53 protein-coding genes and 1 tRNA gene (1 of these 54 only partly in view) are annotated in these 56,289 nt (G+C 60.2%); 35 read left to right on the forward strand and 19 right to left on the reverse strand.

Annotated elements, in window-relative coordinates:
- The first annotated feature begins 181 nt into the window (after positions 1-181).
- Positions 182-258, forward strand: a tRNA-Asp gene (locus AB5Y83_RS06860).
- 479 nt (positions 259-737) lie between these two features.
- On the opposite strand, the gene AB5Y83_RS06865 is transcribed toward AB5Y83_RS06860, so the two are convergent.
- Together AB5Y83_RS06865 and fabR are read right to left on the reverse strand one after the other, a co-directional pair.
- Complete coding sequence (locus AB5Y83_RS06865; protein ID WP_139442142.1) at positions 738-1,103, reverse strand: YijD family membrane protein; 366 nt, start codon at positions 1,101-1,103, stop codon at positions 738-740.
- A gap of 19 nt (positions 1,104-1,122) precedes the next feature.
- The gene (gene fabR / locus AB5Y83_RS06870; protein WP_005339921.1) at positions 1,123-1,743 is read right to left on the reverse strand and encodes an HTH-type transcriptional repressor FabR; all 621 of its coding nucleotides are present in this window, start codon (positions 1,741-1,743) and stop codon (positions 1,123-1,125) included.
- A 147-nt stretch (positions 1,744-1,890) separates the two neighbouring features.
- Between fabR and AB5Y83_RS06875 the strand changes: the two genes are divergently transcribed.
- Complete coding sequence (locus AB5Y83_RS06875) at positions 1,891-3,009, forward strand: fatty acid desaturase (protein WP_139442143.1); 1,119 nt, start codon at positions 1,891-1,893, stop codon at positions 3,007-3,009.
- Between the two features lie 210 nt (positions 3,010-3,219).
- Here AB5Y83_RS06875 and AB5Y83_RS06880 read toward each other — a convergent pair whose 3' ends face one another.
- The gene (locus AB5Y83_RS06880; RefSeq protein ID WP_162182404.1) at positions 3,220-3,363 is read right to left on the reverse strand and encodes a hypothetical protein; all 144 of its coding nucleotides are present in this window, start codon (positions 3,361-3,363) and stop codon (positions 3,220-3,222) included.
- Between the two features lie 187 nt (positions 3,364-3,550).
- Here AB5Y83_RS06880 and AB5Y83_RS06885 point away from each other — a divergent pair, with 187 nt between their 5' ends.
- On the forward strand, positions 3,551-4,177 hold the full coding sequence (locus AB5Y83_RS06885; protein WP_139442144.1) for a lysoplasmalogenase: 627 nt from the start codon (positions 3,551-3,553) through the stop codon (positions 4,175-4,177).
- Between the two features lie 77 nt (positions 4,178-4,254).
- Here AB5Y83_RS06885 and AB5Y83_RS06890 read toward each other — a convergent pair whose 3' ends face one another.
- Positions 4,255-5,808 carry a DHA2 family efflux MFS transporter permease subunit gene (locus AB5Y83_RS06890; RefSeq protein ID WP_368174902.1) on the reverse strand — a complete coding sequence of 518 codons (1,554 nt, stop codon included), beginning with the start codon at positions 5,806-5,808 and terminating at the stop codon, positions 4,255-4,257.
- Entirely contained in the window at positions 5,808-6,860 is a 1,053-nt protein-coding gene (locus AB5Y83_RS06895) for an HlyD family secretion protein (protein ID WP_005348510.1), read from the reverse strand. Before AB5Y83_RS06895 ends, AB5Y83_RS06890 begins: the two co-directional genes overlap by 1 nt.
- 96 nt (positions 6,861-6,956) lie before the next feature.
- Here AB5Y83_RS06895 and AB5Y83_RS06900 point away from each other — a divergent pair, with 96 nt between their 5' ends.
- Both AB5Y83_RS06900 and AB5Y83_RS06905 read left to right on the forward strand, forming a co-directional pair.
- Positions 6,957-7,859 carry a LysR family transcriptional regulator gene (locus tag AB5Y83_RS06900; protein ID WP_139442073.1) on the forward strand — a complete coding sequence of 301 codons (903 nt, stop codon included), beginning with the start codon at positions 6,957-6,959 and terminating at the stop codon, positions 7,857-7,859.
- Between the two features lie 9 nt (positions 7,860-7,868).
- Entirely contained in the window at positions 7,869-8,183 is a 315-nt protein-coding gene (locus tag AB5Y83_RS06905) for a DUF2007 domain-containing protein (RefSeq protein WP_005339933.1), read from the forward strand.
- Between the two features lie 11 nt (positions 8,184-8,194).
- Here AB5Y83_RS06905 and AB5Y83_RS06910 read toward each other — a convergent pair whose 3' ends face one another.
- Entirely contained in the window at positions 8,195-9,478 is a 1,284-nt protein-coding gene (locus AB5Y83_RS06910; RefSeq protein ID WP_139442072.1) for a dicarboxylate/amino acid:cation symporter, read from the reverse strand.
- 209 nt (positions 9,479-9,687) lie between these two features.
- Here AB5Y83_RS06910 and AB5Y83_RS06915 point away from each other — a divergent pair, with 209 nt between their 5' ends.
- Positions 9,688-9,933: a YecH family metal-binding protein gene (locus tag AB5Y83_RS06915; RefSeq protein ID WP_005357633.1), complete on the forward strand. Its 246-nt coding sequence runs from the start codon at positions 9,688-9,690 to the stop codon at positions 9,931-9,933.
- A gap of 99 nt (positions 9,934-10,032) precedes the next feature.
- Positions 10,033-10,632, forward strand: a complete 600-nt coding sequence (locus AB5Y83_RS06920; RefSeq protein ID WP_041202392.1) for a YhgN family NAAT transporter — start codon at positions 10,033-10,035, stop codon at positions 10,630-10,632.
- A 76-nt stretch (positions 10,633-10,708) separates the two neighbouring features.
- Here the strand turns inward: AB5Y83_RS06920 and AB5Y83_RS06925 are convergent, their stop codons facing one another.
- A complete protein-coding gene (locus AB5Y83_RS06925) occupies positions 10,709-11,677 on the reverse strand; it encodes a LysR family transcriptional regulator (RefSeq protein WP_139442071.1) in 969 nt (322 codons plus the stop codon).
- A 276-nt stretch (positions 11,678-11,953) separates the two neighbouring features.
- Between AB5Y83_RS06925 and tatA the strand changes: the two genes are divergently transcribed.
- The 3 genes from tatA to AB5Y83_RS06940 all read left to right on the forward strand — a co-directional run bounded on the left by tatA (position 11,954) and on the right by AB5Y83_RS06940 (position 14,085).
- Positions 11,954-12,115: a twin-arginine translocase TatA/TatE family subunit gene (gene tatA / locus AB5Y83_RS06930; RefSeq protein WP_005339944.1), complete on the forward strand. Its 162-nt coding sequence runs from the start codon at positions 11,954-11,956 to the stop codon at positions 12,113-12,115.
- Between the two features lie 16 nt (positions 12,116-12,131).
- On the forward strand, positions 12,132-12,434 hold the full coding sequence (locus AB5Y83_RS06935) for a YfcZ/YiiS family protein (protein WP_139442070.1): 303 nt from the start codon (positions 12,132-12,134) through the stop codon (positions 12,432-12,434).
- A gap of 229 nt (positions 12,435-12,663) precedes the next feature.
- Positions 12,664-14,085 (forward strand): lytic transglycosylase F, encoded by a 1,422-nt coding sequence (locus AB5Y83_RS06940; RefSeq protein ID WP_021231555.1) that lies wholly within the window; start codon positions 12,664-12,666, stop codon positions 14,083-14,085.
- On the opposite strand, the gene AB5Y83_RS06945 is transcribed toward AB5Y83_RS06940, so the two are convergent.
- The gene (locus AB5Y83_RS06945; RefSeq protein WP_005339947.1) at positions 14,063-14,239 is read right to left on the reverse strand and encodes a hypothetical protein; all 177 of its coding nucleotides are present in this window, start codon (positions 14,237-14,239) and stop codon (positions 14,063-14,065) included. The two genes, AB5Y83_RS06940 and AB5Y83_RS06945, sit on opposite strands and share 23 nt — an antisense overlap.
- 73 nt (positions 14,240-14,312) lie before the next feature.
- On the opposite strand from AB5Y83_RS06945, the gene AB5Y83_RS06950 reads away from it, so the two are divergent.
- A complete protein-coding gene (locus AB5Y83_RS06950; RefSeq protein ID WP_139730914.1) occupies positions 14,313-15,566 on the forward strand; it encodes a phosphatidylserine/phosphatidylglycerophosphate/cardiolipin synthase family protein in 1,254 nt (417 codons plus the stop codon).
- 532 nt (positions 15,567-16,098) lie between these two features.
- Here the strand turns inward: AB5Y83_RS06950 and AB5Y83_RS06955 are convergent.
- The 6 genes from AB5Y83_RS06955 to AB5Y83_RS06980 all read right to left on the reverse strand — a co-directional run bounded on the left by AB5Y83_RS06955 (position 16,099) and on the right by AB5Y83_RS06980 (position 24,145).
- Entirely contained in the window at positions 16,099-18,654 is a 2,556-nt protein-coding gene (locus AB5Y83_RS06955; RefSeq protein ID WP_047434608.1) for a TRAP transporter permease, read from the reverse strand.
- A gap of 103 nt (positions 18,655-18,757) precedes the next feature.
- Positions 18,758-19,729, reverse strand: a complete 972-nt coding sequence (locus AB5Y83_RS06960) for a TAXI family TRAP transporter solute-binding subunit (protein ID WP_139472768.1) — start codon at positions 19,727-19,729, stop codon at positions 18,758-18,760.
- Between the two features lie 415 nt (positions 19,730-20,144).
- Complete coding sequence (locus tag AB5Y83_RS06965; protein ID WP_368174903.1) at positions 20,145-22,298, reverse strand: S9 family peptidase; 2,154 nt, start codon at positions 22,296-22,298, stop codon at positions 20,145-20,147.
- A 234-nt stretch (positions 22,299-22,532) separates the two neighbouring features.
- Positions 22,533-22,964, reverse strand: coding sequence for a DUF411 domain-containing protein (locus tag AB5Y83_RS06970; protein ID WP_005339953.1), 432 nt, complete (start codon positions 22,962-22,964; stop codon positions 22,533-22,535).
- A gap of 46 nt (positions 22,965-23,010) precedes the next feature.
- Positions 23,011-23,334: a hypothetical protein gene (locus AB5Y83_RS06975; RefSeq protein WP_368174904.1), complete on the reverse strand. Its 324-nt coding sequence runs from the start codon at positions 23,332-23,334 to the stop codon at positions 23,011-23,013.
- 88 nt (positions 23,335-23,422) lie between these two features.
- Entirely contained in the window at positions 23,423-24,145 is a 723-nt protein-coding gene (locus AB5Y83_RS06980; RefSeq protein ID WP_181294842.1) for an SDR family oxidoreductase, read from the reverse strand.
- 142 nt (positions 24,146-24,287) lie between these two features.
- Between AB5Y83_RS06980 and AB5Y83_RS06985 the strand changes: the two genes are divergently transcribed.
- From AB5Y83_RS06985 to AB5Y83_RS07005, 5 genes are all read left to right on the forward strand, one after another.
- Positions 24,288-25,130 carry a LysR family transcriptional regulator gene (locus AB5Y83_RS06985; RefSeq protein WP_107682246.1) on the forward strand — a complete coding sequence of 281 codons (843 nt, stop codon included), beginning with the start codon at positions 24,288-24,290 and terminating at the stop codon, positions 25,128-25,130.
- Positions 25,131-25,231: 101 nt separating this feature from the next.
- Positions 25,232-25,828, forward strand: coding sequence for an NAD(P)H-dependent oxidoreductase (locus AB5Y83_RS06990; protein ID WP_042081420.1), 597 nt, complete (start codon positions 25,232-25,234; stop codon positions 25,826-25,828).
- A gap of 67 nt (positions 25,829-25,895) precedes the next feature.
- Positions 25,896-27,752: a monovalent cation:proton antiporter-2 (CPA2) family protein gene (locus tag AB5Y83_RS06995; protein ID WP_058056285.1), complete on the forward strand. Its 1,857-nt coding sequence runs from the start codon at positions 25,896-25,898 to the stop codon at positions 27,750-27,752.
- A complete protein-coding gene (locus tag AB5Y83_RS07000) occupies positions 27,749-28,135 on the forward strand; it encodes a SirB2 family protein (RefSeq protein WP_042052535.1) in 387 nt (128 codons plus the stop codon). The genes AB5Y83_RS06995 and AB5Y83_RS07000 overlap by 4 nt, the downstream gene beginning before the upstream one ends.
- A gap of 287 nt (positions 28,136-28,422) precedes the next feature.
- Positions 28,423-29,409, forward strand: a complete 987-nt coding sequence (locus tag AB5Y83_RS07005; RefSeq protein ID WP_005339987.1) for a YafY family protein — start codon at positions 28,423-28,425, stop codon at positions 29,407-29,409.
- Positions 29,410-30,266: 857 nt separating this feature from the next.
- Here AB5Y83_RS07005 and AB5Y83_RS07010 read toward each other — a convergent pair.
- Positions 30,267-30,578, reverse strand: coding sequence for a DUF1145 domain-containing protein (locus tag AB5Y83_RS07010; RefSeq protein WP_021231565.1), 312 nt, complete (start codon positions 30,576-30,578; stop codon positions 30,267-30,269).
- Positions 30,562-31,191: a 16S rRNA (guanine(966)-N(2))-methyltransferase RsmD gene (rsmD, locus tag AB5Y83_RS07015; RefSeq protein ID WP_124930360.1), complete on the reverse strand. Its 630-nt coding sequence runs from the start codon at positions 31,189-31,191 to the stop codon at positions 30,562-30,564. Before rsmD ends, AB5Y83_RS07010 begins: the two co-directional genes overlap by 17 nt.
- A gap of 110 nt (positions 31,192-31,301) precedes the next feature.
- On the opposite strand from rsmD, the gene ftsY reads away from it, so the two are divergent.
- The 10 genes from ftsY to hutH all read left to right on the forward strand — a co-directional run bounded on the left by ftsY (position 31,302) and on the right by hutH (position 43,273).
- A complete protein-coding gene (gene ftsY / locus AB5Y83_RS07020) occupies positions 31,302-33,128 on the forward strand; it encodes a signal recognition particle-docking protein FtsY (RefSeq protein ID WP_368174905.1) in 1,827 nt (608 codons plus the stop codon).
- Between the two features lie 89 nt (positions 33,129-33,217).
- Entirely contained in the window at positions 33,218-33,886 is a 669-nt protein-coding gene (ftsE, locus tag AB5Y83_RS07025) for a cell division ATP-binding protein FtsE (RefSeq protein ID WP_005339995.1), read from the forward strand.
- Positions 33,886-34,839, forward strand: coding sequence for a permease-like cell division protein FtsX (ftsX, locus tag AB5Y83_RS07030; RefSeq protein ID WP_005339996.1), 954 nt, complete (start codon positions 33,886-33,888; stop codon positions 34,837-34,839). Before ftsE ends, ftsX begins: the two co-directional genes overlap by 1 nt.
- Positions 34,840-35,290: 451 nt before the next feature.
- Positions 35,291-36,145 (forward strand): RNA polymerase sigma factor RpoH, encoded by an 855-nt coding sequence (gene rpoH / locus AB5Y83_RS07035; protein ID WP_005339997.1) that lies wholly within the window; start codon positions 35,291-35,293, stop codon positions 36,143-36,145.
- A gap of 125 nt (positions 36,146-36,270) precedes the next feature.
- On the forward strand, positions 36,271-36,930 hold the full coding sequence (gene can, locus AB5Y83_RS07040; RefSeq protein WP_041206790.1) for a carbonate dehydratase: 660 nt from the start codon (positions 36,271-36,273) through the stop codon (positions 36,928-36,930).
- Positions 36,931-36,941: 11 nt separating this feature from the next.
- Positions 36,942-37,646, forward strand: coding sequence for a histidine utilization repressor (gene hutC / locus AB5Y83_RS07045; protein ID WP_041202413.1), 705 nt, complete (start codon positions 36,942-36,944; stop codon positions 37,644-37,646).
- A gap of 154 nt (positions 37,647-37,800) precedes the next feature.
- Positions 37,801-39,036 carry an imidazolonepropionase gene (gene hutI, locus AB5Y83_RS07050; RefSeq protein ID WP_368174906.1) on the forward strand — a complete coding sequence of 412 codons (1,236 nt, stop codon included), beginning with the start codon at positions 37,801-37,803 and terminating at the stop codon, positions 39,034-39,036.
- On the forward strand, positions 39,029-39,973 hold the full coding sequence (gene hutG, locus AB5Y83_RS07055; RefSeq protein ID WP_368174907.1) for a formimidoylglutamase: 945 nt from the start codon (positions 39,029-39,031) through the stop codon (positions 39,971-39,973). The genes hutI and hutG overlap by 8 nt, the downstream gene beginning before the upstream one ends.
- Positions 39,974-40,026: 53 nt before the next feature.
- Complete coding sequence (hutU, locus tag AB5Y83_RS07060) at positions 40,027-41,736, forward strand: urocanate hydratase (protein ID WP_368174908.1); 1,710 nt, start codon at positions 40,027-40,029, stop codon at positions 41,734-41,736.
- A gap of 4 nt (positions 41,737-41,740) precedes the next feature.
- Positions 41,741-43,273 (forward strand): histidine ammonia-lyase, encoded by a 1,533-nt coding sequence (gene hutH / locus AB5Y83_RS07065; protein ID WP_368174909.1) that lies wholly within the window; start codon positions 41,741-41,743, stop codon positions 43,271-43,273.
- 145 nt (positions 43,274-43,418) lie between these two features.
- Here hutH and AB5Y83_RS07070 read toward each other — a convergent pair whose 3' ends face one another.
- A complete protein-coding gene (locus tag AB5Y83_RS07070) occupies positions 43,419-44,516 on the reverse strand; it encodes a calcium:proton antiporter (RefSeq protein WP_139412199.1) in 1,098 nt (365 codons plus the stop codon).
- Between the two features lie 310 nt (positions 44,517-44,826).
- On the reverse strand, positions 44,827-46,353 hold the full coding sequence (locus AB5Y83_RS07075; protein ID WP_368174910.1) for an EAL domain-containing protein: 1,527 nt from the start codon (positions 46,351-46,353) through the stop codon (positions 44,827-44,829).
- Between the two features lie 504 nt (positions 46,354-46,857).
- On the opposite strand from AB5Y83_RS07075, the gene AB5Y83_RS07080 reads away from it, so the two are divergent.
- Complete coding sequence (locus AB5Y83_RS07080) at positions 46,858-48,786, forward strand: EAL domain-containing protein (RefSeq protein ID WP_368174911.1); 1,929 nt, start codon at positions 46,858-46,860, stop codon at positions 48,784-48,786.
- A gap of 76 nt (positions 48,787-48,862) precedes the next feature.
- On the opposite strand, the gene AB5Y83_RS07085 is transcribed toward AB5Y83_RS07080, so the two are convergent.
- Positions 48,863-49,786 (reverse strand): 1-aminocyclopropane-1-carboxylate deaminase/D-cysteine desulfhydrase, encoded by a 924-nt coding sequence (locus AB5Y83_RS07085; protein ID WP_368174912.1) that lies wholly within the window; start codon positions 49,784-49,786, stop codon positions 48,863-48,865.
- Between the two features lie 87 nt (positions 49,787-49,873).
- Here AB5Y83_RS07085 and AB5Y83_RS07090 point away from each other — a divergent pair, with 87 nt between their 5' ends.
- From AB5Y83_RS07090 to mshE, 8 genes are all read left to right on the forward strand, one after another.
- Positions 49,874-50,737, forward strand: a complete 864-nt coding sequence (locus AB5Y83_RS07090) for a hypothetical protein (protein ID WP_005340015.1) — start codon at positions 49,874-49,876, stop codon at positions 50,735-50,737.
- Positions 50,737-51,330: a PilN domain-containing protein gene (locus tag AB5Y83_RS07095; RefSeq protein ID WP_120416289.1), complete on the forward strand. Its 594-nt coding sequence runs from the start codon at positions 50,737-50,739 to the stop codon at positions 51,328-51,330. Before AB5Y83_RS07090 ends, AB5Y83_RS07095 begins: the two co-directional genes overlap by 1 nt.
- Entirely contained in the window at positions 51,330-51,977 is a 648-nt protein-coding gene (locus AB5Y83_RS07100) for an MSHA biogenesis protein MshJ (protein WP_368174913.1), read from the forward strand. The genes AB5Y83_RS07095 and AB5Y83_RS07100 overlap by 1 nt, the downstream gene beginning before the upstream one ends.
- A complete protein-coding gene (locus tag AB5Y83_RS07105; RefSeq protein WP_005342886.1) occupies positions 51,970-52,299 on the forward strand; it encodes an MSHA biogenesis protein MshK in 330 nt (109 codons plus the stop codon). Before AB5Y83_RS07100 ends, AB5Y83_RS07105 begins: the two co-directional genes overlap by 8 nt.
- Before the next feature lie 70 nt (positions 52,300-52,369).
- On the forward strand, positions 52,370-54,043 hold the full coding sequence (mshL, locus tag AB5Y83_RS07110; RefSeq protein ID WP_120416287.1) for a pilus (MSHA type) biogenesis protein MshL: 1,674 nt from the start codon (positions 52,370-52,372) through the stop codon (positions 54,041-54,043).
- Positions 54,044-54,135: 92 nt separating this feature from the next.
- A complete protein-coding gene (gene mshM / locus AB5Y83_RS07115) occupies positions 54,136-55,026 on the forward strand; it encodes an MSHA fimbrial biogenesis protein MshM (RefSeq protein WP_120416286.1) in 891 nt (296 codons plus the stop codon).
- Complete coding sequence (locus AB5Y83_RS07120) at positions 55,023-56,117, forward strand: tetratricopeptide repeat protein (RefSeq protein WP_368174914.1); 1,095 nt, start codon at positions 55,023-55,025, stop codon at positions 56,115-56,117. Before mshM ends, AB5Y83_RS07120 begins: the two co-directional genes overlap by 4 nt.
- 74 nt (positions 56,118-56,191) lie before the next feature.
- Positions 56,192-56,289, forward strand: partial view of an MSHA fimbrial ATPase MshE gene (gene mshE / locus AB5Y83_RS07125; protein WP_139438632.1) — the 5' portion only. The gene runs 1,612 nt beyond the window's last position; the window shows 98 of its 1,710 coding nt (coding positions 1-98); the start codon lies at positions 56,192-56,194; the stop codon falls past the right edge of the window.

The raw sequence follows: 56,289 nt of genomic DNA on the forward strand, positions 1-56,289 counted from the left end.
TGATCCCATGCCGAACTCAGAAGTGAAACGCGGTAGCGCCGATGGTAGTGTGGCATTCGCCATGCGAGAGTAGGACACTGCCAGGCACCCAATTATACGGTGATGTGAAAACACATAGCCGGCTGCGAGGATGACACCTCATAAGAAGCGGCAAATGATTTAGCGCAAGCTAACCGAATGCGGAGCGGTAGTTCAGTCGGTTAGAATACCGGCCTGTCACGCCGGGGGTCGCGGGTTCGAGTCCCGTCCGCTCCGCCACTAATTTGAAGGCCTTCCCGATTGGGAAGGCCTTTTTGCTATGGGCGTTTTTGTCCATAAGTCCCACAGATTTGTACGCAAGAACCAACACAAAGCCCGGTTTCATAACCGGGCTTTTGTATTTTTAGCGCCTTAAACCACCAATATCTGGCTTTTCTCTGCCAAGTAAGAGTGCCAGATAGCCGATTATTTCCACCATTTTCTGGCTATATCCGAGCTCCGTGAGTTTCATTTGCGGCCACCTGAACGAGTCTACAGGCGGTCAAATCAGGTTTCTGTCGCTTGCTGACTACAGGACAGTCCCATATTGACCACCCCCTCTTCCATCTGCACATAGATCTTGAAGCCCAGCAGCTTGGCTAGGTTGGGAATACCGAGATTGCCGTATTAATCAGGTATCGTTCAAGCAAAGAGGCCTTCCCGACGGGAAAGCCTCTTTGTTTTATCTATCAGCTGATTAGCATCACTCGGTCTATTTATCAGGGCTTCTCTTTGTTGCCAATGCTCAGGCCGAGCTTGATGGAGAGGGCCGCCAGTAACAGCAGCATCATGATCAGGGAGAAGAAGTTGCTGCCAAGCTCCGGGTATTGCACCTTGAGCAGCGCGGAGTGGCCGAAGACACCGATAAAGAAGCAGAGCAGGGTGCAGATGGGGGTGTTGCCCACCATGGGTTCATGGCGATAGTGCTGGAACAGCTGATAGGCCGCCAGCCAGAGGGCAATCAGCGGAAAGAAGGAGAAAGGCACGACCGAGTTGGTCAGCACGGCCAGAGAGGCATCGCCACAGATACCAATCAGCATGGCCATGGCGAGCGGTTTTTTCGGGATCATAAGCTGTTCAGGCATGTCGTTCTCCATCCTGTGGTCATGGGTGAGGTTCACGGCGCTTCTGGTTTTGTACCTCGGCGCCCATGGCGATCATCCGCAGTTGGCGAATTGTTCGGTCGGAGAGTGCCCGGCACTCTTCGCTGGTCATGTCGAGCGCATCGGCACCGGCACTGAAGACGATGGTAACCATGGCTTCTGCCTGGATGTAGGCATCTTCCCGTGGTGCTTCGGTGGTGGCTTCCAGATAATCGGTTAGCTCGGCAATGAAGTGCTGGATTTCGCGAGCCACCGCCTGACGAAAGGCGGCCGAGGTGCCGGAGCGTTCCCGCAGCAGCAGCCGGAAGATGTTGGGGTTGTTCTCGACGAACTCCATAAAGGTCTGCACCGAGGTGCTGATGACACTGCCACCACCGGCAATGCGCTGGCGTGCCTGGCGCATCAGTTGGCGTAGGGTGAGACCTCCTTCGTCAACCAGGGTCAGGCCCAGTTCCTCCATATCGCGAAAGTGGCGATAGAAAGAGGTGGGCGCGATACCCGCTTCGCGAGCGACTTCCCGCAGGCTGAGATTGGAGAAACTCCGATTGGCGCACAGTTGGCTGAATGCAGCATCGATCAATGTACGCCGGGTTTTTTCTTTTTGTTGAGCGCGAATACCCACGAAATCAGTCACCTTCAGCTTAACGAGGACAAATGATAACCCGAAGGCGCCTCAGGATCAGGTTTGTATCCTACTTTTTTACCATTGACCGTGAGGAAATCACCATAGAAAATGGCTAACAGCTGTTCGCTGAAAGGATGCAATGAGATGGCCAGACCCCCCATTATTTTCACCAATACCCTGCTGTTCTCCCTCTCCGGGATAGTGGCGTTGATTGTCGTGCCCTGGTACGGCATGAGCCACGGTTACGATCTCTGGCAGTGGGCCAGTTTCCTGTTGTTGTTCTGCCAGAGTGGTCTCTCCATCACCGCAGGCTATCACCGGCTCTGGTCGCACAAGGCTTACAAGGCGCACCCCGCTTTGCAGTGGTTATTTGCCATCGGCGGTGCGTTGGCGCTGCAGAATTCTGCCCTGCACTGGTCGGCCGATCACCGCCGTCACCATCGTCATGTGGATGACAACGATAAAGACCCCTACAGCGCGGGGCGCGGTTTCTGGTATTCCCACATCGGCTGGATGCTGCGGGAGCATCAGGGAGATCGCTATGGCGATTACAGCAATGTGCGTGATCTGCAGAACAACCCGGTGGTCGCGTTTCAGCACCGTCACTATCTGACGCTGGCACTGGCGGCCAATCTGGGGCTGCCGCTGCTGCTCGGCCTGTGGCACGGGGATATGCTCGGCATGTTGTTGCTGGCAGGTGTCTTGCGGATGGTGATGACGCACCACACCACCTTCTTCATCAACTCGCTGGCCCACATCTGGGGCAGTCAGCCCTATACCGATCGCAATACCGCTCGCGATAACGGCATCCTGGCCTTTTTCACCTTTGGCGAGGGGTACCACAACTTTCACCACCTGTTCGAGAATGATTACCGCAACGGCATTCACTGGTGGCAGTTCGATCCGACCAAGTGGTTGATCCGGCTCGCCTCCTGGTGCGGTCTGGCGGGAGATCTCAGATCTTCGCCGGAGGAGCGTATCGAACAAGCCCGGCTGCAGATGCAGCTGAAACGGGCACAAGCCAAGTTGCGCAAGCAGGAAGATCGCGAACTGTGGCAGGCGCTGCTGCAGGAGGAGTACGACAAGCTGAGCCAGCAGTTGCAACACTATTACGCCAGTCGCAAGCGGCTGCTGGACCTGCGCAAGCGCAAGGCGCTGGCGCGCTATGACCGCCTCAAGCTGCAACTGGAGTATCGGGCCCTGCGTGACGGCTTCATCGCTGGTAAACGCAACTGGAGTCGCCTGCTGGCAGGTATTGCATGATGCCGTCCGGTTATCACAGAGACTAAAAGAGAAGACCGCCTGCTGGCGGTCTTCTCTTTTATGATTCAACTCAAGCTAGTTGGCTTGGCTCTGCTGTTGCTGCAACTGATCCAGTGCCTGTTGTTCCTGCTGGCTGAGACCCAGTTGTTCACAGGCCTGCTCAAAGCTGATCCCCGGATGGCGCATCATGATATCCAATAACGGGAGGGCTTAGTTGGCTTGGCTCTGCTGTTGCTGCAACTGATCCAGCGCCTGTTGCTCCTGCTGGCTAAGACCCAGTTGTTCGCAGGCCTGCTCAAAGCTGATCCCCAGATGGCACATCATGATATCGATGGCGGGCAGATAGTTTTTCATAGCTTCTTCCATGGTGATCCTCCAGACCCGTCACTTATGCCCTGAACCACTCGGTGCGGCAATTAGACTTTAGGCTTAGCCTGCCCATTTGATAAGCACCCCTGCCACTGGGGGAGGGAATTTGTTACCCTGCACCATGATAAAAACGGTTGCCGTATGACTGCGAGCAACAGGTGAGGAGCAGGGCATGTTATTGAGTTTCTTGATCATCGCTTCAGGTTGGTGGCATATCCGTGCTGCCTACGGTGCAGACAGCCGCCAGTTCTATATCAGCAAGCCGCTGACCATGCTGCTTATCATTGCGTTGGCGTTCGGCTACCAGAGTTATGACCACGATGGCTCACACGCCTGGATCCTGCTTGGCCTCTGCCTCTCGCTGGCGGGCGATGTGCTGCTGATGCTGCCAAGCGATCGCTTCATTCAGGGGTTGGCGGCATTTCTTGTCGCGCATCTCTGCTATATCGTCGGTTTTGCCCAGGGGCCGTTGTTGCTCAATCTGGTGGATGGTTTGCTGCTGTTGCTGATCGCCGGCATGGTCTTTGGTCTGCTGTGGGGCAAGCTGGGGGAGATGCGGATCCCGGTCTTCTGCTACATGCTGGTGATCATCGGCATGGCCTGGGTGGCTGCCGGTGCCTGGCACGCCTCTCTCACTGCCGGTTCTGCCGCCGCTCTGGTGGGGGCGCTGATGTTCCTCTTCTCCGACAGCATGCTGGCGCTCGATCGCTTCCGCCGCCCCTTTCCCCACGCCCGCGCCTGGGTGATGAGTAGCTACTTCGCAGCACAATTCCTGATTGCAGGGTCGCTGGCGGGATAACGCTTTCTGGTTGAGTGCAGGTAACAGATAACGAAAAACGGGCATTGGCCCGTTTTTCGTTTTATGCCCGGCGTTTTTCACGCCTCTAGCGGTTCGGCATCCGCTGCCCGGGGGGCGGGGGATTTGAGCAACAACATCAGGCCGCTGGCGATCAGCAAGAAGATCCCCATGATGTAGAACACCTGGTTGTAGGCCATGATGGCCGCTTCCCGGTTGATAGTATTGGCCAGCATGGCGTGGGCTTGCTGCTGGGCTATCTCGGGGCCTGAACCCTGCGCCATCATGTTCTGGGCCAGCTGCAGCAGATAGCTCTGCCCCTCGATACTGCTGGCGGCCAGAGTGCTGCCAATCTGCAGCACATGGGTGCGGGTATCGTTGTCGAGCAGGGTCGCGATGATGGCGATACCGAACGCACCACCGAGGTTGCGCAGCACGTTGAGCAGGGTCGAGGAGGAGGGAATCTCGTCGTGGCTCAGGCTGGCGGTAGCGACCAGGGAGAGCGGCACCATGATGAAGGGCTGCCCCAGCGCCCGCACGATCAGTGACTGGATCAGCTGCGGCCCGGCGTAGTCTGCACTCATGTTGACGTTCATAAAGCAGCTGACGGCGAAGATCAGGAAGCCGAAGCTCACCAGATAGCGCGGATCTATCTTGTGGGTCAGTTTGGGCACCAGCGGTAGCACCAGCAGTTGCGGCAGACCCATCCACATCAGGACTTCGCCGATCTCCAGCGCGTTGTAGTTGTGGATCTGGGTCATGTAGAGCGGCAGCACATAGATGGAGCCCATCAGCGCCATGCCGAGGATCAGATAGGCGAAGCAGGCCAGCGCGAAGCGCGGGTTGTGCAGCAGCCGCAGATTGACCAGCGGGTGACGGCGGATCAGTTGGCTGATGACGAAGAACACCAGCGCAACCGCCGAGATGACCGCCAGCCGCACGATGAAGCTTGAGCCGAACCAGTCTTCCCGGTTGCCCTCCTCCAGTACCACCTCCAGCAAGCCGAGGCCAAGCGCCATGGTGACGATGCCGATAAGGTCGACCCGCTTGATCACCTCCCAGTCCACCGGTTTTTTATCCAGCCCGTGGGCCAGCATGGCCATCACCAGCAGTCCCGGCGGCACGTTGAGATAGAAGATGTAGTGCCACGACATCTGCTCGGTGAGCCAGCCGCCGAGGGTTGGGCCGATGGCGGGGGCGAAGGTGGCGCAGAGGCCAAACAGCGCCATGCCGGTGGCCCGCTTCTGTAACGGCAACAGGGTGACGATGAGGGAAAAGGCCATCGGGATCAGCGCCCCGCCAGTGAAGCCTTGCAGCGCCCGGAAGACGATCATGCTGGTGAGGTTCCAGCTGAACGAGCAGAGCACGGAGGCGGCGATAAAGGCGCCGGTGGTCCAGAGCAGGTAACGGCGCACACTCAACCCTCGGCTCAACCAGCCGCTCAGGGGGATGGCGATCATCTCCGCCACCAGATAGGAGGTGGAGATCCAGGAGCTCTCGCTCAGGGTGGCCGACAGGGCCCCCTGAATGTCCTTCAGGGAGGCATTGGTGATCTGGATATCGAGGATGGCCATAAAGGCGCCGATAAGGCCCCCCATGACCGCGATCCAGTTGCGACGTGGAATGGGTTCCATCAGTTGGCAGCCACCACGGGATCAGGAGTGCGGGTATCCACGATCACTTCGGTCGAGAGACCCGGCAGCAGCTTGCCTGCCAGCGGGCCCGGCTCGGGGATGCGGATCTTCACCGGTACCCGTTGCACGATTTTGGTGAAGTTGCCGGTGGCATTCTCCGGTGGCAGCAGGGCGAACTTGGCGCCGGTCGCTGGGGCCAGGCTGTCTATGATCCCTTCGACCGGTTGATCCGGGTAGGCATCGAGTACCACTTCGACCTTCTGGCCCGGCTGCATATGGGCGAGCTGGGTCTCTTTGAAGTTGGCCTCGACCCACACCTGCTGCAGCGGCACCAAACTGGCGACCTGCATGCCGGACTGGACGTAGAGCCCTTCCCGCAGGCTGCGCTTGCCGATGATGCCATCGGCCGGTGCCCGCAGCTCGGTATAACCTAGCTCCAGCTTGGCCTGCTCCAGTTGTGCTTCGCTCAATGCCAACTTGGCCAGATTCTGTTTGCGTTCAGCATCCAGTACCAGCAGTCGCTCACGGGCCGCCTGCAGGGCGGCTTGGGCCTCCCGGGCTTGCGCCTGATTGACCTGCAGGCCGGCACGAACCTCGTCCAGACTGTCTTGCGAGCTGTAGTGGCGCTGGTTGAGCTGACTGATCCGGTTGACCTGCTGGCTGGCACGCAGCTGTTCGGCATTGGCGGAGGCGACCTTGGCCTCGGCCTGCTGGATCAGGCTTAGTTGTTGGGTGCGGGTGGCAGCCAGATTTTCGGCCGTCGCCTGATTGAGGCGCAGGTCGGCTTCGGCCTCCGCGACCCTGGTTTTGTATTCGCGATCATCGAGACGGGCTATCAGTTGGCCCGCTTTGACCGGCTGGTTGTCGGTGACCAGCACTTCGCGGATATAGCCGGGCAGCTTGGAGCTGATCCCGGTCACTTCACTCTGCAGGTAGGCGTTGTCGGTGCTTTCAAAATAGCGGCCGTGAAGATACCAGTAACCGGCGAACAGCAGACCGAGCAGCGCCAATATCATGGCTGCCAGCAGGGGAATTTTTTTGTGTTGACTCATTTTTGTGATTCCTGAACTTAAGGGGCGCAGGCTAACACTGGTCAACTGTTTCGATTAGTATTGGTTCACGAGATATACAGTTTCACTGGTGCAACAATGGATCTCAATGCCGCGTTAATTCTGGTGCGTATCGTCGACAAGGGCTCGTTTACGGGGGCCGCCCGCGAGCTGGGGATGACCAAGGCGATGGTCAGTCGCCGCATCGCCGAGCTTGAACAGCGGCTCGGAGTGCGTCTGCTCTATCGCTCCACTCGTCAGCTCACTTTGACCGAGGAGGGGGAGAAGTACTACCTGCACTGCAGCAAGGCGGTCGATGCCCTGACCGAAGCCGAGCTGATGCTGAGCGCCAGCCAGCAGGAGGTGACCGGCACCCTCAAACTGGCGGTACCCATCGAGACGGGGCAACTGGTGGTCGGGCGCTTGGTCGCCAAGTTTTTGCAGGCCTATCCCGCCCTGCAGGTGGAGCTGGAGCTGACCAACCGGGTGGTGGACCCCATCAGCGAAGGGCTGGATGCGGTGGTGCGGATTGGTGACATGAGCGACTCCAATCTGGCGGCGCGCCGACTCTGGAGCACCGGAAGGCTGCTCTGTGCCAGCCCGGACTATCTGGCCCGTAGTCCGGTCATCGAGCGGCCGGAGGATCTGGCCAACCACGAGCGGGTGACGGTGAGCAGCGGGTTTCTCGCCTCTCATTGGTGCTTCGAGCTGGATGGCAGAGAGGTGCTGGTTGACCCCCCATCCCGTTTTCGGGTCAATAATATTACCTGTGCCCGAGAGGCTGCGAAGGCGGGGGTGGGGTTGGCTTCGTTACCCGCTATGCTCTGTCAGGATGAGCTGGCCAGCGGCGAATTGGTGATCCTGCTGCCAGAGTGGCAGCAACCCAGGGTGCCGATTTATTTGCTGTTTCCGGAGCGGCAACTGATGCCGCGCAAGTTGCGGGCATTCATCGATTTCATGATTGATAACGGCGCCGAGTTTGGCATCGACAAGTTGTTGTAAGGGGGAGCTATGGATAACTGGATCAATCTCTATCGCGCCTCACACACCCTGGAGGCGCACGCGTTGAAAGGGGCGCTGGAGGCGGAAGGCGTGCTGGTGCGCCTCAATGGCGAGGGGCTGTCTGGCGCCCTTGGCGAACTGCCGGTCGACATGTTGCAGGTGACCCTGATGGTGCGGGCCGAGGATCGCAGCAAGGCAGGACGGGTCATCGAGCGTTACCAGCAGCGTCAGGGAAACGGCTGGCTGTGCGGCCAGTGCGGGGAGGAGAACGGCGCCAACTTCGACGTCTGCTGGCGCTGTCACCACGATCCCCACGACAGCTGAGCTTTCTTCCGCTAGCGCGGCGGGAACTCGATATCTTCCCCTGCGCTGGCATCGTGATAGGTCGCCAGATCCAGCTCGTTTTCGCTGCGGGCGATCAGAACCGACACCAGAATATCCCCCGAAACATTGACCGTGGTGCGCGCCATGTCGAGGATCCGGTCAATGCCTGCAATCAGTGCCACCCCTTCCAGCGGCAAGCCCACCGCCGTCAGGGTCAGGGTCAGCAGCATCAACCCGGTGCCCGGGGTGCCTGCGGTGCCGATACTGGCCAGGGTGGCGATGCTGATGATGGTCAGGTAATCGACCATGTGCAGATCCACCCCGAACGCCTGAGCTACGAACAGCGCAGTCACTCCCTGATAGAGGGCGGTGCCATCCATGTTGATGGTGGCGCCGATGGGCAGCACCTTGGCGGTGATGGCGGGGGAGACTCCCAGCCGCTTCTCGGCGCAGGCCAGACTGATGGGCAGGGTGGAGTTGCTGGAGCTGCTGGTAAACGCAACCGCCTGGGCGTCAACGATGCTCTTGAAGTAGTGCAGCGGATTGAGCCGTGCCAGCAGGAGCAGCAGGGTGCTGTAGACCCCGAGCACGTGCAGCAGGCAGCCGAGGTAGACGGCGCCGATCACCTTGAGCAGCGGCAGCAGCAGATCGAGACCGTACTTGCCGGTCATCCAGGCCATCAGGGCGCAGACACCATAAGGGGCGAGCGCCATCACCATCTGGGTCAGCTTGAACATCCCCTCGGCCAGCGAGGTGAAGAAGAGGATGGCGGGGCGGCCACGGCGACCGCTGGCATTGAGGGCGACCGCCAGCGCCACCGCAAAGACGATCACTTGCAGGATCTTGCCATCCACCATCGCCTGTACCGGGTTGCTCGGCACCAGATGGCTCAGCACGCTGGCCAGGGTGGGTGGTTCCGACATACCGATCCGCTCATAGGGGCCCATGTCGGCACCCATGCCGGGCTCCAGCAGCCAGCCCATCATCAGGCCGATGCAGATGGCGATGGCGGTCGAGCAGAAGTAGAGGCAGATCGCCTTGCTGCCGATGCGATCGAGGGCTTTGCCCTTGAGCAGCGAGGTGAGACCGGCGATGACCGAGCAGAAGATAAGGGGCACCATCAGCATCTGGATGGTGTTGACGAACAGGACGCCAAGGGGCTTGAGCAGCAGGGCTTGCTCTTCAAAGCTGACGCCCAGACCCACCCCTGTCAGCATGCCGATCAGGGTCTTGAGCCAGAGTGGTCGGCGGGTCCAGATCTGCCAGGGCTTGAGAGCCTCTCCATGGAACAGCATGACGCCAATATCCTTATACATTGTCTGCGATGGCCAAAAAGGGGCGCCAGTGTAGCGATCCCTGACGCGGGTTGCCACATTATCGACAAAGCGGTGGCGGTGACCACTCCCCTGACCAGGTAATGCGCAATTTATTGGCCTATATCAAGATCCCTCCGGGCGGGGAGATATTTAATTGGCATTAAATATGTTAATTATTGAGGTGAGAGATGTCGCAATCGGTTCATGGTCATGAGGTGATGGAAATGATGTTGGCGCAAGGGGGGCAATTTACCCGTGCCAGCCTGAAACAGGCGATGGCCGAGCGGTTTGGTGCCGAGGCCCGTTTTCATACCTGCAGCGCCAGCGAGATGGATGCAGAAGCGCTGATCGACTTTCTGGCCGCCCGCGGCAAATTCATCGACTCGGCCGAAGGTTTCCAGACCCGCGCCGACAAGATCTGCAACCACGGTTAATCCCGCTGCGAGCGCATCATGGCGCTCGCTCAATTCTTCGCCCTTTGCTATATTTCGCCCCCTCTCTTTTCCCTATTCAGGGCGTAGCCCGGGCGTTGTATGGATACTTTCTCTGCCGCAGTCATGCTGTTTCTGATCATGGACCCGCTGGGCAACCTGCCGGTCTTCCTCTCTATCCTGCGTCATATCGATCCCAAGCGACGTCGCAAGGTGATGGTGCGCGAGCTGCTCTTCTCGCTGGCCATCATGATGCTGTTCCTGTTCGTCGGTCAGCAGATCCTCGGCTTCCTCAACCTGCGGCAGGAGGCGGTCAGCATTGCGGGGGGGATCATCCTGTTCCTGATCGCCATCAAGATGATCTTCCCAAGTGAGGGGGGCGTGACCGGGCTGGCGGCGGGCGAGGAGCCCTTCCTGGTGCCGATGGCGATCCCGATGATCGCCGGTCCGTCGATCCTCGCATCGTTGATGCTGCTGGCCAATCAGGAGCCCGCCCGGATGGTGGACTGGTCGCTGGCGCTCTTTATGGCCTGGGCCGCCAGCGCGGTGATCCTGATGTTCTACGAGGTATTCAACAAGCTGCTGGGTGAGCGGGGACTCACTGCGGTGGAGCGGCTGATGGGTATGCTGCTGGTGATGATCTCGGTCCAGATGTTGCTGGACGGGGTGCATCACTATCTGGCGGTGACCGGTCAGGGCTGAGTGGGTTACATCTAGAAGTGAATGAAACGGGGCTACGCAGAGCCCCGTTCTTTTTTCCTACCGAGAGGACGTGCAGTCACTCGTGAGTGGTCGCAGCGGGTTCCAGTTTGCTCATGATAAGGGACAGCAGCAGCTCCCGCAGCCAGCGGTGGCCCGGATCCTCGCTGTGACGCTGATGCCAGATGAGCAGATGGGAGATGCTGTCCAACCCGATGGGCAGCGGCAACTGCAACAGCGGATAGACCTGGGTGGCGTGGCGGGCGTAGAGCCGGGATAGCGTCACTATCATGTCGGAGTGCATCCCCATCCGCAGCGCCGCCTCGAAGGAGGGTACGGTTGCCTCGATACGCCGGTAGAGATCCTGCTCTGCCAGCTTGTGATCCAGCATCCAGCGGTCCCGCCCCTCGCAGTAAGTCTGCACATGGGGATAGCTGAGGTAGTGCTCCAGATTCCAGTTGGGCTCCCGCAGCGCGGGGTGGTGCTGCTGCACCAGACAGGTAAGATCATCGACCGCCAGCACTCGCTGACAGATGCTGTCGGGCAGGGTATCGAGCCGATAATCGGAGCTGATGCAGTTCTCCCGCACTGCGAAGGCGATGTCCACCTGTCCCTGACTCATCTCGGTCAGACTGTTCTCGGTCCACTCCTCGTAACGCAAGCGGATCCGTGGTGCCTGCCGCTTCAGCTCGCTCAGGTAGAGCGGGGCAAACAGGGTGAAGGCGCTGTCCATGCTGGCGATGACGAACTCCCGCTCCGAGCTGGCGGGGTCGAACTCGGGCGGCTGGATCAGGTTGTCCAGCGACAACAGGATGGGTTGCAACTGCTGTTGCAGCGTCAGGGCTCGACCAGTGGGTTCCAGCCCGTAGGCAGAGCGGATGAAGAGGGGATCATTGAAGGTATCGCGCAGACGGCCGAGGGCTTTGCTGACGGCGGACTGGCTCAGATGAAGGCGGCGTGCCGCCTTGCTGCCGTTGCGCTCTTCTAGCAGCACCTGCAGGATAATCAGCAAATTGAGGTCGATGCGACCCAGTTGTTCCAGCAGCATGATATGAATCCCCTTCAATTCTAAGATGAATTTATACCATTTGTTTTCATATCTTGGCGATCTTATCCTCGAATGGTCTCAGGTTCGCATGAACCACTGGTACAGGATGTAGCGGTTGAGGGGACATGTAGCACAATCAATATGGCGACCTCAGGGTCGCCCTATTTTTTGGCTATGATTTATTTGCTCACTTGCACCTGCCTTGATTTTGCCCAACAATCCCTGCGCTCTATTTTGATACAAGTAACAGATATCTCTTTGTGAGGGAGTATCCCTATGGGACTCGGTGGAATTCATATCTGGCATATGCTGATCCTCTTGCTGGTCGTTGTGCTGGTCTTCGGCAGCAAGCGTCTTGCCAGTGCAGGTGAGGATCTGGGTACCGCCATCAAAGATTTTCGCAAGGCGATGCGTGACGACGCAAATCATCCGAAATAAGCAGTAGGAGTAGAAAATGTCTGTAGACGAGAAAGTTGAACTGAACGAAACCTGTGACAGCTGCGGCTGTTTTGCCGAGATCGGCACCATCATCGGCGAAGGCGACGATGTGATGGATCTGGTGATTGAAGCCGCTGCCGAGGCTGATGCCTGCGCCAAGCTGGCTGCCTATGAAGCTCTGGCCAAACAGGTCACTGCCGAAGCTCAAGTGAGCAGCGAACTGACTCAGGGCGCCAATGGTGTGATCCTGAAAGCACGCCTGCAATTCACCTGCACCGCCGAAAAACTGATTTTCGAAATGCGGGCCCGCTCTATCTGAGTTGTCTGATAACGCGGCAGGTTTGCCTGCCGTGTTGACCCTTCTGCTGTGGGTCGGCGTTCTATAGTTACTCTATCCCACAGACGTTTTTGCCCGGCGCGAGTCGGCCAACAGAAGGCGCAAACATCATGACGCAGCGATGGATCTCTGCCCCCAATCCCACCCTCTATCGTGATCCGTGCTGCCAACAGGCAGCAGGTGTGACGTCATCACATGGGCAGCCATCGTGATGCGACGCTGGATCTGGGCTCTGCTGGCCCTCTGTTGTTTTCCCCTGCTGGCGGCTGAACTCAAGCCACAGCGTCTGCCCCAACCCGGGGACCTCGAAAGCATTCTGCAAAAGCGCGAACTCAGGGCGCTGGTGGTCTATGAGCGCGGCTTCTATTTTCTCGATCGCGGCGCCCAGTACGGCATTCTGGTCAATCAGCTGCAAGGGTTCGAGCGCTGGCTGAACAAGACCTATCTCGCCAAAGAGAAGGTCAAACTCAAGGTGGTCTACATCCCGGTGCGGCAGGACAAGCTGCTGGACTATCTGACCGAGGGGCGTGGCGATCTGGTGGCGGCGACCATGACGGTGACCCCGACCCGGCGTGAACAGGTGGCCTTCTCCCGGCCGCTCATTTCATCCATCGAGGAGTGGGTGGTGAGCCAGCAGAGCCTGCCCGCCTTCAGCCGCATTACCCAGCTCTCCGGCAGGCGGGTCTGGGTGCGTGCCAGCTCCAGCTACTACGAGAGTCTGCGCCAGCTCAACTGGCTGTTTCGCGAGCTGGGGCTGCCCCCCGTCTATATCGAGACGGTGCCCGAATATCTACAGGATGGCGATCTGCTGGAGATGGTGGCCGCTGGCATTATTCCCCTGACGGTGACCGACAGCTACAAGGGACGGATCTGGCTGGGTGGCATGATCTCCGGCCTCAAGGCTCACAAGTTGATCCCCCTGCGCAGCAACGGCACCAGCGCCTGGGCGCTGCGCAAGAACAGCCCCGAGCTGCTCAAGGCGGTCAATGGCTATCTGGCGAGTGTCAGCCGCAACAGCCTTTACAGCGACATGACCCTGCGCCGGTTGCTGGTTCGCAGCGATCAGATGAGCAATATCCTGGCGCCGGACCCTATGGGGCGCCTCGCGACCATTCGCAAGGTGCTGGAGAAGTACGCCAATCAATACGATCTCGACTGGCTGATGCTGGCGGCGCTTGGCTACAAGGAGTCCGGCCTCAATCCCAAGGCGCGTTCGCCCAAGGGGGCCGTGGGCCTCATGCAGTTGCTGCCTAGTACGGGGCGGGAAGTCGGCATCAACGGCGCCAGACTCACCACGCTGGAGGGCAATGTGGAGGCCGCCTGTCGCTACATGCGGTTGATCCTCGATACCTACTTCAATGATCCCAAGCTGGATCGGCTCAACCGCCACCTGTTTGCCCTCGCCGCCTACAACGCCGGGCCAAACCGGGTGCAGGCGCTGCGAGGCAAGGCGGAGAAGCTGGGGCTCGATCCCAACGTCTGGTTCGGCAACGTGGATCAGCTGGTGGCCAACGAAGTCGGACAGGGGCCGATCAACTATGTCGGTACCATCTACAAGTACTACGTAGCCTATCGTTTCAGCCTGCCCCAGATCGAGGGCAAGGCTGCCGCTATCGAAGCGGCTCAGCCCTGAGCCGGTTGACCGGCAGGGTCGCCTGCACGGTCGGCAATTGCCAGCCACCGTCCCTGTGTTGCAAAAACCAGTGAGCAGGGCCGGTGGCTGGGATGAGATCTGGCTGGCTGAGCTGGCCCAGATAGCGCAACATCGGGGTATCATGCAGTTCCATCAGCAACTCCTTTTGAATATGTGAAGAGGCTCGCCAGCGTTATGACACCCGGCCATGACAGCAGGATGACACCATGATCCCCGGATCCTTTGCCCTGATCGATGATCCCCTGCTGGCGCTCAAGGTGCGCTGCCACTGGATCCGTCATGCCCGCGAGCGGATCCAGGCGCAGTACTACAGCTGGGAGGAGGACAGCAGCGGCAAGCTGCTGCTGAGCGAGCTGCTTCACGCCGCCCGGCGTGGTGTCAAGGTGCAGCTGCTGGTGGATGATCTCTATGCCGGTGACAACCGCTTTCTGGAGATGGTGGCTCACTACCCGGGGATCGAGGTGCGGCTGTTCAACCCCTTCTGGCTGCGGGGCTGGCGCCCGCTGGCACTGCTGCTGGAGGGGCTGCTCAGCTTTCGCCGCATCAACCACCGGATGCACAACAAACTGCTGCTGGTGGATGGCAAGCTGGCGCTGATTGGCGGGCGCAACATCGGTGATCGCTACTTCGGTCTGGATCCGCAAGCGCCCTTCGTGGATCTCGAGCTCGCCTGTCAGGGGGGGCTGTGCCAGCAGATGGCACAGGGGTTCGAGCAGTTCTGGCACAGCCGCTGGAGTCACCCCATCCGCCATCTGCTGCGCCGCGAGCTGCTGCCCGCCGAAATAGAGGTGGTCAACGACTTCCTGTTTACCATGACGGATCCGGCGGTAGCGACGGTCTACGATCTGCCCGCGGCGCTGTTTGACGAGCGCGATTTGCCGCTGCAATGGCATGAGGGGCGGGCCGAGGTGTGGTTCGACCGTCCCGGCAAGGGGCTGATCTCCCGCCCCACCACCGCCCGCCAGCTCTGGCGCCAGCTGGCTGACAATCCCGGCTCGCTGGGGCTGGTGACCCCTTACCTCATCCTTACTCGCGGGTTCCGGCACCGTCTGGCGCGGCTGCGTCAGCAGGGGGTCGCCATCGACATTCTCACCAACTCGCTGGCCAGCACCGATGTGCCACTGGTCTATGGCGCCTATCAGCGCTATCTCGGCTGGTTGCTGCGCCAAGGGATCCGGGTCGCCGAGTTTGACCATGGCCACGGCAGCCTGCACGCCAAGCTGATCCTGCTGGGGGAGGAGCGGGCGCTGTTCGGCAGCCTCAACCTCGATCCCCGCTCGCTCTTTCTCAATACCGAACTGATGCTGCATCTGCACTGCCCGCCGATCTGCGAGGCGCTGCGAACGTGGCTGGCTCGCTGGCAGGAGCAGGCGGGTGGATTGCCGCACAAACCCGAAGGGTGGTCAAGGCGACTGATAGCACGCCTGAGTGACTGGTTGCCCCTGCGTCGTTGGCTGTGAGGCGGCCATTTTTTGTGCGAGATCTCGCAAAGCCTTGTAAGCCATTGCTGATGCCCTTTGCGGGTGAATAACCATGCATGAATCTATCTTGCTGTTTTATAACAATTTAGCGGTGATGATAAGGCTGTTTTTTGTACTCTGATGTGAATGGAATTAGCATAAAAACGTTTTTTATTTTGTTTTTATGCGTAATATTTCAGTTGCAAGGACAAACACGGCGGCCTGTCTGCCGTGTGGACGAAGGTTGTAACGGGTAGCTGGTCGGTTGCATTGCTGCAATTGGCGCGCACTTCAGATGGGTCGCGAACTATCGGAAAGTGAAACAGAGACCCGGCGTGGCCGGACTCCAATATGGAACATGCTATTTGCGAGGGGGTGACATGGACATGTCACCCCACTTTTTTGGCCGTTCGCCACCGTTTACCTTTTTCCATGACTGTTGCTCATCACAAGAGCCGCAGAGGGCAAGGCAATAACAAGGCAATAAAAAGAGGGCCGCAATAGCGGCCCTCGGTCTCATCTGCCCGGTGGATTAACCGGCCTTGACGCTGCGGCGACGCTGCAGCCAGACGATCGCCCCGAACAGCAGGAAGCCCGGGATCCACATCCACTCCTTGGTCCAGCGCTCGGTCGGCGCCTTGACGGTGAGGATCTCCTGATCGAACTCCAGTCCCATGGTGGCGGCCGGGCTGCCAAAGGCGACGTTGTCGATCAGCGTCTTGCCATCCTGCTCATAGAGGCTCAGCCCCAGATTGGCCAGCCGCTCTTCGCCATTTGCCCCATCCGGTACGGCGACCAGCAGGGTGAACTTGCGTGGCTTGCCCACTGCATCTTCACCGAGGATCCGCAGCCGCAGGGTGCTCTCCGCCTCCACTTCACCCATGGTTTGGGCCAGCTGGGCAGGCGGGGTCTCGCGATAGGGGTCGTGCACCATGTCCATCCAGAAACCCGGGCGGAACAGGGTAAAGGCGACCAGCAACAGCAGCACGCTCTCGTACCAGCGGCTCTTCACCAGGAACCAGCCCTGGGTGGCGGCGGCGAAGATCAGCATGGCGATGGTCGCCACAATGAAGATCAGCACGCCGTGGGCGAAGTCCACGTCGATCAGCAGCAGATCGGTGTTGAAGATAAACAGGAACGGCAGCGCTGCGGTACGCAGGCTGTAGTAGAACGCGGTGATCCCGGTCTTGATGGGATCGCCCTTGGAGACGGCCGCTGCCGCGAAGGAAGCCAGTCCCACCGGCGGCGTCACATCCGCCATGATGCCGAAGTAGAAGACGAACAGGTGCACCGCGATCAGCGGCACGATCAGCCCGTTTTGCTGCCCCAGCGTCACCACCACCGGTGCCAGCAGGCTGGAGACGACGATGTAGTTGGCCGTGGTCGGCAGCCCCATGCCGAGGATCAGGCTCAGCAGTGCGGTGAGCAGCAGCATCAGCAGCAGGTTGCCCATGGAGAGGAACTCCACCAGATCCGCCAGCACCAGACCAACCCCGGTCTGGGAGACCGCACCCACGATAATCCCCGCGGTGGCGGTGGCAATGCCGATACCGATCATGTTGCGGGCACCTGCGACCAGCCCTTCCCGCAGATCCACCACGCCGTCAGCGACGGTTCCGTAGTCGTGCTTGCCGTCCTTGCGCAACCAGTTGAGCAGCGGGCGCTGGGTCAGCAGGATGATCACCAGCATCACGGTACCCCAGAAGGCCGACAACCCCGGCGAGAGGCGTTCCACCATCAGGCACCACACCAGTACCACCACCGGCAGCAGGAAGTGCAGGCCGGAGAGCAGCACGGCGCGGGTGTTGGGCAACTCGGTGAGCGGCTTGTCGGGATCTTCGGCAGGCAGCGGTTCATTGCTGGCGGCGATCTTCAACAGAGCCACATAGGTGGCAGCCAGCAGTACCGAGATCCCCGGCAGTGCGTAGTCACCCAGTGCAGGTTTGAGCCAGCCGAGGCCATAGTAGACCGCCAGTGACAGGCCGCTGATGAGGGCCGCGCCAAAGGCAAAGCCGGTCAGGCGGCGCAGCCAGGGCTTGGGTTGATGGTTGCCGATGGGCTGCATGCCCAGTTTCAGCGCCTCCAGATGGACGATGTAGAGCAGCGCTATGTAGGAGATGGCGGCAGGCAGGAAGGCGTGCTTGATGATCTCCACATAGGGGATGCCCACATACTCCACCATCAGGAAGGCGGCGGCCCCCATCACCGGCGGCATGATCTGGCCGTTGACCGAGGAGGCCACTTCCACCGCCCCCGCTTTCTCTGAACTGAAGCCCACCTTCTTCATCATCGGGATGGTGAAGGTGCCGGTGGTCACCACGTTGGCAATCGACGAGCCGGAAATCAGACCGGTCAGGCCGGAGGCGACCACTGCTGCCTTGGCCGGGCCGCCGCGCAGGTGACCGAGCAGGCTGAAGGCGAGCTGGATAAAGTAGTGACCGGCACCGGCCCGCTCCAGCAGGGCGCCGAACAGCACGAACAGGAACACGAAGCTGGTGGAGACGCCAAGGGCGATGCCGAACACCCCTTCGGTGGTGATCCACTGGTGGTTGGCCAGCGCGGTGAAACCTACCCCGCGGTGTGCCAGCAGTCCCGGCATCCAGGGGCCTGCCAGGCTGTAAACCAGAAACACGATGGCGATGACCGCCAGTGCCGGCCCCAGGGCGCGGCGCGCCGCTTCCAGCAGCAGCGGAATGCCGATGCAGGCGGTCACCAGATCGGCGGTGGTGAGGGTGCCGGGACGCAGCGCCAGCGCTTCATACATCACGAACAGGTAAGAGGCGGCGCCAGCAGCGATCAGACCGAGGGCGATATCGCCGAGAGGGACCCGATCTCGCGGCGAGGAGCGAAATGCCGGGAACACCAGAAAAGCGAGCAACAGGGCAAAGGTGAGGTGAATGGAGCGGGTTTCGGTGTCATTGAGTACGCCAAACCCCACCATGAAGGGGAGTGGCGAGGCGATCCAGAGCTGGAACAGGGACCAGGCCAGCGCCAGCGCTGTGATGAGCCAGCCCATGATGCCCAGCGGCAGGCGAGCGCCCACATCCTGGGCGATCAGTTCCTCGGTAGAGAGTTGTTTATCTTGCATAGGGTTAACTTGTGCCAACGAGTACAACAAGAGCGACACCCGCCCCCGCAATCAGGCGGCGGACGGGTGTCGAAGAGAGTGACAAAGGCCCCGGGGCCTTCAATCAGAGCCAGCCGCGCTCTTTGTAGTAGCGGGCAGCCCCTTCATGCAGCGGTGCAGAGAGACCTACCTTGATCATGTCGGCCTCTTTCAGGTCGGCAAAGGCAGGGTGCAGGCGCTTGAAGCGATCCAGGTTGTCGAACACCGACTTGACCAGCTGATAGACCACTTCCGGATCGGTTTTGGCGCTGGTGGATAGCACCGCTTTGCCACCGATGGAGGGGGTCGGCTTGTCGCTGCCCTTGTAGATGCCGCCCGGGATCTCGGCCTTGCTGTAGTAGCTCTTCTCGGCCAGCAGTTTGTCGATGTCGGCGCCGGTCACAGGTACCAGTACCGCATCAGTGGTGGTAGAGGCTTCCTGAATGGCACCGTTCGGGTGACCGACGAAGTAGCTCATGGCGTCGATGTTGTTGTCACCGAGGGCGGAGGCCTGTTCGGCCGGTTTCAGCTCGGAGACCAGACCGAAGTCACTCTTCTTCCAGCCTTTGACCGCCATGATCTCTTCCATGGTGTCACGCTGGCCGGAGCCCGGGTTGCCGATGTTGACGCGCTTGCCTTTCAGGTCGTCGAAGCTGGCGATCTTGGCATCGCGGCGAGCCAGGATGGTGAACACCTCGCTCTGCAGGGAGAAGACGGCGCGCATATCGTCCATGGCCCCTTCGGCCTGGAACGGTGGCAGCCCCTTCATCGCCTTGAACTGGTGGTCGGATTGCATGATGCCGAAGTTGAATTCACCGCTGCGGATGCCGTTGACGTTGGCTACACCGCCGCCACTGGCCGGGGCGTTGCACTTGATCTGGTGATCGGCGGCGCCGCGATTGAGGAAGCGGCAGATGGACTGGCCAGCGACATAGTAGACGCCGGTCTGACCGCCGGTGCCTATGGTCACGAAGCGCTCCTGCGCTTGTACCGGACCACCGAATGAAACACCGACCAGAGCCGCCGACAGGGCGCATGCCAAAGTTAATCCTTTCATTTTTTCTCCCTTTTCTTTGATTTTTTTTTATCCGATCCCCGGATAAATTGATGGCAATCCCGTTCTGCGCCGGGCTTGCCCGCTCTTCTCGTTGCGCGAAAGCGGGGGAGTTGATCATCCCCCTTTCCGGCAGTCACCCTCATCCTGTGGTGAGGCTACCGACCTCCTGTCGGTCGAAGATAAATTGGCCCCTGAGGGGCCAAATAAAAAGTTGCAAGCACTCCGATTAAGCACATTCACCCAACATAAATCAAACGAAATGGCAAAATAGCGGAGTTAAATCTTGAGAAACATGACCTCGATCATTCATTTTCTTGCCGAAGATTAATTTGATATGGAGGGAAATGGAAGAGGGAAAAACTACGAGAGGATTCTTATGCGGCCCTTGAATGACAAGGGCCGGAGTCATGAGAGATCAGTTGGCCGGGGTGGCCAGATCCAGGATAAAGGCGTATTCCAGCGCGATATCCTCGTAGGCTTTGAAGCGGCCCGACTTGCCGCCGTGGCCAGCGTCCATGTCGGTGTTCAGTAACAACTTGTTATCATCTGTCTTCAGTTCGCGCAGCTTGGCGACCCACTTGGCGGGCTCCCAATACTGCACTTGCGAGTCGTGCAGCCCGGTGGTGACCAGCAGGTTGGGGTAGGCTTGAGCCTTCACCTGATCGTAGGGGCTGTAGCTCTTCATGTAGTCGTAGTAGCGCTTCTGGTTCGGGTTGCCCCACTCGTCATACTCCCCGGTGGTGAGGGGGATCGACTCGTCCAGCATGGTGGTGACCACATCGACAAACGGCACCTGCGCCACCACGCCGCGATAGAGTTCGGGCGCCTGATTGATGACGGCCCCCATCAGCAGGCCGCCGGCGCTGCCGCCCATGGCGTAGACCTGATCCCTGGCCCCGTAGCCTTGCTCAACCAGCGCCTTGGTGACATCGATAAAGTCATTGAAGGTGTTCTGCTTTTTCAGCAACTTGCCATCTTCGTACCAGTGACGGCCCAGCTCTTCACCACCCCGGATATGGGCGATGGCGTAGACGAAGCCGCGATCGAGCAGGCTCAGGCGCGAGCTGCTGAAGTCGGGATCCATGCTGGCGCCGTAGGAGCCGTAGCCATAGACCAGCAGCGGATTCTTGGGCGCATCGGCCTGCTCTTTCTTGAACTTGTCCTTGCGATAGACCAGCGACACTGGCACCGATACGCCGTCGCGGGCGGTCACCCAGAGTCGCTCGCTGGCGTACTGGTCGGCCTTGAAGCCGGCCACCGGCTGCTGCTTGAGCAGGGTGCGCTTACCGCTCGCCATGTCCAGCTCATAGGTGGAGGCGGGGGTGGTCATGGAGGAGTAGCCATAGCGCAGGGCGCTGGTATCCGGCTCCGGGTTGTAGGCGAGCCAGGTGACATAGGCGGGATCGTCGAAGGCGATCTCCTTCTCGTCGCCGCTCTGCCAGTTGATCTGGCGCAGTCGGGTCAGCCCCTTGTTGCGCTCTTCCAGTACCAGCCAATCCTTGAACAGGGCGTAGCTCTCCAGCAGCACGTCCGGATTGGGGGCGATCACCGCCTTCCAGCGATCGACCGGGCTCTCCTTGGTCTCGTAGAGGCCGAAGTTCTTGCCGTCCTTGTTGGAGCGCACATAGAAGCGGCCGCGGTAGTGATCCAGGCTGTATTCGTGATCCACCTGACGGGGCAGGAACAGGCGGGGGGCGTGCTCCGGCTGGTTGGCATCGATCAGCCGCGCTTCGCCGGTGGTGGTGCTGGAGAGGGCGATGACGATGAAATCTTCCGAGGTGGTGGCGTAGAGGCTGATGTAGAAGGAGTCATCCTTCTCCTCGTAGACCAGCTTGTCCGTGGCCGGATCCGTCCCTAGCGTGTGGCGATAGACCTGATACGGAAGCAGGGTCTGCGGGTGCTTGCGCACATAGAAGACGGTCTTGTTGTCGTTGGCCCACACCAGATTGCCGGAGGTATTTTCCAGTTTGTCGGTGGCCCACTGGCCGCTCTCCAGATCGAGGAACTGGATCTGGTACTGACGGCGGGAGAGGAAATCTTCCGCCACCGCCAGCCAGCGATTGTTGCGGCTCACCTCAAGGGCGCCGAGGGCATAGAACTCGTGCCCTTCTACCCGCTGGTTGCTGTCGAGCAGCAGGCTCGCCTGCTCTTCACCGAGCTTGGTGCGCGAGTAGATCCCGTACTCCTTGCCCGGCTCATAGCGGGTCTGGTAGCGGTAGCCGTTCTTCACATAGGGTACCGACTCATCCTGCTGGGGGATGCGGGCGACCATCTCCTTGTAGAGCTGTTCGCGCAGGGGTTGGGTCGGCTTGAGCATGGCCTCGGTATAGGCGTTCTCGGCCTCAAGGTATTGCAGCACTTCCGGCGCCTGACGCTGGTCGTCGCGCAGCCAGTAGTAGTTGTCGATGCGGGTGTCCCCGTGCTTTTTCAGTGTGCGGGGATGTTTGGCGGCCACGGGCGGCTGGATTGGATGTTCGCTTGTCAGCATGGCGGGCTCTTCATTGGCATAAGTGGGGGGGAGAACTGTCAGAAAGGCTAGCAGCAGAACTCCTCGGGAAAAGGTAAACATGTCGCATCCTTGGCGCTGGAAAGGGTTGGTAGACCTGAGCATCGGCTCCATGAATTGGCGTTAAATCTGCCCCTTGTTGCCGGTGGTTGCAAGCAATCCCTTGTTATTGCAGGAAATGTAATCAAAAAAAGCCGCTATCTCGCGATAGCGGCCTTCTTTCTGGCCATGAGCGGCAAGAGTCCGCTCAGGTGTGCCTCACATGATATGGGAGTGCCCTCTCATGACCAGTTCTCGTCAGCCTGGGTAGCTCGACCAGCGGTTGGTCGCGCCCTCGTTGCTGATACTCAGTACCTCATAGGGATGGCCCGGAATATCCATGCCCGGCGCACTCTGGGGCATGCCCGGAATGGTCAGGCCACGGATCGCCGGTTTTTCCCTGAGCAGCTTCTGCACATCGGCGGCCGGTACATGCCCCTCGATCACATAGCCATTTACGATACCGGTATGGCAAGAGGCCAGTTCCGGCGCGATACCGTATTGCTGCTTCACTGCGCCGAGCTGCTCGGTTTCGATGACCTCCAGTTCGAAGCCATTCTGCTCCATGTGCTCGTTCCAGCTTTGGCAGCAGCCACAATATTTGGATTTGTAGACGGTCATCTTCTCGGCCGCGAGAGCCGAAAAGCTGACGGTACCGGCCAGCATGGCCAGTAACAGGGGTTTGTACATCACTCACCTCAGATTGAAAGAAAAGATGCCCGATACGGGATGCGTTTCAGGTCTGGGGGCGTGGGGGACGTTCGAGCCGCTCGCACGGAGCGTCCGGCATAAAGAGAGAGGGGGAGGCGAAGTCGGGGGTATCCGGTTCCAGCACGGCGACCGTCAGGCTGTCGCTGCCTACCAGCGTCATCGAGAGGGCGGTGGTAAAGCTGCCGCAGGGCATCGCTTTTTCCAGGGTACGCTCGCTCTGGCTGCAGTGGGTAGTCAGGGTACAGAGGTCGGTTGCGGCCCGGCTGCCAAACGACATCAACACCAGCACCAGACTCCACAAGGGGAGCCAGCGACGGGCGTGATCGAGTTGGCGACGGGTGAGAACCATGGAATGACTCGGAAAAAACAAGGGGCACATGGTAACCCTGTGCCCCGGGGGAGGGTCAAGCCCTCCCCATGGTGTCAGTCAGCCAGGATTAAGGTTGCTGACGGGTCGCCGCCAGCACGATCTCGCGCACGCAGACGTTGGCAGGCTGGTTCCAGGCGTAGAGCACGGCATCGGCGATCACTTCCGGCGCAATGACTCCGCCCATCTGATCTTTCCAGTCGTGGTAACCGGCCTTGATGCTCTCGTCAGTGGTGTGGCTGAGCAGCTCGGTCTCGACCGCACCCGGGGCAATGGTCACCATCCGCACGCCGACATCGGCCACCTCTTCCCGGATGTTCTCGGTCAGGGCGTGCACGGCGAACTTGGTGGCGCAGTAGGCAGCATGGTTCGGGAAGGTCTTGCGACCGGCGATGGAGCTGATGTTGATGATGGTGCCGCTGCGGCGCTCCTTCATGCCTGCCAGCACCGCGTGGACGCCGTTCAGTACCCCCATCACGTTGATGTTGAGCATCTGCTGCCACTCGGCGGGATCCTGCACATCGGCCTGACCCAGCAGCATGACGCCGGCGTTGTTGACCATGCAGCCGACCGGGCCAAATTTGGCTTCTGCCTGCTGGACGGCGGCCTTCATGGCGGCGGTGTCGGTGACATCGACACCGATGCAGAGGGTATTCGGCAGACCGAGAGCCTGCATCGGCTCGACCCGGCGGGCCAGCAGCAGCAGGGGATGACCGGCGGCAGAGAAGGCGCGGGCGATGGCGGCACCGATCCCGGCGGAGGCACCGGTGATCACGACGAGAGATTTGGACATAGGTCTTTCCTTCTGATTCAAGAGTCGGTTTGAGCAAACAGGTGGCTGGCCAGCACGGAACCCAATCACTATAGTCACTGTATCTATAAGTGATAAATATTGTTTTCCGCTGGTTATCATCTGAAAAAACTATGGTTGGTTTATGCTGGACTTGAGATTGCTGCGTTTCTTCATCGCCATCTATGAAGAGAAGAACATCACGGCGGCGGCCGAACGCTGCCACGTCAGCCAGCCCTCACTCTCGGCGGGGCTGCGCCAGTTGGAAGAGGCGCTCGGCGACAGCCTCTTCATTCGCGGCAAGAAGGGGGTGGAGGCGCGCGATCCTGCCCACTATCTCTATCCCCATGCGGTCAAGCTGGTGGAGGAGGCGCGTCGTCTGCCGGAGCTGTTTCGCCAGAAAGCGACGCGTGCGAGGCTCAATATTGCCATCATGCCCGACCTGAGCCGCCGTCGGGTGGCGGGGTTGTTGCAACGGGTACAGACGGTACTGCCCGAGCTGGATCTCACCCTCTCCGACTACGCTACGCCCGCTGACTGCCGCTTGACGCTGGATGCCTTGCGCCGGGAGGACGAGATCTTTCTGCCGTTGTGGGAGGAGGATTACGTGCTCTGCGTGCCGGTCGACCATCCCCTTGCCAGTCGCGAAAGGATCGAGCTGGCCGAGCTGCAACATTATGATTTTATTGAGTGCCCGCCCTGCGAAGCCCATCAGCAGACTATCGGCCTGCTGGCCTGTGACCGCCTTACCCTCAATCTGGTGGCCAAGGCCGAGAGCAAGGGGCTGGTGATGGCGCTGGTGCTGGCGGGGGTCGGCATCAGTTTTCTGCCGGACGGGCTGGTCGAGGATGAGGCGGGGCTTTGCACCCTGCCGGTGAGCGGACCGCGGATGTTTCGCCGGATTGGGCTCTGCTATCCCGCCCACCAGACCCTCAATCCGGCGCTGCGGGAGCTGATCCCCGAGTTGGCAGGCTATGGCGCTTCCTGATAAGGTCGCTTTCCTGTGCACCTTTACGATGCAGCTCCCCAGACTCCCCTTTTCTGTTTACCGCGCCTTGCACCGCAAGGCTTTGTTCGGGTGATTTGGTCATGAAACGCATTCTGGTTATTTTTTCCCATCCCGCGTTGCAGAGCTCGCGGGCCAACAAGCAGCTGTTGCAGGCGATTGAGGGGCTGGAGGGGGTCAAGGTTCACGACCTCTATCAGCACTATCCCGACATGTTTATCGATGTGAAGCGGGAGCAGGCGCTGCTCTCTGAGCACGATATCATCGTCTTTCAGCACCCGTTTTACTGGTACTCCTGCCCGGCCATCATGAAAGAGTGGATGGATCTGGTGCTGGAGTATGGCTACGCCTACGGCCCCGAAGCCCACGCCCTCAAGGGCAAGCAGTGGCTGAGCGCCATCACCACCGGCGGGGCGCCGGAGTCCTACTGCAGCGAGGGGTACAACAGCCGACCGCTGCTCGATTTTCTGCTGCCATTTCAGCAGGCGGCCACCTTGTGCGGCATGAACTGGCTGCCCCCTTTCGTGCTGCACTCCTTTCACAAGATCAAGGATCCCGCCGCCCTGCGCCGCTGTGGGCAGGACTACCGTCAGCTGCTTTGCGCCTTGCGTGACGATCAGCTGACTCCGGAGCAGCTGGCAGGGCGTCCTTATCTGCGCGACTTGCTGGAGGTGCTCTGATGACACACGGGCAGCTTGTTGGCCGAGCTCATGAGCCGGATCAGATGTTCATGCGGAGGGCCGACTGATGGGCCACGGGATCCTGTTTGATGCCTTTATCTACCTCTCCGCCGCCGTCATCGCGGTGCCGCTGGCCAAGCGCTGGGGGTTGGGCTCGGTGCTCGGCTACCTGCTGGCGGGGATCATCATAGGCCCCTTTCTGCTGGGGCTGGTGGGGGAGCAGAAGGATGTGATGCACTTCGCCGAGTTTGGCGTGGTGCTGATGCTGTTTCTGGTCGGTCTTGAATTGCGTCCTGCCCTCTTGTGGCAGTTGAAGGGGCCGATCCTCGGCACCGGCGGCCTGCAGGTGCTGCTCACCACGGCGGCACTGACCGGCGTGGCGCATCTGATCGGTCTGCCGTTGCAACAGGGGCTGGCCATCGGCCTCATTCTTGCGCTCTCCTCCACCGCCATCGTTCTGCAGAGCCTGCAGGAGCGCAAGCTGATGCAGAGCGAGAGTGGTCGCTCCGCTTTTGCTGTGCTGCTGTTTCAGGATATTGCGGTCATTCCGATCCTGGCGCTGCTGCCGCTGCTGGCCATGGCGCCGGTCGCCAGCAATGGCGGTTCCGAGCTGGCGGGGTGGCAACATGGTCTGCTGGTGGTCGCGGCCATCTCAGGCATCGTGCTGGGTGGACACTATCTGATGCGGCCGGTGTTTCGTGCCATCGCCCAGTCCCACATGCGGGAGATCTTCGTCGCCGCCGCTCTGCTGCTGGTGATCGCCATCGCGGTGCTGATGGAATCGGTGGGGCTCTCGCCCGCTCTCGGCTCCTTCCTCGCCGGTGTGGTGCTGGCCGACAGCGAATATCGCCATGAGCTGGAGGCAGACATAGAGCCGTTCAAGGGGCTGCTGCTCGGCCTCTTCTTTATGTCGGTGGGGGCGGGGATCGACTTCGGGCTGTTTGCCGAGCACCCCTTCCTGATACCCACTCTCGTCGTTGGCCTGATGGTGCTCAAATGGCTGGTGCTGATGGCGCTCGGCTTCATCATCCGCATCTCGCCGAGTCAGCGCTGGACCTTCGGGCTGGCGCTCGCACAGGGCGGTGAGTTTGCCTTCGTGCTCTTTTCGTTTGCCGCGCAAAATCGGGTGCTGCCCGGTGAGACCATCTCGCTGCTGACGCTGGTGGTGGCGCTCTCCATGGCGCTGACCCCGCTGCTGCTGATCCTCAACGATCGGGTGATCCAGCCCTGGTTCGATTACCGTAACCAGAGCGACGCACCGCAGCATGAGCAACCTGAGCTGGTGGAGCATCCGGTGATCATCGCGGGCTTCGGCCGCTTCGGTCAGATCGTGGGGCGTCTGCTGCACGGTCACGGCATCGGTACCACCATCCTCGAGCAGGATGCCAGCCAGATAGAGACCCTGCGCAAGTATGGCTATCAGGTCTTCTATGGCGATGCCAGCCGGATCGACCTGCTCCATGCCGCCGGGGCGCACAAGGCGAAGCTGCTGGTGCTCTCCATCAACGATCCGGCTACCTCGCTGGCGGTGATCGAGATGGTGCAGAAGCACTTCCCGCACCTGAAGATCCTGGCGCGAGCGCTGGATCGACCCCATGCCCACGAGATCCTGCGCCACGGGGTCGAGAGCGTGCACCGGGAAACTCTGGGCTCGGCGGTCGATCTGGGGGTGGAAGCCCTGACCCAGCTCGGTTTTCGGGCCAACCAGGCCTGGCGGGCGGGGCAGACCTTCAAGCAGCACGATAACTGGCTGTTGCGTGAGCAGGTCAACTATCTCGACGACGAACACACTTATATCAACAAGAGCCTGCAATACCGGGAGATCCTCTCCGATCTGTTGCAAGACGACGAGGAGGGGCAGGAGCGTATCCATGCCCACAACTGGAATAGCGGGCTACCCGACGACGACAAGGAAGCAAAATGATTGCCTATTACCCCATGTTCAAACACCTGCATATGACGCTGGCGCTGGTCAGTCTGCTGCTCTTTATCTATCGCTGGAGTCTGGCGCTGGCCGGTAGCGCTCGGTTGCAGCAGAAGTGGCTGAAGATCCTCCCGCATATCAACGACACCTTCCTGCTGCTGTTTGGTGTGTTGCTGGCGGTGGCCTTGCAGTTGAGCCCGGGTCAACAACCCTGGCTGATGGCCAAGCTGATTGCACTGGTGCTCTATATCGGTCTGGGTGTCATGGCGCTCAAGCGCCCGGCCCGCGGTCAGAAGCTGGTGGCCGGTGTGGCGGCACTGGCGGTGTTTGGCTACATGGTCGGTGCGGCCATCACCAAGTCAGCCTGGTCGTGGCTGATGTAAGCAAAAGGGGAGAGTTATGCTCTCCCCTGAAATCATATTCTGCGATGAATTAATTAATCGGAGTTTTATGCTAACAATAAATCGCAAGATAGAACTTTCATTTGAGGGATTTTTGGCTAATTTTAGCCTCTAGCGGCTCCTTTTTTTAGTGCATTGTCTTTATAAATCAACTATTTAGTGTGTTTTGTATGAAAATGGCGACAGTTGTCGCAGCAAAACTTGCGACATAGACTGTCGCAAGTCACGACTAGCATACAGTCAACGCTAAACCAGTGAAGGCAAGCACCATGAGCAAGAAGCTGTTACGACAACTGACCTTGGCGCGTTGCATCCCGCACCGCCCTTACAAGCTGACCGCCAGCCAACTCCAGGTAAAACTGGAAGAGGAAGGTATCCACGTCAGTCTGCGTACCGTGCAACGGGACCTGGAGGAGATGTCCGGCATGGGACTGTTCGACCTTACCTCGGACGAGCGCAGCAAACCCCATGGCTGGTGCTTCGAGCGCCACGGCCTCAACGACTTTGCCAATATCATGCCGCTCTCGCTGGCGGTGGCCCTGAAAACCTGGAGTGATCAGGCGAGCCAACTGTTGCCGGCGAGTGTACTGACCGAATTGAATCCGCTGGTCGACAAGGCGAGCCAGGTGATCCGCGACAGCCAGAGTGAACTGGCCGAACGCTGGCTGGAGAGTGTCCACCAGTCACCGCGCCCGTTTGCCGGCAACCCGGAGATCCGCCGCAGCACCCTGATCCGCGATGCGCTCTGGCGTGGTCGCAAGTTCAGTGCCGAGATCCAGCGCGTGATCAAAGAGCGCACCGTGTGGCTCTGCTACGACCGTATCAACCCGCTCGGCATTCTCAATCAGCCGGACGGCCCGATCCTGCTCTGCACTCTGTCCGAGCTGGATCCCAAGGTCTACGGCATCCCGTTTGACCATATCAAGAACGTGGAGCTGACCAACTTCAGTGCCACCCAGCCGAAGGATTTCAATATCCAGAAGCTGATCCGCGATCAGGGCTATCAGGATGTGAGCGGCCCGATCCGCTTCGTCGGCCGGATCGATGCCAACAGCCAGTCGCTGGTGGATAACCAGATCCCTGGCAACAATCCACGCATGACCCGCTATGACAAGCGCAGCGTGGTGGTGGAGACAGAAGTGCAGGACACCCCGGAGTTTCGCAGCTGGTTGAACAACATCGGCGGTGAACTCGAGGTGCTGGCACCTGAATCGCTGCGCAAGGCCTATCTCAATCCGGCCAACCGCTTGAGCTGATTAAAAAATTGGAATGTTGAAGAGTCGAGCCTGGTCTCGGCTCTTTTTTTTTTGCGGTTTTTTTAAGCATATTTATTCAACTAATTTTTAAGTCTTAACGTCAGGATTGAACCGTTTTCCTGCCCCGTTTTCGGGGGCGAAACCCGTGTAAGAGATCTGCCATAGCGACTGTAAGAGGCTGGCGCTTTGAGCCGTACGCGAAGCCATGCCAGAATGATCGAGCTTTCCCGTGAAACTAAATAAACAACTGATATTAAAGGGTTAGTTTTTAAGTTCGTATTTTTGGATGGGAGCTGCATCGGATCTTTATCATCGGATGGCCCTTGTTCGGGGTGCGCATTTCCTTAGTATGGGTCTCACAAGGACGAAGCTGGTCCGGCAGGATGCAGGGCAGCGCATAAAGATGGAATAGTCCGCAGGATGTGGACAAGGGACACCTCAGGATGAGCTCGATAATCAGGATGATTATCGTCACGGATGAATAAAGGAACACCGCGGGATGCGGCAGGACACTCTCGGGATGGGAGCAGAACGAACGGAACCTCGTTCTTCAGGATGAACAGGACCTCGCCGGATGCGAGAGGAATACTTCAGGATGAAGTGAGATAACCCGGATGGTTATCTGTCAGGAAGACGCAAGGAACCCCACAGGACGTGGTAATGGACACCTCCAGGATGGAGACAGGGAAGCAGTTCAGGATGAATTGCCAGGCCAGGAACGCCGCAGGACACGCCAACGGATTGGAAAGGGGATATTCCAAAGGATTAGGATAACGTCAGGGATTGCAGGGAGCATTGCAGTTCTACGGACAGGACGACACGACTCTAGGGGACGGCTACCGCCGTCCCCTTTTCTTTTATGGTTTGCCCGAGAGATTGCCGCGCTGGGCGGCGTTGACGATCTCTTGCAGGCGCTGACGAATGTCGACCATGCCAAACACACCAAAGATCAGCACAGTGACAAATTCGGCTTTGGTGACCGCGAAGTAGCGTTTGCAAGCCGCCTTGATCATGCTGGCCTGCAGCCAGTGCAGCAGGGCGACGATCACGCCGCAGACCGGCAGAAAGCCGTTGAGTTTGCCGGGCAGCGGGGCAATCAGGCTCATCAGCACGCCAAACCAGAAGAACAATATCAGCCCCATCGCCAACAGATTAAAGACTCGCTTCATTGTTTACCTCTCTTAGATAGAGTTGATAGCAGACCTGACCTGCTTGTTTGTCCTTGAGTAACTGCCAGCTGGCGGGCAGTGCCAGATCGGCCATCTCTTTTTCCCGCTCCAGATAGATGAGAGCGTCCGCTGCCAGCCAGCCGCGCTGCTCCAGCAGTTCGCACACTTGCGGCAGCAGCTCGCGGCGAAACGGCGGATCGAGGAATACCAGATCAAACGGCGTGGCCGGGCCTTGCAGCCAGCTCACAGCATCTGACTGGATCACCTGACCCTGACTGCTGCCGAGGGCGGTCAGGTTCTTCTTGATCTGGTCAGCAGCCCCTTTGTCCATCTCGATCAGGGTCACCTGCTCGGCGTAGCGCGACAGCGCCTCCAGTCCGAGTCCGCCGCTACCGGCAAACAGATCCAGGCAGCGGGTGCCACGAATGTGGGGGGCCAGCCAGTTGAAGATGGTCTCTTTGACGCGATCCGTGGTGGGTCTGAGCCCCTCCACATCCTTGACCGGCAATTTGCGGCCTCGCCACTGGCCGCTGATGATTCTTACAAAGCCCGATTTTCCTTGCGGGGCGGGACTCTTGCTCGGGTTGCTACGGCTGGATTTCACTCTGGGCATCGCGTTTCATCGTCAGAAAATAAAGTGGTAGTATAAGGCGGTTCATTTTTATGCCGACCCGCCAAGGGACGGCTATCTTAGCAGTCAGCCTTTGATGTGAGTATTTTTAGATGGCAAAAGGTTTGTTTTCCTGGCTGGGTTTCGGCCGCAAGAAAGAAGAGGCTGAGGCTGTCCAACCACAGACACCCCAAGCCACCCCCGTTACCGTTGAGCCCGAGGTCACTGCTACCCCCGCTCCCGTTTCCGATACCACTGTTTCCGATAGTACGCCGGCTGTTGCCCCCGAAGTGCCTGCCAGCGCACAGAATCCCGTTTTGCAAGATGATTGCTGCCTGCCGACCGAGCTGGACGATCACGGCCCGCTGGTGGTGGAGGAGTGCGCTTCCGATCTGGAGCCGGTGATCGTCAACGAAGCGCTGATCGCCGAAGAGGAGCGTGCCGCTGAAGCCGCTCGCACTGCCGCAGAAGCACAAGCTGCTGAAGCGGCTCGTATTGCCGCCGAGGCTCGCGCTGCAGAGGAGGCTCGTATCGCTGCCGAAGCTCGCGCCGCGGAAGAATCTCGCATTGCCGCCGAAGCCCGCGCCGCGGAAGAGGCTCGTATCGCTGCCGAAGCCCGCGCTGCAGAAGATGCTCGTATCGCCGCCGAGGCTCGCGCCGCAGAAGAGGCCCGCATCGCCGCCGAAGCTCGTGCTGCGGAAGAGGCTCGCATTGCTGCCGAAGCTCGTGCTGCGGAAGAGACTCGCATCGCTGCCGAAGCTCGCGCTGCGGAGGAGGCTCGCATTGCTGCCGAAGCTCGTGCTGCGGAAGAGACTCGCATTGCTGCCGAAGCTCGCGCCGCGGAAGAAGCTCGCATTGCCGCCGAAGCTCAGGCTGCGGAAGAAGCCCGTATCGCCAAAGAGGCCCAGCGCGCGGAAGATATGCGCCTGGTCGCCGCGATGGAGGCTGAGGCTGCCGCCCTGGCCGCTCTGCCGCTGGCCGCCAAGGTAGACGACGACACCCAGGACAAACCGCAGCGGGAGGGCTTCTTTGCTCGCCTCAAGCGCAGTCTGGTGCGCACCAAGGAGAATATCGGCTCTGGTTTCTTCGGCCTGTTCCGTGGCAAGAAGATCGACGACGAGCTGTTTGAAGAGCTGGAAACCCAGTTGCTGACCGCCGATCTCGGCGTCGACACCACCACCCGCATCATCGAGGGGTTGGTGCAGCACGCGGATCGCAAGCAGCTCAAGGATGCCGAGGCGCTCTACGGCCTGCTCAAGCAGGACATGGGCGAGATGCTGGCCAAGGTCGAACAGCCGCTGGTGATCGACACCAGCAAGAAGCCTTATGTGATCCTGATGGTCGGCGTGAACGGCGTCGGCAAGACCACTACCATCGGCAAGTTGGCCAAGCAGTTCCAGGCCGAGGGTAAGAGCGTGATGCTGGCGGCGGGTGATACTTTCCGTGCCGCTGCGGTCGAACAGTTGCAGGTTTGGGGTCAGCGCAACAACATTCCGGTGATTGCCCAGCACACCGGCGCCGATTCCGCTTCCGTCATTTATGACGCTATCGAGGCCGCCCGCTCCCGCGGGGCTGACGTGCTGATCGCCGACACCGCCGGCCGCCTGCAGAACAAGAGCAACCTGATGGAGGAGCTCAAGAAGGTAGTGCGGGTGATGAAGAAGCTGGATGAAGAGGCTCCCCACGAGATCATGCTGACGCTGGATGCCGGCACCGGCCAGAACGCCCTGAGCCAGGCCAAGCTGTTCAGTGAGGCGGTGGGCCTGACCGGTATCACTCTCACCAAGCTGGATGGTACGGCCAAGGGCGGCGTCATCTTCGCGGTGGCCGACAAGTTCCAGATCCCGATCCGCTACATCGGGGTGGGCGAGGGGATCGATGATCTGCGTCCCTTCGTTGCCAACGATTTCATCGAGGCGCTCTTTAGCCGCGATGAATAAGTCCGGCCGCGATGAGTCAGCTCAGCCGTGATGAGTAAGTGTTCCATGCCCCGACTCCGGTCGGGGTTTGTCAATTTCAGGGAACCGTTATGATTCGTTTTGACAAGGTCAGCAAGGTATACAGCGGCGGCCATCAGGCGCTGCAAAAGGTCAGCTTTCACCTGCGCAAGGGGGAGATGGCTTTTCTGACCGGGCACTCGGGGGCGGGCAAGAGTACCCTCCTCAAACTGATCAGCGTGATGGAGCGCCCGACCGATGGTCGCGTCTTCTTTCATGGCGATGATGTCAGCCATATCCAGCGCAGCCAGATCCCCTATGTTCGCCGCCAGATCGGGATGATCTTTCAGGATCACCGACTGCTGATGGACAGAACCGTGTTCGACAACGTGGCGCTGCCGCTGGTGATCGATGGTTACAGCCATGCAGACATCAACAAGCGCGTGGCGGCGGCGCTGGACAAGGTGGGGCTGCTCGGCAAGGAGCGTTACCAGCCGCGGATGCTCTCCGGGGGTGAACAGCAGCGGGTCGGCATCGCCCGCGCCATCGTCAACAAGCCGCCGCTGCTGCTGGCGGATGAACCGACCGGCAACCTGGATCCCCAGCTCTCCATGGATATCATGCGGTTATTTCAGGAGTTCAACAATTTTGGGGTCTCGGTACTGATTGCCACCCACGATCTGGGGCTGATCGCGCGCATGCGCTATCGCACCCTGACCCTCAAGGCGGGTCGTATGTATTCGGCCGGGGAGGAGCTCTGATGGCTATCGTTCGTCATAAACAACCGCCGCTGCGCCGTCTGATGATGTACGGGGTTGACCATGTGCGGCAGGCGTTTGCCAGTCTCGGGGAGTTGTGGCGCAATCCGCTCGCTTCGCTAATGACGCTGGCGGTGCTCGGTGTCAGTCTGGCGCTGCCCTCTTGTTTCCACGTGTTGCTGAAAAATGCCGAGGTGGTGGAGGGGAGCTGGCAGAGCAGTTCCCAGATCTCTCTTTACCTGCGCAAGGATCTGCCGGAGCAGAGCATTCTCGATCTGCAGCACAGGATCCTGCTCTATCCCGAAGTGGATTCGGTCACCTACCTGAGCCGGGACGATGCGTTGCGGGAGTTTCGCGAGATCTCCGGCTTCGGCGATGCCCTCGATTATCTGGACAGCAACCCGCTACCGCCGGTGCTGAGCGTCATCCCGGATCCGCGCTGGCAGAACCCGGAAGGGGCCGCCGAGCTGCTCAGCAAGCTCAACAACGAGGTGGGGGTCGAGCAGGGCAAGCTGGATCTGCAGTGGCTGACACGACTGCAGGGGATCATGAACCTGCTGCGCCACACCATTACCGGTATCGCGGTGCTGCTGCTCTCCGCCGTGTTGCTGATCGTCGGCAATACCCTGCGTCTCAACATCCTCAACCAGCGTTCCGAGATTGAAGTGCTCAAGCTGGTGGGGGCGACCGACTCCTTCATTCATCGCCCTTTCCTCTATACCGGTATCTGGTTCGGGGTGATCGGCGGCATGCTGGCCTGGTGGCTGACCGAAGTGATGGTGATCTGGAGCGAAGGGGTGGTGAAGGAACTGGCGGGCTTGTATAACAGTAACTTCCGGTTGGTTGGCATGGGGGCGGTAGACGGGATCAATCTGATCTTGCTGGGCGCCCTGCTGGGGCTGATTGCCTCCTGGTTCTCGGTCCATCGCCACATTCGCGACATCGAACCATCCTGATTACTTTGTCATCAAAGTAAATCGCTGGATTTTGAGAGGCGGATCAAGTAAAAGAGGGGCCGTTTCTGGCTTGGCCCCCATAGTCAGAGTATTCTGAATAACAATGATCTTCCGGATCTTCGCTAGATCCAGTGAACCTTCTGATTTATAAGCAGTCTATTACAGCTGAAGCATTTATACGGGTGTGGCCCCTCTGCCTTGCTCGTCAGACTTGGCAAGCATGTGAAGGTTGCGAGCTCCGCAACAATGGACTTAGCATGCTACTTTTCGGGGGTCCTTCATTGTGACCCCCTTTTTTTGACTGTTCATTCATGATTCATCCTGCAGGCTTAAGATAAGCCGGTCTAAAACTGGGCATGTTCTTTGATACACGCCGCAGAATGGCATCCGGTCAGTAGACAGACACTCTCAGGGTGTTAGACTGATTAGATTGAAAAGTAAGAGGTAACAGATGGGAACTTCATTGCAGCGCACTATGGCTCTGATTCCGCAAGGTAGTCTGGAAGGCTATATCCAGGCAGTAAACTCTATTCCTGTGCTGAGCGCAGAGGAAGAGCGTGAACTGGCTGAGCGTTTGCAGCAGGATGGCGATCTCGAGGCTGCCCGCCAGCTGGTTATGTCGCACCTGCGCTTTGTCGTTCATGTCGCCAAGAGTTATGCCGGTTACGGCCTGCCTCAGGCCGATCTGGTTCAGGAAGGCAACATCGGCCTGATGAAGGCGGTCAAGCGCTTCGACCCGACGGTCGGCGTGCGTCTGGTCTCCTTTGCTGTGCACTGGATCAAGGCCGAAATCCACGAATATGTCCTGCGCAACTGGCGCATGGTCAAGGTGGCGACCACCAAGGCCCAGCGCAAGCTCTTCTTTAACCTGCGCAAATCCAAAAAACGTCTGGGCTGGCTGAACCACGAAGAGGTTCAGGCCGTGGCGGCCGATCTCGGCGTTTCTGCCGCTGATGTGACCGAAATGGAAGCGCGGATGGCCAACTACGATCAGGCGTTCGATCTGGTGGGTGACGATGAGGAAGAGGGCGGTTTCGCTCCGGTTCACTATCTGGAGGACAAATCCTCCGATCTGGCCGCGACCATCGAGAACGACAACTGGGATGATCACGCGACCCGTCGTCTGAGCTCGGCCCTCGCCACTCTGGATGAGCGCAGCCAGCACATCATCCGCGCCCGCTGGCTCGATGATGACAGCAAGACCACTCTGCAGGAGCTGGCCGATACCTACGGTGTCTCTGCCGAGCGTGTGCGTCAGCTTGAGAAAAACGCACTCAAGAAGCTGAAAGATGCCATGGAAGCCTGATGCTTCCTCTTATAAAAACAGGGCCTGATGGCCCTGTTTTTGTTTCGCAGGGATCTGGTCGGCCTTGCTTTGGTTACCCTTGAGTGTGTTATGTTGCCGCCACTGCCACATTAGGGAGAGCAGAAGTGAAACTGTTGAACGACCTGTTTACCAACAACCGTGAGTGGGCCGAACGGATCAAAGCCGAAGATCCCGAATTCTTTGCCACTCTTTCTGCCCAGCAGGCCCCCGAATACCTCTGGATTGGTTGTTCCGACAGCCGGGTCCCCGCCAACCAGCTGATGGGGTTGCTGCCGGGGGATGTCTTCGTCCACCGTAACGTCGCCAATCTGGTGGTACATACCGATTTCAACTGCCTCTCCGTGCTGCAATACGCGGTAGAAGTCCTCAAGGTGAAGCACATCATCGTCTGCGGTCACTACGGTTGCGGCGGCGTCAAGGCCGCGATGCAGAACCAGGAGTTGGGTCTCATCGACAACTGGCTGCGCAACATCAAGGATGTCTACTTCAAATATGGTGAAGAGCTCGAGGCCATCGAGGATGAGCACGAGCGCTTCGACTACCTGTGCGAGCTGAACGTGGCCGAGCAGGTCGCCAACGTCTGCCACACCACCATCATCCAGAACGCCTGGCGCAAGGGGCAGGAGCTGGCGGTGCATGGCTGGATCTACGGGATTAAAGACGGTCTGCTGCACGATCTCGATCTTTGCATCAGCGGCCCGGATCAGATCCCCGATGTCTACCGCGCCTGGCCGGACATGCGTCCGCCCCACCGTCGGCGCTAGGGAGCTTCATGGTGGCGCCAGCTCTCTATCTGCAGATCAAGCAGCACATTCTGGACGGGATCCGCGAACGCCACTATCAGGCGGGGGACAGGATCCCGACCGAAGCGGCCCTGTGCGAGCAGTTCACCGTGAGCCGGATGACGGTCAACCGGGCGCTGCGGGAACTGGTGGCGGAAGGGTGGCTGGTGCGTACCGCCGGTTCCGGCAGCTTCGTGGCAGACCGGCGCACCGAATCGCCGCTGCTGGCTATTCGCAATATTGCCGACGAGATCGCCGAGCGTGGCGGTGAGTACAGCGCCCGGGTGATCCGGCTACAGCGACTGGCCGCTGACGAGAAGGTGGCGGTACAACTGGGGCTGCGGGTTGGCGCCCCCATCTTTCACAGCCTGATCGTCCATCAGGCCGATGGGGAGCCGTTGCAATTGGAGGAACGCTTCGTCGATGCCGGGCGCTTGCCGGGTTATGGTGAGCAGGATTTTACCCAACAGACCCCCAACCGCTATCTGATGGATGTTTGCCCCCTCTCCGAGATGGAGCACGTGGTGGAAGCCGTGCTGCCGAGCGCCGGTGAGGCGGGATTGTTGCAGATCCGCGTAGATTCCCCCTGCCTGTTGTTGCACCGGCGTACCTGGTCGGAGGGGCATCTGGTCTCCTACGCCCGTTTGCTCTCCCCCGGTTCCCGCTACAAGCTCAGCTCCAAGACTCAGCTGGAGTAAATGTCTATACAACTCGATTTTGCAAAGCCCACCTCCTGGTGGGCTTTTTTGTGCTTAAACTCTAAGTTTGATGCTGTTATCAGGATGTGAACTTCGCTCTTTCTTTCGTCATAGAGATCGACTATAAGAATATGTATATACATTTGAGGTCGCTATGAACAAGGAACTGTTGAACTGCGAGCGGGTCTGGCTCAACGTGACACCCGCCACCCTGAGTGATGAGCTGGCCGACTACGGCCTGCTGCCGCTCCACGCCATCGGCGTGAAGGATGGCAAGATCCACTCGCTGGTGCCGATGGCCGAGCTGAAGGGGCCGTATCCCGCTCACTGGCAGGATATGCAGGGCAAGCTGGTCACTCCCGGCCTTATCGATTGTCACACCCATCTGGTCTTCGCCGGCAGCCGTGCCGAAGAGTTCGAGCTGCGTCAGCAGGGAGTGCCCTATGCCGAGATCGCCCGTCGGGGCGGTGGCATCATCAGCACGGTGCGTGCCACCCGTGCCGCCAGCGAAGAGCAGCTCTTTAAGCTGGCGTTGCCGAGGGTGAAATCCCTGATCCGCGAAGGGGTCACCACGGTGGAGATCAAGTCCGGCTATGGCCTGACGCTGGATGACGAACTCAAGATGCTGCGGGTGGCCCGCCGACTGGGAGAGGCGTTGCCGATCCGGGTCAAAACCACTCTGCTGGCGGCCCATGCGGTGCCGCCGGAGTATCGCGACGATCCCGACAGCTGGGTCGAGACCATCTGTCAGGAGATCATTCCGGCCGCCGCCGAGGCGGGTCTGGCCGATGCGGTAGATGTCTTCTGCGAGCACATCGGCTTTTCGCTGGCCCAGACCGAGCAGGTCTATCTAGCGGCGGATCAATACGGCCTGCCGGTGAAGGGGCATATGGATCAGCTCTCCAATCTCGGTGGCAGCACGCTCGCAGCCAACTTTGGCGCCCTCTCGGTGGATCATCTGGAGTATCTGGATCCGGAAGGGACCCTGGCGCTGGCCCACCGTGGCGTGGTCGCCACCCTGCTGCCCACCGCCTTCTACTTCCTCAAAGAGACCAAGCTGCCGCCGGTTGCCGCCCTGCGCAAGGCGGGTGTGGCGATGGCGGTCTCCTCCGACATCAACCCGGGTACTGCCCCTATCGTCTCGCTGCGGATGGCGATGAACATGGCCTGCACCCTGTTTGGCCTGGCCCCGCTGGAGGCCATGCGCGGGGTGACCCGTCACGCCGCCAAAGCGCTCGGCGAGCAGGATCGCCTTGGCCAGCTCAAGGCAGGCATGGCAGCCGATTTTCTGATCTGGCACTGCGCCCATCCGGCCGAGCTGAGCTACATGGTCGGTGTCGATCAGCTGGCAAGCCGCATCTTCAACGGTGAGGAGACCCTCCATGGATAAGTTCAATCCGGTCGATATGTCGCTCTGGCAGGGACGACAGGATCCGGAAGATGGCGAACTGGCCCTGCGCTGGCATGACAAGGTGCAGCCCTGGACCGCCGGAGCACAAGACCCTGCCGGTGTGGTACTGCTCGGTTTTGCCTGCGATGAAGGGGTGCGCCGCAACAAGGGGCGTGTCGGTGCAGCGGCGGCGCCGCTGGCGGTGCGCAAGTTGCTGGCCAATACAGCCTGGCACCTGAATCGACCCGTCTACGATGGTGGGGATGTGAGCTGCCCCGATGGCAATCTCGACGCCGCCCACGGCCATCTGGCCGAGCGGGTCGCCTCTGCGCTCGAACTGGGCCACTTCCCGCTGGTGCTGGGGGGCGGCCACGAGGTGGCCTTCGGCAGTTGGAGCGGCCTCAACAGTCATCTGGGCGGCAGTGGCAGGGTCGGCATTATCAACCTCGATGCTCATTTTGACCTGCGCATGAAGCAGGAGCAGGCCAGCTCCGGCACCCCCTTTTTCCAGATCGCCGAGCAGTGCGCCGCTCAGGGCACGCCGTTTCACTACGCCTGCCTCGGGGTGGCCGAGACCGCCAATACCCAAGCCCTGTTTGCCCGTGCCAAGGCGCTGGGTGTGTGGCATGTGCTGGACGAGGCGATGACCCAGACCGGGCTGCCAGCCTTGCTAAGCGGACTGGATGCCTTTATCGCCCATTGTGATCACCTCTATCTGACCATCGATCTCGACGTGCTGCCGGCGGCCGTGATGCCGGGAGTGAGCGCCCCCGCCGCCCGCGGCGTGGAGCTGGCGGTGATCGAACCGCTGATCGCCCATATCCGGGCCAGCGGCAAGCTGCGGCTCGCCGATCTGGCCGAGTATAACCCGACGCTGGATCAGGACAACCGCAGTGCCCGCGTGGCCGCGCGGCTGGTTCATCTGTTGACCCGTTAACCCTTTGGCCACCCATCGCCGAAGGCACCCTATTGATACAACAAGGAGTGTGTATGTCTGTGCAACAGCAGGATCCCCGTCATGATCCTAACCGCGTGATCCGTGCCCCGCGCGGTACCGAGCTGACCGCCAAGAGCTGGCTCACCGAGGCGCCGCTGCGGATGCTGATGAACAACCTGGACCCCGAGGTGGCCGAGCATCCCCAGTCGCTGGTGGTCTATGGCGGCATCGGTCGCGCTGCCCGCAACTGGGCCTGCTTTGACAAGATCGTCGAGGTGCTGACCCGGCTGGAGGAGGATCAGACCCTGCTGGTGCAATCCGGCAAGCCGGTCGGGGTGTTCCAGACCCACAAGGATGCGCCGCGGGTGCTGATCGCCAACTCCAATCTGGTGCCGCATTGGGCCAACTGGGAGCACTTCAACGAGCTCGATAAGAAGGGCCTGATGATGTACGGCCAGATGACTGCGGGTTCCTGGATCTACATCGGCACCCAGGGGATCGTGCAGGGCACCTACGAAACCTTCTTCGCGGTGGCCAACCAGCACTTCAACGGTGAACCCAAAGGGCGCTGGATCCTCACTGGTGGGCTCGGTGGTATGGGTGGTGCCCAGCCGCTGGCCGCCACCATGGCCGGTTTCTCGATGATCGCGGTGGAGTGCGACGAGACCCGCATCGATTTTCGTCTGCGCACCCGCTATGTGGACAAGAAGGCTCACAGCCTGGATGAGGCGCTGGCCATGGTCGAAGAGGCCAAGCAGAGCGGCAGCGCCGTCTCCATCGGTCTGCTCGGCAACGCCGCCGATGTGTTCGCCGAGCTGGTGGCCCGTAGTATCACCCCGGACGTGGTGACCGATCAGACCTCGGCCCACGACCCGGTGCACGGCTACCTGCCGCAGGGCTGGAGCGTGGCCCAGTGGCGCGCGCTGCAAAAATCCGCGCCCCAGGACGTGAACGTCGCCGCCCGCCACTCCATGGCCCGTCAGGTGGAGGCGATGCTGACCCTGCAAAGCCGCGGTGCGGCGACCCTGGATTACGGCAACAACATCCGCCAGATGGCGCTGGAGGAGGGGGTGAAAAACGCCTTCGACTTCCCCGGCTTCGTCCCGGCCTATATCCGCCCGCTGTTCTGCGAGGGGATAGGCCCGTTCCGCTGGGTGGCCCTCTCCGGCGATCCGGAAGATATCTACAAGACCGATCAGAAGGTGAAAGAGCTGATCCCCGATGATCCCCATTTGCACAACTGGCTCGACATGGCCCGCGAGCGCATCGCGTTTCAGGGGCTGCCAGCGCGGATCTGCTGGGTCGGGGTCAAGGATCGGGTACGCCTCGGCCTGGCCTTCAACGAGATGGTGAAAAACGGCGAGCTGAAAGCCCCCGTCGTCATTGGCCGCGACCATCTGGATTCCGGCTCGGTGGCGAGCCCGAACCGCGAGACCGAGTCGATGATGGATGGCTCCGATGCCGTCTCCGACTGGCCGCTGCTCAACGCCCTGCTCAACACCGCTGGTGGCGCGACCTGGGTGTCGCTGCACCACGGCGGCGGGGTCGGTATGGGCTTCTCCCAGCACTCCGGCGTGGTGATCGTCTGCGACGGCTCCGATGACGCTGCCAAGCGGGTCGGTCGGGTGCTGCGCAACGATCCGGCCACCGGGGTGATGCGCCACGCGGATGCCGGCTACGAGATTGCCATCAACTGTGCCCATGAGGCGAAACTGGATCTGCCGATGATTGACGGCGCCAACGGTGTCAAAGGAAAGGTGTAACACCATGTTTGAATTGACTATTACTCCGGGCGAGCTGGATCTTGCCACCCTGCGCCGCGTCAGCCGCGAGCCGGTACATGTTTCACTGGATCCGGCCGCGCTGCCGGGGATCCACGCCTCAGCTGCTGTGGTTACCAAGGTAATCGAGCAGAACCGGGTGGTGTATGGCATCAACACCGGCTTTGGCCTGTTGGCCAACACCCGCATTCCGGTGGAGCAGCTGGACGAGCTTCAGCGCTCCATCGTGCTTTCCCACGCGGCAGGGATTGGCGAGTACATGGATGACGCCACCGTGCGGCTGATGATGGTGCTCAAGCTCAACTCGCTGGCGCGCGGCTTCTCCGGCATCCGCCTGACGGTGCTTGAGGCCCTGATGACCCTCATCAACGCCGAAGTCTATCCGGTGGTGCCGAAGAAGGGCTCCGTCGGTGCCTCCGGCGATCTGGCGCCGCTGGCTCATATGAGCTGCCTGCTGATCGGGGAGGGCAAGGCTCGCCACAAGGGCGAGCTGATCGACGCCGCCACTGCCCTCAAGATTGCCGGGCTGGAGCCCATCGCCCTGGCGCCGAAAGAGGGGCTGGCGCTGCTCAACGGCACCCAGGCCAGCACGGCGTTCGCGCTGGAAGGGCTGTTCCATGCCGAGGATCTCTACGCCGGTGCCATCACCATAGGCGCCATGAGCGTGGAGGCCGCGTTGGGCAGTCGCCGGCCGTTCGATGCCCGCATCCACGCGGTGCGCGGTCAGCGCGGCCAGATCGACGCTGCCGCCTGCTATCGCCACCTGCTGGTGGATGGCAGCGAGATCGGCATGTCCCATCACAACTGCGAGAAGGTGCAGGATCCCTACTCATTGCGCTGCCAGCCGCAGGTGATGGGGGCCTGCCTGACCCAGATCCGTCAGGCCGCCGAGGTGCTGGTGTGCGAGGCCAATGCGGTCTCCGACAACCCGCTGGTGTTTGCCGAGGATGAGGAGATCCTCTCCGGTGGCAACTTCCATGCCGAGCCGGTCGCCTTCGCGGCCGACAATCTGGCGCTGGCCATCGCCGAGATAGGTTCCCTCTCCGAGCGGCGGATGGCACTGCTGATTGACTCTCGGATGTCCGGTCTGCCGGTGTTTCTGGTCAACAACGGCGGGGTCAACTCCGGCTTTATGATCGCTCAGGTCACCTCGGCGGCGCTCGCCTCCGAGAACAAGACCCTGGCCCATCCCGCCTCGGTGGATAGTCTGCCCACTTCCGCCAATCAGGAGGATCACGTCTCCATGGCGACCTTCGCTGGCCGCCGGCTGGCAGACATGGCGGAGAACACCCGCGGCATTCTGGCGGTCGAACTGCTGGCGGCGGCACAGGGGCTCGATTTCCGCGCGCCGCTGCGCAGTACCGAGCTGATCGAGCAGGCCAAGGGACGACTGCGGGCAGAGGTGAGCTTCTACGACAAGGACAGGTACTTCGCGCCGGATATCGAAGCTGCCGCCGCCCTGCTGGGCCGTGCCAGCTACAACGACCTGATCCCGGTCGGGGTACTGCCCAGCCTGTAAGCCTTGATCCCCCTTCTCTCCTGGCGGGAGAAGGGTTGGGGATGAGGGGGAATCCGCTTCACAGGCGCCGGTGACAGCCGGGAGCAGATGATAAAAGACCGCCCAATCGGGCGGTCTTTGCGTTTCTGACGTTGGTTGAACGCAGTTATCCGTGTTCGAACATCAGGAACAGATAGACCACAAACAACACCAGATGGGTCGCACCATGGAGCACATTGGTGCGCCCGCTGCTGAAGGTTACTTTACAGACCATCAAGGTCGTGACCAGCAGCACCATATCGGCGGGAGAGAGGCCGAGGCGCACCTCCTGATCCAGCATGGAGCCGATAAAGAGCACGGCAGGCACGGTGAGGGCGATGGTGGCCAGCACGGAGCCGAAGTAGAGGTTCATTGCCCGCTGCAACTGGTTGTTGAAGGCGGCTTTGATGGCGCCGACTGCTTCGGGAGCCAGCACGATGCAGGCCACGATAAAGCCGCCCAGTGCGGCGGGTGCTTCCATGACATGCACCCCGTAGTTGATGGGGATGGCCAGGGTCTTGGCCAGCAAGATCACCACCAGCAGGTAGGCGAGCAGCAGGATGGTGTGATAGACGTTGCTCTGCAGCGGGCCGTGGTGCTCCTCATAATCCTCGTGATCGCTGTCGACGAAGAAGTGGCTGTGGCTGCGGGTCTGGATCAGCAGAAAGACCCCGTAGAGCAGGATCGAGATGATGATCAGCATCCACGACATGGCGCGCGACATACTGCCGATTGCACCGCCCTCGGTGAAGTTGGGCAGCACCAGACAGAGCAGGGCCAGCGGGATGATGGCCACCAGATAGGATTTGACCCCGTCCAGATTGAAGCTCTGGGTGTGGTAGCGCCAGCCGCCAAACAGCAGGGTGAAGCCCACCAGACCGGTACTCACCAGCATCACTACCGCAAACATGGTATCGCGGGCCATGGTGGGGTTGGGCTCGCCGGTCAGCATCACCGAGGAAATCATCACCACCTCCAGCGAGATGACCGAGAGAGTGAGGATCAGGGTGCCGAAGGGCTCGCCCAGCTTGATGGCGAGGGCATCGGAGTGGCGCACCACCGAGAAGATGGCCCAGGTGACGATGGCCAGTAATGCCGCCGAAACAGGAAGATAGATCCCGAGCGGAGTTGTCTCTGTCAGCAGGTCACTGCCCAGGGTCTTGAAAAAGAGCAGGGTCAGCAGGCCAACGGGCAGGGCAATCTCTTGCCGGATAACTGTCTTCATAGGCAATGGTTCTCTATTTGGGGTCTTGACGACCGGATGACATAAACAGGCTGCACGGTTATCGGTTGCGCAATAACCGGCTCCTTATGATAAAGGTTGTTATCCCCGTCAGGGCAGATCATTTTGTTGCTGAATGTAAATAATGGGTGGCAGGAGGCGGTTCGATTTCACCATGGAGCCGGGCCCGGGTCTGCAGGGGGATTTACCCGCCTGATGGCCGGGCTGGGTTACGGCGCTACCGCCAGCATCAACCTGATGATGTCGAGCCGCTGACCAAACTGTTTCGCGGCCAGATCCTGCCATATCTGCGTTAGCTGGCCTTCTGGTGTTGCAACTGCCACTCCCGTTGCCAGTGGGTCAGTATCTTCAGCGGCATGGGTTTGCCGAAGAAGTAGCCCTGGATCAGATAGACGCCATGCTGGCTCAGATAGTCGACCTGCAGCTGGCTCTCGACCCCTTCGGCGATCATCTCCATGCCCGATTCCCGACCGAAGACGATGATGGCGTCCAGCACGCTGCGCTTGAGGTCGTTGGTGCCTATGGTATCGACGAACATCTTGTCGATCTTGATCTGGCGGATCCCTAGGCTCTGCAGGTAGGCAAAGCCGCCGTAGCCGGTACCGAAATCATCCAGCTTGAAGTGATACCCCATCTGTTGCAGCAGGGTGATCTCCTCGGTGGCCGCCTTGATGTCAAGGATCGGCTTGCGCTCCGTCAGCTCGAAGGTGAGCCGGGTGGGTGAGGGGTTTTGGCTGTGAGCGAGCAAGGTGCGCAGCAGGGGCTGCTCGATATGGGCCGCCACCAGATTGACGCTGACCCACTGCTCCGGTGCCAGCTGCGGCAGGTCGGTGATTACCTGCTCCAGCAACTGTTCGGTCATAGGCAGGATCAGTCCCTGCTCCTCTGCATATTCGATAAAGGTGCCCGGGGGGATCAGCTCGTTTCCCCGCTGCCAGCGCAGCAGCGCCTCGAATCCCACCACTTGGTGGGAACGGGCATCCACTATCGGCTGGTAGAGGGGAATAAATTCTTTGCGGATCAACCCTGTTTGCAGCAGTCCCTTGAGGGAGCGCCGATAGCTGCGCAGCAGCCAGTATGTGATGCTTAACAGGGCGCCGAGTGCGATACCGAACCAGAGACCGTAGTGATTGAGTTGGTCATGGGCATATTGCTCCAGCGCTTTACCCGCCCAGACCGTCTGTTTGGTGAGTTCATTGGGATCGAAGAAACTCAGGCTGATATTGCTCTCTTCCTGTTTGATCTCTTGGTCGCCACGGGGAAAGTGGACTGTGCTTGCATCGGCATCCTGTCGGCTGAACTCCAGATAGAAGCAGTGGCTGCAGGGGTGTTGCAGCAGGTCGTGGCTCCAGCTGTTATCCAGCACCCAGTAGGCGAGGTTGTCACCGGATCGGTAAAAGGCCACCAGCTCCTGTTCGGTATTGTATTTGGCCACTGTGGCGGTGATCCCCAGTTTGCCGAACTTCTGCCCGCTATTCTGGAGCTCTTTGATCAGCGGGATCTCCACCCCCAGGCTGGAGCAGCTGTTGCCGGAAGCGAGCTCCAACCCTTGCAGGCGGATATGAGCGCTGTAGAAGCGCGGATCGCGCAGCAGCTCCATGTCTTTGGCACCGCAGTTGAACTCAAATTGTGCCAGCTGTTTGTTGATGGCGGCATCCAGCTCCCGGTGGCGTACGGCCATGGCTCCCTTGAGCTCGGCAACCTTCTCTTCCAGCAGATGAAAGGCCATCGGCTTGGCAAACCACAGGCCGAGAAACTGGCTGCCCACGACAGGCAGGACGAACAGCAACAGAGCGATCCAGACGGGTGATTTACGCAAAGGAAGTACCTGCCAGTTTCATGAGACACAAATGGACTTTGCCATCATAGAGCATTAGTGCAATCAATTTGAGTCCGAGTTGTCACACTTGTTGATTGATTTTTTAACTGCATGATTTTAAATGTGTTTATTATTAACTTTGGCTAGATTCAATCGCTGACCTGTCATAAATGACAATTGCTCAGCTTATCCGAACTGCATTAGAGTAGCCCTGCGGTTTGACTCACCGTGTGTTCAATACTCCTGTATCTGTTTTTTGTCAGTAGCACAGAGTGTTAGTTTTGATATGAGTGTTCCTTTTGGTCCCCTTTGAGGGACCATTTTTCTGTCTGTCATCCCGCCCTTTCCCGCGTCTGCAGCCCGTCATCCTTGGTATTCTCCCTCTGCTTTGGGTTATGCTTGCCCGCTTAAATTGCAGAAGCGGGATCTTCATCCATAGCTGTGGCCCGATCGCCGCTGCTACCATGAGGCGACATGGATGATGCTGGGCATACGGAAAGGCGCATGAAACTCACTACACAGCTTGTCTCATTTATCACCCTTTGCGTGATCGCAGCCATGGCGACCGTGCTGATTGGCGGGGTGTTCAGCTTTCGCGAGCTGGGCATGGAGTTGCAGCAAAAGAAGGTCGATGCGCTGGTCGAAGTGATCGACAAGCAGCTCGATGTTGCTCACGACATGGAAGATATGAGCCACTGGCTACCTACCCTGCTGCGTGCTGCCCATGTGGTAGAGCTGGAGGTGCGCCAGAATAACCAGCGGGTCTACTGGTTCCGCGATGTGCGCAATCCGGTTGACGAACAGCTGCTGGTGCCATATAGCCACCCGCTGCCCCATCAGGCCGGCATGCAGGCCAACTTCAAACTGGAGCGCCCCTTCAAGGAGGCGGAATACTCCATCAAGGCGATGTCCGGTATCTCCTTCGGTGTCTTTATCGTGGTGTTCGGCCTCTGGTACTCCATCCGCTGGCTGCGCCAGCAGCTGCGCGGTGCCGAGCTGCTGGCCGAGCGTGCCCAGCTGATCCTCGATGACAAACTCTCCAAACTGAATCACGACCCTGCCGAAGAGTGGCCGGTTGCCGCCAGTCAGGCGCTCGACCATCTGCTGGCCGAGCTGGCGGATGCCCGCAAGGAGCGCAGCCGCTTCGACAACTTCATCCGCAGCAATGCCTTCGTCGACAAGATGACCGGCATTGGCAACCGTCTCTTTTTCGACAACCGGCTCGAGAGCGCCATCATGGAGGCGAGCGTGATGAGCGGCGGCGTGCTGCTAATAGATCTCGCCTGTCTGGAGGAGCTGGAGGCCGATCAGTTCGAGTTGCTGGGGCACGATTTGATGATGGAGGCGAGCGCCACCATAGGTGCCTTCGTGCGCAAGCATAACGGCGCCCTACAGGCCCGCTACGCCGGTCAGGTCTTTGCGGTGCTGCTGCCCAATATGTCCGAGAGCGAGATGGTGGATGGCGCCAGCCAGCTGCTCAAGAGCCTGCAACGGCTGCACTGGCCGCAGGAGGTCAATCCGGAGACTGCGGTCTATCTCGGCGCCGTCTGTTATCAGGCAGAAGACAGCCTGCTCAAGGTGCAGGAGGAGGCGGAGCTGGCCCTCAAGAGCGCCCGTCTGCAGGGGCACAACGGCTGGTTCCTCTACGAGAAGCAGCTGGATGAGGAGCAGAGCAGCAAGGGCACGGTACGCTGGCGCACCCTGATCAGCCGACGTCTCGAAGAGCACGGCATCGAATTTTACACCCAGCCGATCCAGCAGGATCGGGGGCAGGTGGTGTTGCAGCAGGAGCTGCTCACCTATCTGCACGACGAGCAGGGGCGTGCCCTGCAGGCGGGGATCTTCATGCCGATGGCGGAGAAGGTGGGCTTGTTGCTGCAACTGGATCGGCTGGTGGCGGAGCAGACCCTCGCCCTGCTGCGCCAGCGCTCCGAGCAGAGCTGCCCCATCAGCCTGACCCTCAGTGCCCAGAGCCTGCTCAACCGCGAGTTCCAGCGCTGGCTCTTCTTCGCTCTGTTCCAGCTGCCGCGCAGCACCAACGAGCGGCTGATTTTGCAACTCTCGGAATCCCAGGTGACCCGCCACTTCGAGGCGCTCAAGCGGCCGCTGCGCTCCCTGCGGATGCTGGGTTGCCAGCTGGCCATCGATCATGCCGGTCAGGATGTGGTGAGCACCCAGTACATCAAGGAGTTCGAGATCAACTTCCTCAAGCTGCACCCAAGTCTGGTGCGGGAGATCCATGCCCGTCAGGTCAACCAGATGGCGGTACGCAGTCTGGTAGGCGGCTGCGCCAATACCCGCACCCGGGTGCTGGCAGTGGGGGTGGAGAGTGGCGATGAGTGGAAGATGCTGCGCCACCTCGGGGTGCATGCCGGGCAGGGGCCCTGGTTTGCCGAGCCCCAGCGGCTGGTGCTGGAACCGGCTGGTGATTGAGATAAACAACAGAGGGTCGCCTTGGGGCGACCCTCTGTTGTTTGCGATGCTTTTTGCGGTTGCCATAAGGCAGGGCTCACAGTCGCCCCTGCTCCCGCAGTCCGGCGAGCCCCTGCATGCCGCCGGTGTGGATAAAGACGATTCTGCTGCCGGGGGCGATGCGGCCCGCCGCCAGCTCGCGAAACAGCCCCCACATCGCCTTGCCGCTGTAGATAGGTTCAAGGGGCAGATCGGTCGTGGCGCTGAAATCCTGCACCCACTGCCAGAGGGTCGGGCTGAATTTGGCGTAGCCACCATCGTGGTGATCGAGCGCGATGCGCCAGCCGGGGATATTGGCAGCCGCGGGATGGAGGCGACACACCTCGTCAGCGATAAAGCCACCTCCTTTCAGTACCGCAATGGCGAGGATCTGCTCCCGATCCTGTTTCCCTGCGATCAGGCCCGCCAGAGTGCCGCCGCTGGCGCAGGGTAGTACCCAGAGATCCGGCGAGAAGGGCACTTCGCCGACCAGTTCCGCCACCCCGGGGATGGCCAGCGGGCTGCTACCCCCTTCCGGCACGATCAGGGTATCGGGTGCATCGAATTGGGCCAGCCAGTCGGGATCCTGCCGTCGCCGGTAACTCTGGCGGTCGACAAAAACGAGATCCATGCCCCAGTGCCGGGCATCCCGCAGGGTAGAGTTACTGACGGCGTCATATTCGCCCCGTATGATACCGGTAGTACGAAGACCAGATTGGGACCCCGCTGCCGCCAGCGCGTGGATATGATTGGAGTAGGCGCCGCCAAACGAGAGCAGATGCCGTTTGCCGTGTTCTTTGGCATGCCGCAGGTGGTATTTGAGCTTGCGCCACTTGTTGCCGGAGATTGCTGAATGGATCAGATCATCACGCTTGCACCACAGCTCGACACCATAGCGGGTCAGCAACGGATGGTGGAGGCGTTGCAAGGGGGAAGGGAGGATGGCTTGACCCTCTGACTCGGCGGAAAGGCTGGCTTGCAATGGTGAGTCCGTCTTTTAATCTGGAGGCTAATCTGCTGTTTATGTTAATATTTCATACATTTAATCACTATTGATGGGCGGGCTTACATGAAACAACTGTTCAGACGGTCGACGCCAAGCCGCCAGGTCGGGCTCTTGCTGGCCAATGACAGGATCATGCTGGCTGCGGTGGGCAATCCCCCCGTCTTCGCGACGCGCACCATCAACGGCCCACAGGAGTGGGCAGTGGCCATGAACGAGCTGTTCAGCCGTCATGGGCTGGCCAAGTCTACGGTGCGGGTGGCCCTCGCCGCCAGCCTTTATCAACAGATCCAGATCGACAAGCCTGCCGTGCCTGACGCCGAGATGGCGGGGGCGCTCCCCTGGGCCATCAAGGATTATGTCAGCGAACCCGTGCTGCAACTGGCGATGGATTATGTCGATTTGCCCACCCCACCTGCCGGTCGTCCGCGCATCAATGTGATCTGCTTGCCCAAGAGCCGGGTGCAACAGCTGGCCGATGCCATCAATGGCATCGCCACCCTGCAATCCATCATCAGCGACGAATTGGCGCTGACCTCTCTCTATGACGCTGACGAGACGGTGCGCATGCTGCTGTGGCAGCCCAAGGGGCAGGATCTGCAACTGCTGGTCTTCCATCAGGGCGGGCTCTGCTTCTCCCGCCAGCTGCGCGGTTTCACCAGCCTGACTGGCGAACATGAGCCGGACAGTATGCTGCTCGATTCACTGGCGCTGGAGATCCAGCGCTCCCTCGACTATCTGGCGGGCCAGCTGAAATTGCCCGAGCTGGGACAGATGCAGTTTGCCGTCGCCTCGCCCTTTATCGGTACCCTGGTGCGCCACATGGAGCAGACCTTTGGTTTCGCTGTTTCCGCCATGGCCAATAAAGCGGTGCTGGCCGGCGTCGAATACCTCTCGGCTTACGCAGCCGCCATCGGGGAGGATGCGTGATGAAACGTCAGATAAACCTCTATGGCGCCGAGTTTCGACCCAAGCGGCAGTGGGCCAGCCTCAATCAGATGGCGCTGGTATGGGGCTTTGCGCTGTTGCTGATCCTGTTGACGGGTGTCGGTTACAGCTGGCAACAGCAGCAGGTCAGCCGGGCGCTGGCGCAGCGCTCTGCCGAGCTGCAACTCAAGCGCAGCGAGGCGCAGCGGCTCGATGCCGAGCTGGCGCGCCATCAGGCAGATCCCCGGCTGCAACAGCAACTGGTCAACAAGCAGGATGAGCTGACGGCCAAGCAGGGGCTGATGCGCCAATTGGGCAGCCTGACCCTGCAAAAATCCCAGGGCTATGCCAGCGTGATGGCGGATCTCTCCCGCATTCGCAACAGCAACCTCTCGTTGCAGCGCATCGAGATCAACGAAGGGCGGATCAACCTCTCCGGCTTTGCCGGACGCAGTCAGGATGTACCGGCCTGGGTCAACCGCTTCAAGCAGACCCCGAGTCTGGTAGGCAAGGAGTTTGGTGAACTGACCCTCGGCCGTGACAAGGAGGGTCGCCTGACCTTCCAGTTGAGCGGCATTGCGCGGGAGAAACCCTGATGAACCTGAAAGCACAATGGCAGGCATGGGGCCAGCGTATCGCCGTGTTGAGCCAGCGGGAGCGGGTGTTGATCCTGCTGACTGGTTTGGTGTTGCTGGGCGCGGCCGGACTCTACGGCTGGCTCGATGGCGCTGATACTCGCCTGCAGCAGGAACGCATGGCCCTGAGCGCCGCCGAGCGCGACCTCGAGATCATGGAGCTGGAAAACCTCGGCAAACAGGCACGGCTCAAGCGGGATCCCAATCAGGGAGTTCGCGACCAGCTGGCGCAGGTCGAGGCGGATCTGGCCCGGATCGACGATGAGCTGAAGGCCCAGACCGTCGATCTGATCCCGGCGCACGAGATGCCGCTGGTGCTGGAGGCGCTGCTCTCCCGCTCTGCCAACCTTCACATGCTGGCCCTCAGTTCGCTGGAGCCGACCCCGCTGATGGCGGGAGAGCAGAAGGTCAATCTCTACAAGCATGGTATCCGGCTTCAGCTTGAAGGCGGCTATTTCGATGTGTATCAATATCTTAAAGCGCTGGAAGCCTTGCCGCGTCACTTCTACTGGAAGCAGTTCGACTATCAGGTCAAAGCCTATCCCGGCGCGGTGGTGGAGATGGAGATCTACACCCTGAGTACCAGCAAGGAGTTTATCCGTGGCTAGAGTGTTTGCGTTGTGCTGTTGCCTGTTCAGCTTGCTGGTACAGGCGGAGCAGGTCGAAGTATTGCAGGATCCCACCGCGCCACTGGCGGATGTGGCGGTTGGCGCCCGTGCAACTGGCGAGAGCAGTGCCGGTTTGCCGAAGCTGCAGAGTGTCGTGCTGGGCAATGGCCCGGCACTGGCGGTACTCAATGGCAAGAGTTATCGGGTCGGACAACAGGTGGACGGCTATACGCTGGTGGCCATCAATGCCGATGCCGTGGTGCTGGAAAAGGCGGGAAAACGCCATGCGGTAACACTGTTTGCCAGCAAGATCCGGGTTTGAGTCGTGCTTGCCTCTCGAGAGGTGAATCGGCTTTATCGAGTTTAATTGCAAGTCAGGGTGCCCTAATTACATGAAAAAACACCGTCTCTGTCTGATCTCCGTGGCCATGATGGCTGCAGGCTGTACCACGTATCAGCACCCCGAGCCGACCCAGGCCAAGGATGCTCTCAAGCAGGCCATGAACGAACAGCAGAAACAGGCTGCCCCTCTGACCGCGTTGCCCAAATCGGTGCAAAGTGAATTGCTGCAGCTGAACCGGCCGCAGATGCCGGTCGGCATGCCGGAGAAGCGGCTGCGTATCGCGGCTCACGACGTGGAAGCGGTGGAGTTTTTCGGTTCCCTGTTCAAGGGCTCCCGCTACAGCGTGGCGGTTCACCCCGGGGTGGCCGGGCTGGTCTCCGTCGAGCTCAAGGATGTGACTCTGCCGGAAGTGCTGGCGGTGGTGGGTGACATGTACGGCTTCGACGTGCAGCGCAAGGGCAATGTCTTCCATATCTATCCGGCGGGTCTGCGTACCGAAACCATCCCGGTCAACTACCTGATGATGTCCCGTCGTGGCCTCTCCCGCACCTCGGTCAGCACCGGCGGGGTGACGGCCAATGACAGCAATAACAGCAGCGACAGCAGTTTTGACAATGCATCGAACAACAACAGCGGCAGCAACAGCTCAACCAGCAACAACTCGAGCGGTGACAACAACAACGGCACCCGTATCGAAACCGACACCAACAGCGACTACTGGACCGATCTGCGCGACTCCCTGCAGACCCTGATTGGCACGGGTGACGGTCGCGCCGTGATCACCAGCCCGCAGGCAGGTCTGGTCACCATTCGCGCCTACCCGAAAGAGCTCAAGGCGGTGCGTGAATTCCTGACCCAGTCCGAGAGTCACCTCAAGCGGCAGGTGGTGCTGGAGGCGCGGATCATCGAAGTTGCCCTCAACGAAGGGTATGAACAGGGGGTCGACTGGAGCGGTCTCTCCGCCAGTTGGGATGGCAACAAGGGGATTACCGGTGGCCAGTCGCTTGCCAATACTCAGCTGCCCAGCACCCCCAACCAGATCTTCAGTGCGCTGGGCGGCGGCGCCGGTTTCAAGATCTCTGATGGCAACTTCAATGTGGCGGTCAACCTGCTCAAGACCCAGGGCGATGTGAATACCCTCTCCAGTCCCCGTGTCACCGCAACCAACAACCAGAAAGCGGTGATCAAGGTGGGGACGGACGAGTATTACGTCACCAATGCGTCCACCACCATTACCACTACCTCGACGGGCACAGACAAGACACCTAACGTGGAGCTGACCCCCTTCTTCTCCGGTATCGCACTGGACGTAACGCCGCAGATCGATGAAGAGGGCAAGGTGCTGCTGCATATCCATCCTTCGGTTATCGATACCGAAGAGCAAAACAAGGTGATCGACATGGGTACCTCGGGTGGCAAGTTGCAACTGCCGCTCGCCAAGAGCTCGATCCGCGAATCCGATACCGTGGTGCAGGCCAATAACGGTGACATCATCGTTATCGGCGGTCTGATGAAGACCGACAAGCAGGAGATCGTCAGCAAGGTGCCGCTGCTGGGGGATATTCCCTGGGTGGGCGAAGCCTTTACCAACCGCCGCGAGAGCACCAAGAAGGTGGAGCTGGTGATCATGCTCAAACCGACCGTGGTGGAGAAAGATACCTGGCAAAATGAGCTGCAACGATCCTCCGAGCTGCTCGACAAGTGGTATCCGGCCAAGGGCTGACCCATGACACCAGATGCGGTCACCCTTATCCCGAACGGCCTGTGCTGCCTTGCCAGCACAGGCTGCTTGCTCGCCGTGGCAGGTGAGGTCTCATGTACCTGACCCACTTCGGCCTGCAGGAGGCACCGTTCAGCCTCACTCCCAATACCGGCTTCTACTACGGCCTGCCGCCTCACGAAGAGGCGCTGCAGGTGCTCAACTGGGCGCTGGCGCAGGGGGAGGGCTTTATCAAGGTGACCGGCGAGGTGGGTACCGGCAAAACTCTGCTCTGCCGCAAGTTGCTCAGCGAGCTGGGTTCGGAAGCGCGCCCGGTGCGGCTTGCCTGGTTGCCTAATCCCCACCTTACTCCGGCCGAGCTGCGCATCGCGCTGGCGCTGGAGCTGGGGTTGGCGGTACGGGATCAGAGCGAACTGGATCTGACCGATCGTATCCATCGTCACCTGATCAGCCTGCACCAGCAGGGCAGTCGGGTGGTGGTGCTGATCGACGAGGCGCAAGCGCTGCCGGACGAGACGCTGGAGGCGATCCGCCTGTTCGGCAATCTCGAGACCGAATCGAGCAAGCTGCTGCAGATCGTGCTGTTCGGCCAGCCGGAGCTGGATGCCAGACTGGCCAAGCCGCATCTGCGCCAACTGCGCCAGCGGATTGGCTTCTCCTACTGCCTGCGGCCGCTGCGTTTTGACGAGACCCGCGCCTATCTGGAGCACAGATTGCAGGTCTCCGGTTACCGTGGGGCACCGCTGTTTGCTGGTCGCGCCATGCGCCTGTTGTGGCGTGCATCGCGAGGGATCCCGAGACTTATCAATATTCTGGCGCAGAAGTGTCTGATGCTGGCCTATGGTCAGGGTGTGCGTCAGATCGACAGTCGTCTGGTCCGGCTTGCCATTCGCGATACCGACGATGCGAGCCGCTTTGCGCCACGGCGCTGGTGGCCCCTGTTACTGTTGCTGGGGTGCGCCCTGGCTTATGGAGTCTGGCCATGAGCGTTATCAACCAGATGCTGAAAGATCTGGACCGGCGCCAGCAAGGATCCGAAGGTGCTGCCGTCTATATTGCCCCTGTGCGCCAGCAGGGATGGTGGATGTTGCTGCTGACCCTGATCTGCGGGCTGGCACTGGGGAGCCTCGGTTGGCGAACCTGGATCTACTGGCAGCAGACCTATATCGTCACGGCGTCCAGCGAAGTGGTCGCCCCTGATGCGGTGACTCCCGATGTGGTGACAAGGGCCGCCGCGCCGGTCAGCCAGCCCGAGCCGGTCGAGGTGGCGGCCGCGCTGCCGTTGCCAAGCCAGGATGAGGTGAATGATGAGGCAGGCGAGAGTGACTCGGATGGCATGGCCGACGGTGCGCCCTTTGATGCCTCCAGCGAGGTCGATGAGCGGACCCCTAGCGATGAAGAGCTGCAGCCCGAGCTTTACGCCGAACTGGCTGCAGAGCAGCAGGCAGTCGCCAGCGCACCGCGCAAACCGAGCGTATTGAAGATCGAGACGGTGGAGCTGTCGGCCAAGGAGCTGGCGGCACTGGCGGAGCGCAAGGCGACCACCGCCATGGCCAAGGGGAGCCTGCGGGATGCCCAGGACAACTACTATCAGGTGCTGGCCCACGACCCCTATAACCAGGGGGCGCGCGAGCAACTGGCGGGTTTGCTCTACGGCGAGGGTCGCCTGACCGAGGCACGCCAGCTGCTGGAGGAGGGGATCCGGCTCGATCCCCAGCAGGCTGATTTTCGTCTGCTGCTGGCCCGTCTTGCCATCAGCGAGGGGCAGCAGCAGCAGGCGCTTGGCTGGTTGTCCGGTTATCAGCCGGATCTCGCCAGCAACATGGACTACTACGCGACCTGGGCCGGGCTGACTCAGGAGCTGGGCCAGAATGCCGATGCGGCGGCGCTCTATGTGAAACTGCTGCGTCAGCAGCCGGATCAGGGCCGCTGGTGGCTTGGCCTCGGCGTGGCCGAGGATGGTCAGGGTCACAGCCAGCGGGCGCTCGATGCCTATCGCAACGCCCTGCTGCACGGCAACCTCGGCGAGGCATCGACCAACTGGCTGGAACAACGAATTGGCCAACTAACCCCTTGATAAACAGCAGGTTCGATTAGCAAAGCCTAATCGGATGCGGCAACGGGTGTGAAGTAACAGAGATCGGAGCAAACATGGCACAACCCAGACTGAAAATGCGCCTCGGCGACCTGCTGGTACAAGAGCAGATCATCTCTGATGATCAGCTGCAGCTTGCCCTGCAGCAGCAGCG

The sequence above is a fragment of the Aeromonas sp. R5-4 genome (genome assembly GCF_040908215.1).
GTDB classification, from domain to species: domain Bacteria; phylum Pseudomonadota; class Gammaproteobacteria; order Enterobacterales; family Aeromonadaceae; genus Aeromonas; species Aeromonas veronii.

Excerpts from the sequence above, each read along its gene's own strand:
- AB5Y83_RS06865 (WP_139442142.1), bottom strand. The coding sequence starts at position 1,103 with ATGCCTGAACAGCTTATGATCCCGAAAAAACCGCTCGCCATGGCCATG.
- AB5Y83_RS06875 (WP_139442143.1), top strand. The coding sequence starts at position 1,891 with ATGGCCAGACCCCCCATTATTTTCACCAATACCCTGCTGTTCTCCCTC.
- AB5Y83_RS06880 (WP_162182404.1), bottom strand. The coding sequence starts at position 3,363 with ATGAAAAACTATCTGCCCGCCATCGATATCATGATGTGCCATCTGGGG.
- AB5Y83_RS06885 (WP_139442144.1), top strand. The coding sequence starts at position 3,551 with ATGTTATTGAGTTTCTTGATCATCGCTTCAGGTTGGTGGCATATCCGT.
- AB5Y83_RS06890 (WP_368174902.1), bottom strand. The coding sequence starts at position 5,808 with ATGGAACCCATTCCACGTCGCAACTGGATCGCGGTCATGGGGGGCCTT.
- AB5Y83_RS06895 (WP_005348510.1), bottom strand. The coding sequence starts at position 6,860 with ATGAGTCAACACAAAAAAATTCCCCTGCTGGCAGCCATGATATTGGCG.
- AB5Y83_RS06900 (WP_139442073.1), top strand. The coding sequence starts at position 6,957 with ATGGATCTCAATGCCGCGTTAATTCTGGTGCGTATCGTCGACAAGGGC.
- AB5Y83_RS06905 (WP_005339933.1), top strand. The coding sequence starts at position 7,869 with ATGGATAACTGGATCAATCTCTATCGCGCCTCACACACCCTGGAGGCG.
- AB5Y83_RS06910 (WP_139442072.1), bottom strand. The coding sequence starts at position 9,478 with ATGCTGTTCCATGGAGAGGCTCTCAAGCCCTGGCAGATCTGGACCCGC.
- AB5Y83_RS06915 (WP_005357633.1), top strand. The coding sequence starts at position 9,688 with ATGTCGCAATCGGTTCATGGTCATGAGGTGATGGAAATGATGTTGGCG.
- AB5Y83_RS06920 (WP_041202392.1), top strand. The coding sequence starts at position 10,033 with ATGGATACTTTCTCTGCCGCAGTCATGCTGTTTCTGATCATGGACCCG.
- AB5Y83_RS06925 (WP_139442071.1), bottom strand. The coding sequence starts at position 11,677 with ATGCTGCTGGAACAACTGGGTCGCATCGACCTCAATTTGCTGATTATC.
- tatA (WP_005339944.1), top strand. The coding sequence starts at position 11,954 with ATGGGACTCGGTGGAATTCATATCTGGCATATGCTGATCCTCTTGCTG.
- AB5Y83_RS06935 (WP_139442070.1), top strand. The coding sequence starts at position 12,132 with ATGTCTGTAGACGAGAAAGTTGAACTGAACGAAACCTGTGACAGCTGC.
- AB5Y83_RS06940 (WP_021231555.1), top strand. The coding sequence starts at position 12,664 with ATGCGACGCTGGATCTGGGCTCTGCTGGCCCTCTGTTGTTTTCCCCTG.
- AB5Y83_RS06945 (WP_005339947.1), bottom strand. The coding sequence starts at position 14,239 with ATGGAACTGCATGATACCCCGATGTTGCGCTATCTGGGCCAGCTCAGC.
- AB5Y83_RS06950 (WP_139730914.1), top strand. The coding sequence starts at position 14,313 with ATGATCCCCGGATCCTTTGCCCTGATCGATGATCCCCTGCTGGCGCTC.
- AB5Y83_RS06955 (WP_047434608.1), bottom strand. The coding sequence starts at position 18,654 with ATGCAAGATAAACAACTCTCTACCGAGGAACTGATCGCCCAGGATGTG.
- AB5Y83_RS06960 (WP_139472768.1), bottom strand. The coding sequence starts at position 19,729 with ATGAAAGGATTAACTTTGGCATGCGCCCTGTCGGCGGCTCTGGTCGGT.
- AB5Y83_RS06965 (WP_368174903.1), bottom strand. The coding sequence starts at position 22,298 with ATGTTTACCTTTTCCCGAGGAGTTCTGCTGCTAGCCTTTCTGACAGTT.
- AB5Y83_RS06970 (WP_005339953.1), bottom strand. The coding sequence starts at position 22,964 with ATGTACAAACCCCTGTTACTGGCCATGCTGGCCGGTACCGTCAGCTTT.
- AB5Y83_RS06975 (WP_368174904.1), bottom strand. The coding sequence starts at position 23,334 with ATGGTTCTCACCCGTCGCCAACTCGATCACGCCCGTCGCTGGCTCCCC.
- AB5Y83_RS06980 (WP_181294842.1), bottom strand. The coding sequence starts at position 24,145 with ATGTCCAAATCTCTCGTCGTGATCACCGGTGCCTCCGCCGGGATCGGT.
- AB5Y83_RS06985 (WP_107682246.1), top strand. The coding sequence starts at position 24,288 with ATGCTGGACTTGAGATTGCTGCGTTTCTTCATCGCCATCTATGAAGAG.
- AB5Y83_RS06990 (WP_042081420.1), top strand. The coding sequence starts at position 25,232 with ATGAAACGCATTCTGGTTATTTTTTCCCATCCCGCGTTGCAGAGCTCG.
- AB5Y83_RS06995 (WP_058056285.1), top strand. The coding sequence starts at position 25,896 with ATGGGCCACGGGATCCTGTTTGATGCCTTTATCTACCTCTCCGCCGCC.
- AB5Y83_RS07000 (WP_042052535.1), top strand. The coding sequence starts at position 27,749 with ATGATTGCCTATTACCCCATGTTCAAACACCTGCATATGACGCTGGCG.
- AB5Y83_RS07005 (WP_005339987.1), top strand. The coding sequence starts at position 28,423 with ATGAGCAAGAAGCTGTTACGACAACTGACCTTGGCGCGTTGCATCCCG.
- AB5Y83_RS07010 (WP_021231565.1), bottom strand. The coding sequence starts at position 30,578 with ATGAAGCGAGTCTTTAATCTGTTGGCGATGGGGCTGATATTGTTCTTC.
- rsmD (WP_124930360.1), bottom strand. The coding sequence starts at position 31,191 with ATGCCCAGAGTGAAATCCAGCCGTAGCAACCCGAGCAAGAGTCCCGCC.
- ftsY (WP_368174905.1), top strand. The coding sequence starts at position 31,302 with ATGGCAAAAGGTTTGTTTTCCTGGCTGGGTTTCGGCCGCAAGAAAGAA.
- ftsE (WP_005339995.1), top strand. The coding sequence starts at position 33,218 with ATGATTCGTTTTGACAAGGTCAGCAAGGTATACAGCGGCGGCCATCAG.
- ftsX (WP_005339996.1), top strand. The coding sequence starts at position 33,886 with ATGGCTATCGTTCGTCATAAACAACCGCCGCTGCGCCGTCTGATGATG.
- rpoH (WP_005339997.1), top strand. The coding sequence starts at position 35,291 with ATGGGAACTTCATTGCAGCGCACTATGGCTCTGATTCCGCAAGGTAGT.
- hutI (WP_368174906.1), top strand. The coding sequence starts at position 37,801 with ATGAACAAGGAACTGTTGAACTGCGAGCGGGTCTGGCTCAACGTGACA.
- hutG (WP_368174907.1), top strand. The coding sequence starts at position 39,029 with ATGGATAAGTTCAATCCGGTCGATATGTCGCTCTGGCAGGGACGACAG.
- hutU (WP_368174908.1), top strand. The coding sequence starts at position 40,027 with ATGTCTGTGCAACAGCAGGATCCCCGTCATGATCCTAACCGCGTGATC.
- hutH (WP_368174909.1), top strand. The coding sequence starts at position 41,741 with ATGTTTGAATTGACTATTACTCCGGGCGAGCTGGATCTTGCCACCCTG.
- AB5Y83_RS07070 (WP_139412199.1), bottom strand. The coding sequence starts at position 44,516 with ATGAAGACAGTTATCCGGCAAGAGATTGCCCTGCCCGTTGGCCTGCTG.
- AB5Y83_RS07080 (WP_368174911.1), top strand. The coding sequence starts at position 46,858 with ATGAAACTCACTACACAGCTTGTCTCATTTATCACCCTTTGCGTGATC.
- AB5Y83_RS07090 (WP_005340015.1), top strand. The coding sequence starts at position 49,874 with ATGAAACAACTGTTCAGACGGTCGACGCCAAGCCGCCAGGTCGGGCTC.
- AB5Y83_RS07095 (WP_120416289.1), top strand. The coding sequence starts at position 50,737 with ATGAAACGTCAGATAAACCTCTATGGCGCCGAGTTTCGACCCAAGCGG.
- AB5Y83_RS07100 (WP_368174913.1), top strand. The coding sequence starts at position 51,330 with ATGAACCTGAAAGCACAATGGCAGGCATGGGGCCAGCGTATCGCCGTG.
- mshL (WP_120416287.1), top strand. The coding sequence starts at position 52,370 with ATGAAAAAACACCGTCTCTGTCTGATCTCCGTGGCCATGATGGCTGCA.
- mshM (WP_120416286.1), top strand. The coding sequence starts at position 54,136 with ATGTACCTGACCCACTTCGGCCTGCAGGAGGCACCGTTCAGCCTCACT.
- AB5Y83_RS07120 (WP_368174914.1), top strand. The coding sequence starts at position 55,023 with ATGAGCGTTATCAACCAGATGCTGAAAGATCTGGACCGGCGCCAGCAA.